Annotated in this window: 53 protein-coding genes and 1 riboswitch (1 of these 54 cut by a window edge); of the genes, 19 read left to right on the top strand and 34 right to left on the bottom strand. The window is 41.5% G+C overall.

Annotation, left to right across the window (positions count from 1 at the left end; genetic code table 11):
• The 7 genes from BUC20_RS10870 to BUC20_RS10850 form a co-directional block, all read right to left on the bottom strand.
• On the bottom strand, positions 1-892 hold the start of the coding sequence (locus BUC20_RS10870) for a SusC/RagA family TonB-linked outer membrane protein (RefSeq protein WP_084528754.1). The gene continues 2,318 nt to the left of window position 1, outside the view; only the first 892 of its 3,210 coding nucleotides appear in the window; its start codon is at positions 890-892; its stop codon lies off the left edge, out of view.
• 100 nt (positions 893-992) lie between these two features.
• On the bottom strand, positions 993-2,000 hold the full coding sequence (locus BUC20_RS10865) for a sterol desaturase family protein (RefSeq protein ID WP_073230768.1): 1,008 nt from the start codon (positions 1,998-2,000) through the stop codon (positions 993-995).
• A 37-nt stretch (positions 2,001-2,037) separates the two neighbouring features.
• Entirely contained in the window at positions 2,038-2,202 is a 165-nt protein-coding gene (locus tag BUC20_RS34070) for a hypothetical protein (RefSeq protein ID WP_200800928.1), read from the bottom strand.
• Positions 2,203-2,220: 18 nt separating this feature from the next.
• The gene (locus BUC20_RS34065) at positions 2,221-2,379 is read right to left on the bottom strand and encodes a hypothetical protein (protein ID WP_200800927.1); all 159 of its coding nucleotides are present in this window, start codon (positions 2,377-2,379) and stop codon (positions 2,221-2,223) included.
• Positions 2,380-2,981: 602 nt separating this feature from the next.
• Positions 2,982-3,722 (bottom strand): SDR family oxidoreductase, encoded by a 741-nt coding sequence (locus tag BUC20_RS10860; protein WP_073230766.1) that lies wholly within the window; start codon positions 3,720-3,722, stop codon positions 2,982-2,984.
• A gap of 155 nt (positions 3,723-3,877) precedes the next feature.
• Positions 3,878-5,311: a SusD/RagB family nutrient-binding outer membrane lipoprotein gene (locus tag BUC20_RS10855; protein WP_073230764.1), complete on the bottom strand. Its 1,434-nt coding sequence runs from the start codon at positions 5,309-5,311 to the stop codon at positions 3,878-3,880.
• A gap of 5 nt (positions 5,312-5,316) precedes the next feature.
• Entirely contained in the window at positions 5,317-8,505 is a 3,189-nt protein-coding gene (locus BUC20_RS10850; protein ID WP_073230762.1) for a SusC/RagA family TonB-linked outer membrane protein, read from the bottom strand.
• A gap of 242 nt (positions 8,506-8,747) precedes the next feature.
• Positions 8,748-8,858, bottom strand: a riboswitch (SAM riboswitch).
• Between the two features lie 477 nt (positions 8,859-9,335).
• Here BUC20_RS10850 and BUC20_RS10845 point away from each other — a divergent pair.
• Together BUC20_RS10845 and BUC20_RS10840 are read left to right on the top strand one after the other, a co-directional pair.
• Positions 9,336-10,175 carry a DUF6266 family protein gene (locus tag BUC20_RS10845; RefSeq protein ID WP_073230761.1) on the top strand — a complete coding sequence of 280 codons (840 nt, stop codon included), beginning with the start codon at positions 9,336-9,338 and terminating at the stop codon, positions 10,173-10,175.
• 167 nt (positions 10,176-10,342) lie between these two features.
• The gene (locus BUC20_RS10840; protein ID WP_073230759.1) at positions 10,343-10,999 is read left to right on the top strand and encodes an HAD family hydrolase; all 657 of its coding nucleotides are present in this window, start codon (positions 10,343-10,345) and stop codon (positions 10,997-10,999) included.
• Positions 11,000-11,060: 61 nt separating this feature from the next.
• Here the strand turns inward: BUC20_RS10840 and BUC20_RS10835 are convergent, their stop codons facing one another.
• The 7 genes from BUC20_RS10835 to BUC20_RS10805 form a co-directional block, all read right to left on the bottom strand.
• Positions 11,061-11,507 carry a DUF4822 domain-containing protein gene (locus BUC20_RS10835; RefSeq protein ID WP_073230758.1) on the bottom strand — a complete coding sequence of 149 codons (447 nt, stop codon included), beginning with the start codon at positions 11,505-11,507 and terminating at the stop codon, positions 11,061-11,063.
• Positions 11,508-11,587: 80 nt separating this feature from the next.
• Positions 11,588-12,190, bottom strand: coding sequence for a GrpB family protein (locus BUC20_RS10830; protein WP_073230757.1), 603 nt, complete (start codon positions 12,188-12,190; stop codon positions 11,588-11,590).
• 2 nt (positions 12,191-12,192) lie between these two features.
• Entirely contained in the window at positions 12,193-12,690 is a 498-nt protein-coding gene (locus tag BUC20_RS10825) for a hypothetical protein (protein ID WP_073230755.1), read from the bottom strand.
• Positions 12,680-13,153 (bottom strand): RNA polymerase sigma factor, encoded by a 474-nt coding sequence (locus tag BUC20_RS10820; protein WP_073230753.1) that lies wholly within the window; start codon positions 13,151-13,153, stop codon positions 12,680-12,682. The genes BUC20_RS10825 and BUC20_RS10820 overlap by 11 nt, the downstream gene beginning before the upstream one ends.
• Before the next feature lie 125 nt (positions 13,154-13,278).
• Positions 13,279-14,556 carry a C45 family peptidase gene (locus tag BUC20_RS10815; protein WP_073230751.1) on the bottom strand — a complete coding sequence of 426 codons (1,278 nt, stop codon included), beginning with the start codon at positions 14,554-14,556 and terminating at the stop codon, positions 13,279-13,281.
• Positions 14,557-14,681: 125 nt separating this feature from the next.
• Positions 14,682-15,200, bottom strand: a complete 519-nt coding sequence (locus BUC20_RS10810; RefSeq protein WP_073230749.1) for an FKBP-type peptidyl-prolyl cis-trans isomerase — start codon at positions 15,198-15,200, stop codon at positions 14,682-14,684.
• A 61-nt stretch (positions 15,201-15,261) separates the two neighbouring features.
• Positions 15,262-16,245 carry an NAD-dependent epimerase/dehydratase family protein gene (locus BUC20_RS10805; protein ID WP_073230747.1) on the bottom strand — a complete coding sequence of 328 codons (984 nt, stop codon included), beginning with the start codon at positions 16,243-16,245 and terminating at the stop codon, positions 15,262-15,264.
• Positions 16,246-16,375: 130 nt separating this feature from the next.
• Between BUC20_RS10805 and BUC20_RS10800 the strand changes: the two genes are divergently transcribed.
• The 3 genes from BUC20_RS10800 to BUC20_RS10790 all read left to right on the top strand — a co-directional run bounded on the left by BUC20_RS10800 (position 16,376) and on the right by BUC20_RS10790 (position 19,410).
• Entirely contained in the window at positions 16,376-16,813 is a 438-nt protein-coding gene (locus BUC20_RS10800; RefSeq protein ID WP_073230745.1) for a MarR family winged helix-turn-helix transcriptional regulator, read from the top strand.
• A gap of 10 nt (positions 16,814-16,823) precedes the next feature.
• Positions 16,824-17,318, top strand: a complete 495-nt coding sequence (locus BUC20_RS10795; RefSeq protein WP_073230744.1) for a GNAT family N-acetyltransferase — start codon at positions 16,824-16,826, stop codon at positions 17,316-17,318.
• Between the two features lie 67 nt (positions 17,319-17,385).
• Positions 17,386-19,410 carry a M3 family metallopeptidase gene (locus BUC20_RS10790; RefSeq protein ID WP_073230742.1) on the top strand — a complete coding sequence of 675 codons (2,025 nt, stop codon included), beginning with the start codon at positions 17,386-17,388 and terminating at the stop codon, positions 19,408-19,410.
• Between the two features lie 103 nt (positions 19,411-19,513).
• Here BUC20_RS10790 and BUC20_RS10785 read toward each other — a convergent pair whose 3' ends face one another.
• From BUC20_RS10785 to BUC20_RS10770, 4 genes are all read right to left on the bottom strand, one after another.
• The gene (locus tag BUC20_RS10785; protein ID WP_073230740.1) at positions 19,514-21,883 is read right to left on the bottom strand and encodes a mechanosensitive ion channel family protein; all 2,370 of its coding nucleotides are present in this window, start codon (positions 21,881-21,883) and stop codon (positions 19,514-19,516) included.
• Positions 21,884-22,004: 121 nt separating this feature from the next.
• Positions 22,005-22,547 carry a VOC family protein gene (locus BUC20_RS10780; protein ID WP_234994498.1) on the bottom strand — a complete coding sequence of 181 codons (543 nt, stop codon included), beginning with the start codon at positions 22,545-22,547 and terminating at the stop codon, positions 22,005-22,007.
• 62 nt (positions 22,548-22,609) lie between these two features.
• Positions 22,610-23,431, bottom strand: a complete 822-nt coding sequence (locus BUC20_RS10775; protein WP_073230738.1) for an AraC family transcriptional regulator — start codon at positions 23,429-23,431, stop codon at positions 22,610-22,612.
• A gap of 39 nt (positions 23,432-23,470) precedes the next feature.
• Positions 23,471-24,700: an MFS transporter gene (locus BUC20_RS10770; RefSeq protein ID WP_143166809.1), complete on the bottom strand. Its 1,230-nt coding sequence runs from the start codon at positions 24,698-24,700 to the stop codon at positions 23,471-23,473.
• Positions 24,701-25,069: 369 nt separating this feature from the next.
• On the opposite strand from BUC20_RS10770, the gene BUC20_RS10765 reads away from it, so the two are divergent.
• Together BUC20_RS10765 and BUC20_RS10760 are read left to right on the top strand one after the other, a co-directional pair.
• Positions 25,070-25,351 (top strand): hypothetical protein, encoded by a 282-nt coding sequence (locus tag BUC20_RS10765; protein WP_073230734.1) that lies wholly within the window; start codon positions 25,070-25,072, stop codon positions 25,349-25,351.
• 127 nt (positions 25,352-25,478) lie between these two features.
• Entirely contained in the window at positions 25,479-26,387 is a 909-nt protein-coding gene (locus tag BUC20_RS10760; RefSeq protein WP_073230732.1) for a metallophosphoesterase family protein, read from the top strand.
• On the opposite strand, the gene BUC20_RS10755 is transcribed toward BUC20_RS10760, so the two are convergent.
• The gene (locus tag BUC20_RS10755; protein WP_073230730.1) at positions 26,384-27,517 is read right to left on the bottom strand and encodes an MFS transporter; all 1,134 of its coding nucleotides are present in this window, start codon (positions 27,515-27,517) and stop codon (positions 26,384-26,386) included. The two genes, BUC20_RS10760 and BUC20_RS10755, sit on opposite strands and share 4 nt — an antisense overlap.
• Positions 27,518-27,766: 249 nt before the next feature.
• Between BUC20_RS10755 and BUC20_RS10750 the strand changes: the two genes are divergently transcribed.
• On the top strand, positions 27,767-28,246 hold the full coding sequence (locus BUC20_RS10750; protein ID WP_073230728.1) for a hypothetical protein: 480 nt from the start codon (positions 27,767-27,769) through the stop codon (positions 28,244-28,246).
• Here BUC20_RS10750 and BUC20_RS10745 read toward each other — a convergent pair whose 3' ends face one another.
• Positions 28,247-30,118: a sensor histidine kinase gene (locus tag BUC20_RS10745; protein WP_073230726.1), complete on the bottom strand. Its 1,872-nt coding sequence runs from the start codon at positions 30,116-30,118 to the stop codon at positions 28,247-28,249.
• Between the two features lie 147 nt (positions 30,119-30,265).
• On the opposite strand from BUC20_RS10745, the gene BUC20_RS10740 reads away from it, so the two are divergent.
• The 3 genes from BUC20_RS10740 (at position 30,266) to BUC20_RS10730 (ending at position 35,603) form a co-directional block, all read left to right on the top strand.
• Positions 30,266-31,339, top strand: a complete 1,074-nt coding sequence (locus BUC20_RS10740; RefSeq protein WP_073230724.1) for a helix-turn-helix domain-containing protein — start codon at positions 30,266-30,268, stop codon at positions 31,337-31,339.
• Between the two features lie 181 nt (positions 31,340-31,520).
• The gene (locus BUC20_RS10735) at positions 31,521-34,373 is read left to right on the top strand and encodes a TonB-dependent receptor (protein ID WP_073230722.1); all 2,853 of its coding nucleotides are present in this window, start codon (positions 31,521-31,523) and stop codon (positions 34,371-34,373) included.
• A 9-nt stretch (positions 34,374-34,382) separates the two neighbouring features.
• On the top strand, positions 34,383-35,603 hold the full coding sequence (locus BUC20_RS10730) for a Ca2+-dependent phosphoinositide-specific phospholipase C (protein WP_073230720.1): 1,221 nt from the start codon (positions 34,383-34,385) through the stop codon (positions 35,601-35,603).
• 32 nt (positions 35,604-35,635) lie between these two features.
• Here the strand turns inward: BUC20_RS10730 and BUC20_RS10725 are convergent, their stop codons facing one another.
• Both BUC20_RS10725 and BUC20_RS10720 read right to left on the bottom strand, forming a co-directional pair.
• Positions 35,636-36,214, bottom strand: a complete 579-nt coding sequence (locus BUC20_RS10725) for a YdeI/OmpD-associated family protein (protein WP_073231777.1) — start codon at positions 36,212-36,214, stop codon at positions 35,636-35,638.
• A gap of 10 nt (positions 36,215-36,224) precedes the next feature.
• Complete coding sequence (locus BUC20_RS10720) at positions 36,225-36,638, bottom strand: VOC family protein (RefSeq protein WP_073230718.1); 414 nt, start codon at positions 36,636-36,638, stop codon at positions 36,225-36,227.
• A 268-nt stretch (positions 36,639-36,906) separates the two neighbouring features.
• Here BUC20_RS10720 and BUC20_RS10715 point away from each other — a divergent pair, with 268 nt between their 5' ends.
• Positions 36,907-38,112 (top strand): outer membrane protein assembly factor BamB family protein, encoded by a 1,206-nt coding sequence (locus tag BUC20_RS10715; RefSeq protein WP_073230716.1) that lies wholly within the window; start codon positions 36,907-36,909, stop codon positions 38,110-38,112.
• A 12-nt stretch (positions 38,113-38,124) separates the two neighbouring features.
• Here the strand turns inward: BUC20_RS10715 and BUC20_RS10710 are convergent, their stop codons facing one another.
• From BUC20_RS10710 to BUC20_RS10700, 3 genes are read right to left on the bottom strand one after another with little or no spacing between them, the layout of a single operon-like run.
• Entirely contained in the window at positions 38,125-38,568 is a 444-nt protein-coding gene (locus BUC20_RS10710) for a tetratricopeptide repeat protein (RefSeq protein WP_073230714.1), read from the bottom strand.
• A 58-nt stretch (positions 38,569-38,626) separates the two neighbouring features.
• Positions 38,627-39,106, bottom strand: a complete 480-nt coding sequence (locus tag BUC20_RS10705) for a hypothetical protein (RefSeq protein WP_073230712.1) — start codon at positions 39,104-39,106, stop codon at positions 38,627-38,629.
• A gap of 39 nt (positions 39,107-39,145) precedes the next feature.
• Positions 39,146-40,759 carry a Na+/H+ antiporter gene (locus BUC20_RS10700; RefSeq protein WP_073230710.1) on the bottom strand — a complete coding sequence of 538 codons (1,614 nt, stop codon included), beginning with the start codon at positions 40,757-40,759 and terminating at the stop codon, positions 39,146-39,148.
• A gap of 276 nt (positions 40,760-41,035) precedes the next feature.
• On the opposite strand from BUC20_RS10700, the gene BUC20_RS10695 reads away from it, so the two are divergent.
• Complete coding sequence (locus tag BUC20_RS10695) at positions 41,036-41,584, top strand: hypothetical protein (protein WP_143166762.1); 549 nt, start codon at positions 41,036-41,038, stop codon at positions 41,582-41,584.
• Between the two features lie 110 nt (positions 41,585-41,694).
• Here the strand turns inward: BUC20_RS10695 and BUC20_RS10690 are convergent, their stop codons facing one another.
• From BUC20_RS10690 to BUC20_RS10680, 3 genes are all read right to left on the bottom strand, one after another.
• Positions 41,695-42,135, bottom strand: a complete 441-nt coding sequence (locus tag BUC20_RS10690) for an SRPBCC family protein (RefSeq protein WP_234994497.1) — start codon at positions 42,133-42,135, stop codon at positions 41,695-41,697.
• Positions 42,136-42,487: 352 nt separating this feature from the next.
• Positions 42,488-43,591, bottom strand: a complete 1,104-nt coding sequence (locus BUC20_RS10685) for a helix-turn-helix domain-containing protein (protein ID WP_159441087.1) — start codon at positions 43,589-43,591, stop codon at positions 42,488-42,490.
• Between the two features lie 172 nt (positions 43,592-43,763).
• Complete coding sequence (locus BUC20_RS10680) at positions 43,764-45,236, bottom strand: MFS transporter (protein WP_084528752.1); 1,473 nt, start codon at positions 45,234-45,236, stop codon at positions 43,764-43,766.
• A 358-nt stretch (positions 45,237-45,594) separates the two neighbouring features.
• On the opposite strand from BUC20_RS10680, the gene BUC20_RS10675 reads away from it, so the two are divergent.
• On the top strand, positions 45,595-46,422 hold the full coding sequence (locus tag BUC20_RS10675) for a M57 family metalloprotease (protein WP_073230702.1): 828 nt from the start codon (positions 45,595-45,597) through the stop codon (positions 46,420-46,422).
• Positions 46,423-46,546: 124 nt separating this feature from the next.
• On the opposite strand, the gene BUC20_RS10670 is transcribed toward BUC20_RS10675, so the two are convergent.
• Entirely contained in the window at positions 46,547-47,887 is a 1,341-nt protein-coding gene (locus BUC20_RS10670; protein ID WP_073230700.1) for a polymer-forming cytoskeletal protein, read from the bottom strand.
• A 15-nt stretch (positions 47,888-47,902) separates the two neighbouring features.
• Positions 47,903-49,597, bottom strand: a complete 1,695-nt coding sequence (locus BUC20_RS10665; protein WP_073230698.1) for an acetate--CoA ligase — start codon at positions 49,595-49,597, stop codon at positions 47,903-47,905.
• A 68-nt stretch (positions 49,598-49,665) separates the two neighbouring features.
• On the opposite strand from BUC20_RS10665, the gene BUC20_RS10660 reads away from it, so the two are divergent.
• Positions 49,666-50,127 carry an SRPBCC family protein gene (locus tag BUC20_RS10660; protein WP_073231775.1) on the top strand — a complete coding sequence of 154 codons (462 nt, stop codon included), beginning with the start codon at positions 49,666-49,668 and terminating at the stop codon, positions 50,125-50,127.
• Between the two features lie 11 nt (positions 50,128-50,138).
• On the opposite strand, the gene BUC20_RS10655 is transcribed toward BUC20_RS10660, so the two are convergent.
• Positions 50,139-51,467, bottom strand: coding sequence for an alpha-L-fucosidase (locus BUC20_RS10655; RefSeq protein WP_073230696.1), 1,329 nt, complete (start codon positions 51,465-51,467; stop codon positions 50,139-50,141).
• A 236-nt stretch (positions 51,468-51,703) separates the two neighbouring features.
• Here BUC20_RS10655 and BUC20_RS10650 point away from each other — a divergent pair, with 236 nt between their 5' ends.
• Positions 51,704-52,399 carry an SDR family NAD(P)-dependent oxidoreductase gene (locus BUC20_RS10650; protein ID WP_073230694.1) on the top strand — a complete coding sequence of 232 codons (696 nt, stop codon included), beginning with the start codon at positions 51,704-51,706 and terminating at the stop codon, positions 52,397-52,399.
• 45 nt (positions 52,400-52,444) lie between these two features.
• On the opposite strand, the gene BUC20_RS10645 is transcribed toward BUC20_RS10650, so the two are convergent.
• The 3 genes from BUC20_RS10645 to BUC20_RS10635 form a co-directional block, all read right to left on the bottom strand.
• Positions 52,445-52,825 carry a YybH family protein gene (locus tag BUC20_RS10645; protein ID WP_073230692.1) on the bottom strand — a complete coding sequence of 127 codons (381 nt, stop codon included), beginning with the start codon at positions 52,823-52,825 and terminating at the stop codon, positions 52,445-52,447.
• Positions 52,826-52,858: 33 nt separating this feature from the next.
• Positions 52,859-53,629, bottom strand: a complete 771-nt coding sequence (locus tag BUC20_RS10640) for an isocitrate lyase/PEP mutase family protein (RefSeq protein ID WP_073230690.1) — start codon at positions 53,627-53,629, stop codon at positions 52,859-52,861.
• Positions 53,630-53,724: 95 nt separating this feature from the next.
• Positions 53,725-54,537: a helix-turn-helix domain-containing protein gene (locus BUC20_RS10635; protein ID WP_073230688.1), complete on the bottom strand. Its 813-nt coding sequence runs from the start codon at positions 54,535-54,537 to the stop codon at positions 53,725-53,727.
• 216 nt (positions 54,538-54,753) lie between these two features.
• Between BUC20_RS10635 and BUC20_RS10630 the strand changes: the two genes are divergently transcribed.
• From BUC20_RS10630 to BUC20_RS10620, 3 genes are all read left to right on the top strand, one after another.
• The gene (locus tag BUC20_RS10630; protein WP_073230686.1) at positions 54,754-55,548 is read left to right on the top strand and encodes a LytR/AlgR family response regulator transcription factor; all 795 of its coding nucleotides are present in this window, start codon (positions 54,754-54,756) and stop codon (positions 55,546-55,548) included.
• Positions 55,549-55,654: 106 nt separating this feature from the next.
• Positions 55,655-56,323: a dioxygenase family protein gene (locus tag BUC20_RS10625; protein ID WP_073231774.1), complete on the top strand. Its 669-nt coding sequence runs from the start codon at positions 55,655-55,657 to the stop codon at positions 56,321-56,323.
• A 62-nt stretch (positions 56,324-56,385) separates the two neighbouring features.
• The gene (locus BUC20_RS10620; protein ID WP_073230684.1) at positions 56,386-57,573 is read left to right on the top strand and encodes a hypothetical protein; all 1,188 of its coding nucleotides are present in this window, start codon (positions 56,386-56,388) and stop codon (positions 57,571-57,573) included.
• Positions 57,574-57,671 lie beyond the last annotated feature (98 nt).

Here is a 57,671-nt window from a genome sequence, read left to right as displayed (position 1 = left end):
TATTGATGATAATGACCCCATTGGCGCCTCTTGAACCATATATTGCAGTGGAAGAGGCATCTTTCAAGACATCAATAGATTCAATATCTCCCGGATTTATGGCAGAGAGCAGGTTAATTTTAGGTCCGTTACTTACCCCGGCATCAGCCAGTTTTTCATCGTTATAGAAAGGAAAGCCGTCTATTACGTACAAAGGTTGCGAACCTGCAGTGAGGGAAGCTGATCCCCTCACTTGCACACTGACCCCTCCACCGGGTTGCCCTGTAGACTGGGTAACCTGTACACCCGGGATATTTCCCTGTAACAAACGTTCAGGAGAGCTTACCGGCTGGCCCTTTACCTCCTCAAGTTTCAGGGAAGAAACAGAACCGGTAACATCTTTTCTGCGTTGTGTTCCATAGCCGACTACCACCACATCATTCAGGTTGTTGCTGATCTCTTTCAACAGAACCTCCACCGGACTTCCGGTAACGTTCAGCTCTACTCTTTCATAACCGACATAACTGATGATTAAGGTATAGGGGAACTTTTGGCCTGTTCTGAAGTTGAACCTTCCTTTATCGTCTGTGGCCACCTTATGGGTGGTTCCTTTGATTTGTATCAATACTCCAGGCAGGACTTCTTTGGTTTTTGCATCCAATATCTGCCCCACAAGTGTCGAGTTAATAATGGGCTGATTCTCCTGCGCCCTTAGCGTAGAAGAAAACAGGAAAAGCAACTGCAGGAAACAAAAGATCAGCGTAACAGAAAACAGCTGTTTTTTTTCTTTAAGTAAAACCCTGTTTTTTGGGTAGGGAACCGAAGTTTTCGGGTAGAAAACAGTAGTTTTCGAAGCCACCGGATAGGTTAAAGACAGGGCATAACGCTCCCTCTCTTTAGCAAGATATTGCATATTTGTATGGTTTAAAATGACATGATTTGAACAGGTCCAACGCCAATTGATTTCCTGATCTGAATACGATTAATCTTTAGGGATTCAGGCTCTGTTTTCTTTAACCTGCGGCAGCAGGTACATCTTTCAATGCCAGTTCCTGTTCTCCATTATTCTGATGAACGGTCCGGATGCTTACCAGATCCCTTTCTTCGATCGGAATGTCCTGTTTTGCAACAGAAAAGTCCTGTTTTACAAGTGGAATATCCTGTTTTACGATTGGGCCGCCTGCTGCAAGTTCGCTTCCTTCTACATTGGATTTAAAGATTGGCCAAAGGAGCTGGGCATACCACGGATCTCCTTCATAATGAGAAATGCCGTATGCTGCAGGATATTGTCTGGAAATATGAGCGGTTCCGAAGATCACATCCCAGAGAAAGAACATGTTTCCAAAATTGCCTTTGTAATAACCCACTCCATCGTCGGTTGTTGCAGCATGATGTGCATGGTGTGTTGCAGGGGTAGAAATCAGGCGCTCCAATACCCAGGCTATGGGATGCAATACTCTATATTTATAAAAAGGTTTGTCCCATGGAATGCTGGAATGTGCCAGGGTAGTAATGGTGCTTTTAATCGCTCCCACCACGATTCTTGGTGCACCGAGTCCCAGATAAACCAATATGGTGGTCACATAAGTCTGGGAAAAGAAAAGGGTATATAATGCGTTCTGCCGGCTGGCCATGGCCATCCCCATATAGGAAGCAGAGTGATGTGTGCGGTGAAAACGCCATAACCAGGGAATTTCATGGTGCAAACGGTGGTACCAGTATTGGGTCAGGTCGTCGGCAATGGCGATAATGAGCAATCCCCATCCGAAGGAAACCCAGTCGAACTCATTTCTCAGGGCAGGAATCACCGCCGGTAAAAATTTCAGTCCAAAGAAAGCAATTGCTGGTCTGATTACGAGCTTTGGCAATACGAAACAAGCGATATCCACTAATTTTTCATTTTTATTCCAGCGTTTTTTATATAAGCCGAAAGAGAATTCCAGGACCCCTAAAAAGAGGACCAATACACTGAGTCCGTAACCATTCAGGTTATCTATGACTTGTTGGATAATTTTAATCATGTTGTTGGTTTATTTGGTAGTTTATCTGGTTAATGGATTAAGGTTTGATCACCTGCACGGTTTTAGTTGTTTTCTTTAGCCATGGTCGCTGACCGGTAAAATAAAAGGTGAAAAACATCAATAATATGGGCAGCGCGTAGATAAAAAGGCTCAGAAAAATGTTCCTGATGATCCTTTTCTTTACTGATTCTTCAATTTTCATGTGTTTACTTTTTGGTATTTACTTAAGATTTAATGTGGTGGTTTGAGCAGGAGGCTCCCCTGTTAAAATTTTTTGGATCAGCCAAAGCCCTCCTAAAAGAATAATCAGCGGAACGGTAGCTACTACGATCCCCACTGCGATCTTCTTTCCGATCAATTGTAAGTCTGAAATGGTCATAGGATAATTTTGTAAGGTGACAGGAAAAGGGAACTGATGGCAATGGCCATATTTTGCCGGATAGTGCGAATGAGGTGGTCAGGAGGATACAGCCCGGACAAAGAATTCCCTGAGGATTCTACAAGAATTTTCATGATGTTTTTTTTAAATGACAAGATTGAACAGTACCAACGCCAATTGAACTCCTGTTCTTTTACTAAAAAATTAAGGTCTTTTGATCGCCTGACAACGGCTGATTAAAGGATATAGCAGATTACCTGCAACAACAACGTCCTGCCACAGAAAGGGAGGTCGTCAATTCTTCATTTGTAAAAATGAAGCTCAAATCGGGATGTAGGTTTAAACTTAACATCGTTATACTGTGTGAGTTATATTGTTTAATACAAATATAGAATTTGAATCCAACAATACAAATTAATTCTACTAAATAAGTAGAATTAATTCAAGAAACCATGCAATTTCCCGTTATGGTCATATATAAATGTAATTATTTAACTTTGGTCAGGTTTAAATGACAAGATTGAATCAGGTCCAACGCCAAAATCAGACCCTGGTTTAGTTATTAATCCTTAGGGGAATACATCGTATTCCCCTTATTTTAATTATGCCATCCCTCCATTCACGCCAATATTCTGGGCCGTAATCCAGTTTGCTTCATCGCTTGCCAGAAACAATACCACCCTCGCAATATCTTCAGGTTCGCCAATCCGGTTAAAAGAGGAAAGGGATGCCAAACGGTCGATCACTTCCTGAGATTTACCATTAGTAAACAATTCCGTATTTGTAGGCCCTGGCGATACAGAGTTGACATTGATTCCCCTAGCTCCGATTTCCTTGGAAAAAACACGGGTTAACTGCTCTACAGCAGCTTTGGTAGCCACGTAAGTGCTGTATCCGGGAAGCATCAGGCGGTTTACAGAAGTAGAAAAATTGATGATACTGCCATTTTCGGCCAGGCGTCCGGCAGCTTCCCGCATGGTATTGAAAGTACCCTTCACATTGATATCAAATTGTCTGCTGAATTCTTCATCAGTGGTATCTTTTAATAATTTGGTAATCATGATACCTGCATTGTTTACCAAAACATCTATCCTGCCATAATGGGCAATGGCTTCATCAAACAGTCTTTTTACTTCATCCGTTTTGCTGACATCTGCCTGCAAGGCGATGGCATCTCCGCCCTTTCCAATCAGTGCATTTACCGTATGTGTTGCTGCTTCGGTACTGCCCGCATAGTTGACAATTATTTTTGCTCCCGCTTCGGATAATTTATGTGCGATTGCAGCGCCTATACCTCTGGATGCACCTGTGATTAAGATTACTTTATCTTTTAATGTTTTCATAATTTCTCTGGTTATAATGACACCACAAAGTTGAAACAATTCGTTATGGAAAAAGTGCTTATAGTACAGCATTACATGTAAATTTCTAAGATTAAAAAAGGACCATACTTTCGCATGATCCTAACTTTACAGTGATCCCCCGACCAATGGCTTTTTTATTTAAGATCGAACCAAAGCCGGGTGGTCAGCAGATCTGCACCTTGCCTGGCTATGGCTGATTTGTAATTTGCACCATTTAAAGATTGTTCCTGTCCCGGGTAGAGAAATCTAAGTGGCATCTTGCCCGAAAGTGTCCCTCCAATTGCGGGAACAAGTTCCGGATAATCCAATCTCCTCCATTCTGCAAAAGCTTCCAGCCCCTGACCGAATAAAGCGATCCATTTTTGAAGGCCAATAGAGGCCTTGAAATTTGTTGCATTGTATTGTGCTGCTGCAGATGCAGTATAGGCATTAATGGCAGTCGCCGAGACTCCATATTGTTGTAATGAAGCTTCTATAGCCTGTTTATAAAGCCCTGCTGCATCTTCAGTACTCAGTCCTCTTGCCGCAATTTCAGCTCGGTTAAACAACACTTCAGCATAGCTGATGATCACTGCGGGAGCAGTTGGGGCCAGAAAATAGGTTCCGGGTTTGGATGTTTTACTTAGCTCATATTTTTTTGCATCTAAGAAACCGTTTGGAACACCGATATAAGTTTGTTCCGTTACATCCTTCGTCGGACTGACAAAGATGGAAAGTCTTGGGTCTTTTAATGACCTCAGTGTATCCACAATAGTTTTGCTTATTCTGTAATCATCCCTGGTATCGAACAAATTACTGATCGGATTTTGGTTAGGCGATGTGGAATAAGTCAGCTGTGCATTTTCCAGGTTGGTACTGATCAGGCTCCCTCCTTCCGCAGTTAGCTCAGCCAATACTGCTTTTGTTTTTTCGACATCTTTATCTGCAATGCGTAAAGCGATGCGCAAGCGTAAAGCATTTGCGAATTTTTTCCAGAGTTCAATCTTACCTTTATAAATGATGTCGCCTAAAATGGGTTTACCAGCTGCATTCAGATCAGTCTGTGCAGATTTCAGATCCGCAAGTAAGCCATAATAAACATCCTTCTGGCTATCATAGGTCGGATTAATATAGTCTTTAATCTGTCCGGATTGTGAATAAGGAATATCTCCATAGGCATCAGTCATCAATAAATATACCCATGATCTCAATACTTTTGCCACTCCCTTATAATTGGTATTTCCCTGTTCATCTGCCAGAAGAACCAATTTATTCAGGTTGGTAACCCCTTTTGTATATCCTGATGTCCACAAGTCCTGAAGGTCATTATTGGTAAAAATATACCGGTCAGGATCATTGTATTGGATTTTTGACCAATGCTGAATGAACAACAAGCTGGAGTTCATGTTATTGGTTACGCCCCAATAGGCATCTGAAGTGCTTTTTATAGCCCCTGTCAGCAGATAATCAATCTGTGGGATTTCGGTTGCATTAGGGTTCTTATTCAGGTCTGCCAGCTCATCTTTGCATGAGCTAAAGGACAGGAGTAATGCTGAGGAAAATAAAATTGGAATATATTTGAATTTCATGGTGTTTAGAATTTAAGGTTAAGATTAAAACCAAATGATCTGGTTGTAGGCAGACTCAGGTCTTCCAGTCCCTGTGCATTACCGACATTGAATGCCGTTTCAGGATCGATATTTGGTACATTTTTATGAATGATCCATAGGTTTCTCCCTACCAGGGAAACGGTTGCATTCTGAAATCCTATTTTTCTGGTCCATTGAGCCGGTAAATTATAACTTAGTTTTACCTCTCTCAGTTTGATATAAGAGGCATCATACATAAACTGTTCATCTACGTTTGTGAAGCCTTTATAGTATTGCTGAGCAGGAAGGATACGTCCGTTTTTCGTTCCATTGGCCAATACTCCATCGAAAATCATCCCATCAGTATAGACGGTTTCTCCTGCCGGGGCTTGTCCGCCATTTGCGATTCCAACAGCTATTCCTGTGTTTACATTTCCAGGGAAATAATAACTTAGACCCCCATTTTCGGTGTTTCTACCTCTCAATGTACTCTCCAGAACTCCGGTATAGGTTCCGGTACGGTTTGAATTGGAATACACTTTACCTCCGATCCTTGCATCAATAAGGAAATTCAGGTTGATATTTTTGTAAGTAAAACTATTGCTGATCCCTCCCAGCCAGTTTGGGGTAAATTTACCCAAATATTGTTTTTCAGGGTTGATAATGGGTGTTCCGCCAGCACCAACCAGGATCTGTCCCTCAGCATTACGCTGATAAGCAGTACCAAAAAATGTACCGTAAGGTTTTCCAATGGAGGCCAATACATCTACCGTTCTGTTGGTTCCAATGGTATAGCTCCTGATCAAACCTTCTTTATCCAGTTCTGTAACTTTGCTGCGGTTCAATGCGTAATTGAGACTGATGTCCCAGCTGAAATCCCTGGATTTAACCGGGTTAAGCCCTAATTGGACTTCAAGACCTTTATTGTTTATGCTTCCCCCGTTGATTAGTTTCTGACTGTATCCTGTAGAAGGGCTCACATTTATTTTCAGGATCTGATTGATACTGTTGGTATTGTAAACACTCAGGTCCAGTTTTACCCGGTTATCGAATAGGCCCAGTTCAATTCCCGCCTCCGCAGATTTGGTAATTTCTGGCAGCAGGTTTGGATTCAGGTCCACCAAACCGGCTCCCTGTTGCGGGTTTCCATCAAAAGGGGCGGTAAAAGTATAGGTATTTGCCAATTGATACGGTTCAGTTGCCTTCCCTACTTTTGACCATCCTCCTCTGATTTTAGCAAAGCTCAACACCTCACTCTTTATGTCAAAGGCCTCAGTAAGGATGAGACTTCCGTTTGCAGAAGGATAAAAATAGGAAAGGTTTGGTCTTGGTAAACTGGAGTCCCAATCGTTTCTGGCAGTTAAATTAAGGAAGGCATAGTCTTTATATCCCAGTTGTGCAGAACCAAAAGTACTATAGGTTCTCAGCTTGCTGTAAAAATTGGAAGATACTAAGGGGTCTCTTGAATTGTTTAAAGTATACAAATCTCTCACCGCTAATTTAGTGGCCATCTGGTCATTCTGTTCCAAGGTATTGGTTCTTACATTTATACCAGCCAGGACATTAAGGGAGAAGTTATCGTTTAGCTTTTTATCAAATTCCAACCTTCCTTCAGTATTGTTTTCATTGATGGTATAGGCATCTTCCTGATAAGAGCCAGTAGGCGTACCATTGGTACCGAAAGCAACTTTGATCTTTCTCCGGTCCGTATAATAATCGTTTCCTGTTCTGAAGTTTGCGGATAATGCCCCGGTAATTTTATAGTTCAACTCTGCACTCCCAATGATGCGGTCGCGCTTTTGACCAACTGTATTTTCGTAAGCAATGAAATAGGGATTGCTGTAATAGCTATTGTTCCAGTTAAAATCATTGCCATTCTCATCTTTATATTTTTTAAGCTTAGACACATCCACCTGTCTGCCGAACCAGGTAAACTGTAACATAGGTCCAGTGGCTCTTTTTCCTCCTGATGCCGGAAGGTTTGCGGCACTGCTTTTTATATAGTTCACATTGGCATTCAATGTTAGTTTTGGAGTGATGCGGTAAGTCGTATTGAGTAGCAGGGAATTTTTATTTTGTGAAGAGTTGGGCATAATCCCTCCCTGGGTGAGGTTATTGTAGGAAAAGCGAATGTCCTGTTTTTCTCCTGATCCGGCAAGTGCAACGCCATTGCTCAATGCATAGCCGGTTTCAAAAAAGTCCCTTACATTATTCGGGTGCGCAATGAAAGGTTCTGGTTTTCCTTTGGTATTGAACTGAGGAATCAAGCGACCGTCCAATGGAGGGCCCCAACTTTCATCTACACCATCTTTAACCCCTCCTCCTGCACCGTTTACATAACTAAACTCCCCATTAGAACCCTGGCCAAAAGCATTCTGATATTTCGGAAGTGTCAATAAGTTCGAGATGGTTGTATTGGAGTTGATACTGATCCCTAAGCCCTGCTGTCCTCTTCCTGTTTTTGTTTTAATCAGGATTACCCCGGCAGCGGCCCTGGAACCATATAATGCAGCGGCATTCGGCCCTTTCAGCACACTGATAGATTCAATATCTTCAGAATTGATATCTGAAATCGCATTCGCAAAATCTCTGGAGCCCCCATTGCCCAAAAACTGTGAATTGTCTACCGGAACACCATCTACTACAAACAGAGGTTGGTTCTGACTGGAAATGGAGGTCTCCCCGCGAATGATGATTCTGGAAGAGCCCATATCTCCCTGACTATTGGTGGTTTGTACTCCGGCAATTTTCCCTGCCAGCGAATTGATCAGGTTAGGCTCTTTAGCCGTAGAAATGTCTTTGGATTTCAATTCCTGTACGGCATAACCCAGTGATTTTTTTGCTTTGGTAATTCCCAAAGCCGTAACCACCACTTCATTTAAATCATTTAAGGAAGCTTCCAGACTTATTTTCAGCTGAGTTGTTCCTGCGGTAACTTTGATCTCTTTATTGGCATATCCGAGATAGCTGATCCGGATAATGTCATTCACATTTGCGGAGATGGAAAAACTACCATTTACATCCGTAACAGTAGCTGTTTCTTTTCCTTTGATGGTTACCGAAGCCCCCGGAATTCCCTCTCCGGCAGGGCCATCTGTAACCACACCGGTAATTTTAAGCGACTGTGCCTGGGCCGTCAGCAGGAAAAAAAAGGACAAAGCAATCCCTATAAAAATCTTGTATATTTTTAACATATTGGTTTTTAACTAAGTGTAAGAAATTTAGATTTTGGTACTGTTAGATGCTACAGCAACACATGGGCTTTGTCCCGCACATATTAGGATTGATGATCTGAAGATAAAAAGATTTAGCACAGCTAATTTGAGGATGAAGTAAGTGTAGGTTCATATACTAAAGTTTTAAGTTTGAGAAGCCCGGTTTCCTTCTTTTCAGTGATGAGGTGGCTTGATGAGCAGCAGCTGTGTAGCTGTGGTACTGCTTATCTTATTCGCTATTCGCGAATTGGAATTAGCACCTTTTACCGGGTAAACAAGTAGAGGTTGCTAAGACATCACAGGGCCATTCCCTCAGTCTTTCTGGATAAGTCGGAAGATCCAAAGAAGCATCTTCAACAGCAAATATACAAATAACCTACTAATCCCATAGGAATTAACGAATTATTTTAATATTTATATCAAAAAACTGAGTATAATATGGTTAAACACACATATTTCCATTTCTAAGCCCACAACAGCGCAATCAACTCAGACGATCCAGGGAAACCCAGGCTCTTTTTTTGGGACCTCAGTTTCAACAAGGTCCTACAACAGTACTTATACTCCCTTTTCTTATCCAGACCTTATAGTGGTGCTAAATGGGGGTTGCTAGGGCCTCATCAGGCTTCCAACCCCACCAGACTGTATGATAACTACAGTAAGACTCAGACTAATTTCCACATAAAGAAAAACACTACCCGGCGAGTCTACAGGCCATTCATCAAGATACACCAAACTATCACCAAACGTTCATTGATGTAACGAAAAATTAATCTTATATTTATTTTAAACAATAAACTTATAAAATTATGGCAATCTTATCAAAAAGCGCTTATGGCCATCCCAACGGGAAAATCGGAAACATGGTATTTTATATGCTCAACGGACAGGCAGTCTGCAGGCTAATCGGCAAACAAGGGAAACCCAGCACAAAACAACTGGCCAATTATCAGGCAATGAAGGTCACTATGGACCTGGTGAGGCCGATGAAAGAGTTCATCGCCAACAGTTTTGAACTGGAAGCCCGCGGAACTGTAAAAAATGCACATAACCTCGCAGTATCTTACAACAAAAAGCAAGCGCTGACTGGAGAATATCCCAATCTCAGGGTAGATTACAGCAAAGTTGTACTCAGCTATGGCGAACTGCCTGGAGCCAGGGAGTTCGAGATCAGTAAAATAGAAACCGGATTAACCCTAAGCTGGAATCCGGAAAGCTACACAGGAGGGCATGATCTTGATGATATCCTCATGATTCAGTTGTACTATCCACTGAGAAGACGAGGGAAATCCTTGCTAAATGCTTCCAGAAGAGACTCTGGCAAGCTGTTTATTCCTATTAATGAAGAACTGATAAAAGAGCCGATAGTAGCCTATGCCTGCTTTAAATCAGCAGATGGGAAACAGATTTCGGACAGTATTTATCTGGGCAGCCTGGAGGGGACCGTAAAAAATTCCAGAGAAAAAGACCTTCAGGAAAAATACATTGCTTTGAAAACCAGGTTTGATCAGCTTGCAGGCAATTATTTAGAACAGAAGCAACAAATACAACTGGGTTTTAAAAATCCTGATAAAGCTTTTCGGCATTTAGAAACAGAGTACCATGCGCTTAAAAATAAACTAATGCACCTTCCGGGAGGACCTGTTTAGAATCGGGAATGTTCCGCTGTATATTTCATGAACACATAGGGAAAGACACCTAAATCCCTATTCTGTTTATGGTTAACCATACCTATATTATAGATTTCATCATATGGGCGGGGACCTTTATTGATCAAAAAACACAGCGTCCTCAAAAATCATGTTAACTTTGCCGGATGAATAAAGAAATTGCCGTGATCTTTGACATGGATGGCGTAATCGTCCATACCAATCCCTACCATTCCCTTGCTTTTCGTGATTTTTTCTCCGTTCGGAATCTTGCACCAACCGAGGCCGAGTTTGCCCAGCATATGTTTGGAAAAAGTAACAGCTATATTTTCAGTCACTTTTTCAACCGCCCTGTCCAGGGAGAAGAACTACTTCAAATGGAAGAGGAGAAAGAAGGTTTATTCCGGAAAATCTACGCGCCTCATGTGACCCCTATTTCCGGTTTTCCTGAGTTCATATCAGAGCTGGAAGCCCATCAGGTGAAACTTGGGGTAGCCACCTCCGCCCCATTAGCAAATTTGGACCTGATTCTGAGCAAAATTGACCTTCGTGAGAAACTGGACTCAATTTTAGCCAGCGAAGATGTAAAAAAACATAAGCCTGATCCTGAAGTATACCTGAGCTCTGCCCGTAACCTGGGCGTAATCCCGGATCAATGTCTTGTTTTTGAGGATTCTTTTTCGGGAATCACTGCAGCATTAAATGCCGGAATGCGGGTAGTGGGTGTGCTCAGTTCTCATACCATTGAAGAACTTCCAAAATGCGACTTGTACATCGACAATTATAACGATCTGTCTTACGACAAGATCAAAGCGTTATTTTAGATAAAAAACCATTATTTCAGAGGAAGGGAAATCGCCCTTCTTCTGAAATAAGGAAAAATCGTTAATTAGGAATATGCTCCACATCTACCACTTCCCCCTGGGGATTGGTAATGCGGTAAGTAAACATCGTTTTAGTGAGTACCAGAATGTCTACCACTCTTGAAAAAGAAGCACCGGCAGCCGTGGTCCCGATCAGCATTCTTTTTTTACCATCAGCCGTCAAAGCCCACTGTCCTGAACTTCTCAATACCCCGTCAAATCCTTTAATTTCAAAGTCTCCGTTTACATTGTACTTCGCAATGCCCATGTATCCACCATTTGCAGCAGTCACATCTTTTCCTGTCTGATCTTTAACTGTAGTAGATTTCCAGGTAACCCCGGCTAAAATTTCCGAGGGAGTTGCGGACGACTGTTCCGGCGTTTTATCATTGTCTTTTTTACAGGATGTAATGCCAAGCACCATCAGGAGGCATACCATAAGTACAGAAGTTTTCTTAATTAGGTTCATAATTTGTTTTAGTTATCAGTACTACAAAACTATGTTCCAAAAGAAGGAAGGAGATAGGACAGGTTAGCGCATTAACAGCACTAATTATTTGATTTCCCGAATTTATTTTGTTCCGAAATGTCCTTCAGCAGGGTTTGATTAAAGCCTGCCTGTTGGAGAACAGCAATGATAAAATCTGTTTTTCCATCTACATAACGGTCTATATCATGGGGATACTTCTTTGCAAGCGCTATTTTCAGCAGAGCATATGCATCGGCAGTTTCCTGATTTGCACGTAAAAAATCCCGGAACAGCAAATGATTGTCTAAACTTATGCTATCTTTCAGGCACACATACAGGTGATGTGCCGGCCATACCCGGTTAACGGCAACCAGAGGCGTATATTCAGAAGAACGCTTAAAAGCCTCCCTTCCCGGAATTCCCATTTCCCCTGCATGCAGGTATCCCCTTTTTCCGAGTATCACTTTAATCTCTTCAAGTCTGCTTTTATCAGGAATGATCAGGTCCAGGTCTATTACCGGTTTCGCGGCAAGTCCGGGCACCGAAGTGCTCCCAACATGTTCTACCCCCAGGATGAGGTCTTTCAAATCTTCTTTAAACAAGAGTGCCAATTGACGGAAAGTTTCCGCCCAGTTTTCTGAATAAGGAACAACTTCAATCGCCTTCTTGCTCAGCTCATTCATTGTTACCTGGATCTTTTACTTTCCAGCTCAATCTTTAATTTTTCTATTTCTTCCTGAGTATGGCGGTTTTCCAGGTAATAATAAATCGCGAAGGCAAGGAAAATCTTTCCAAGTATAAAGACGGCAGCAAATACCCATCTCCATATTTTACGGATGCGCATGTGTCCGGATTCGGCTTCCACCTCTATAAACTGCTCACTTTTACGCGACCTGGAGCCTCTGCTGCTTTCCTTAGGCTCCTCTCCTATTAAATATTCAAATTGAGGTGTTTTAACCAGTTCATTAATTCCACCTTCAATTTTAGCCCAGGTATTGGGAGGAGGTGCAATGGCCATATGTTCTGCGATGCGTTCCAGATCTGACTCCAGCTTAAAGAGCGCCTCTTCAATTTGCGGATGTTGGGCTTTTAGGTTAAACAGCTCATTGGCTTCCGCTTCAGAGGCAGAACCTAATACATACGCTTCCAATATTCCGCTTTCTATGTATTCGTTAATTTTCACTACCTTTTCTCATTATAGCGAAAGCCTCTTTTAAAGCCTTCCGGGTTAAATCCTCTGTTAAATTTAGTGTTTTGGAGATGTCTGCAATGGTTTTTCCATAATAATAAACATCGCAAAAAACCTGTCTTTGCTCCTCAGTTAATTGTTCCAGGTAATGGTTAGGAGCGCCGGACATTTTCAGGCCAGGGTTAAGCCCCACAAATTTAGAGTGCTCTGCTGAGGACAGCAGTTTTTCCCTGGTAAATTTCTGTAGCTGAGGCCAACCGCTGATATCGGTATGGCTGACATCGTTAAGCTGAACCGAGAGGTCACAAAAAATCTTAATCAGGTATTCTTCAGCTAATTTCCGGTCTTTTACGACTTCGAAAATATAACCCAATAACATACCTCCATGTCTTTCGTACAGACTACGTATGCTTTGGGGTTTATGTTCGGTTAGTGACTGAGGCGTTGTTTCGAGCATAATTACATCTTTCAATAGCGCAAATTATCTTCATACGGCCCTTTCATAAAGGGTAACGCATGTTTATTAACTTTAAAATTAGATATAATTAACAACATTCAGGAATAAATATAAAAAAATGTTTATTATTCTGTTCTCTTTAACATTTCAGTGGCCCGCTTATAAGATATGGGGTACGTTTCCGATGGATTGATGACTGCTTTGTTATAAAACTCCCTGGCTTTGGGAACATCACCATCCAGCAAACGGAGATAAGCATACATCTCATAGATGAACTTTTTCATCGCTGCATCAAACTGCTCCTGTCTTGACAAGGCCAGGAGAAGCTGAGCTGCGGCATCCAGATGCTTGTCTTTAAAATGTTGAATCTGATATCCGGCCGGGAGCGCAAACCAGTATTCCCAGGTTCCACCAACCGTATGCTGATTCCATGAATTTTTAATCAATTGTAGTGCAACCTCTAACACAGCAGGTTTAAGAAGGCTATCCTTTTTGGCTGAGTCTTTTAACAGGTCAAGATATTTACCCACTGTTATATCCAGACCCTTATTTTTGAGCTCATCCATCATCTGCTCCTTTTTATACAATGGATGTCTGCGAGCGAAATTATCATAAGCATAAGAAGGTGCAAAATGATCCGCCAACTTTTCCAATCGGTACCCTTTTTGCAGTTCCTTTTTCAGGTCTATCACATAAGCTTCTTCAAAATTATGAAACAGGTAAACATGGATGATCCCTCTTTTCAAATCAATAATCTGAGAATATTGAGTAGACAGTTTCCCCTCCTGGTGGCTGCGCTCCAGTACCTTCCTCAGCAATGGAACGGAAACTTCGGTAGCCTTACTCAACAGTTCTTCCGATAGGTCATATCGTTTACAGATGTAGTTATGACTTGGCTGATCAGCAATATTGAAATTCGTATTGATCTGAAAATGGCTTGTCTTTTTAACGATGATCCCGGCATTGATCACCACCGAATTTCCCTCTGCATCTGCGACGAGGATCTGCGAGGCATTGGAGTAATCGTACTTTTTGAAAAATTCGAGTACTTCTTTCACATTTTTACATTTTGCAAGAATCTCTACGAACATATCTCCAGGATAAATCTTTTTCAGGTTATACTTAGAGGGATCAATTCCTGACTGCGCGGTAGCATCAAAAAACAACCCATGCTCGTTCAGTCCGGATTGTACCATCAGGTCCGCACTACCGAAATTAACTGAACCATACCTTCCCTTAGCAGGGGGAATAAACCAGATGTTTTGGAAGGGCGCATACTCGTCTTCATTTGCAGCAGCGAAGACCTCCCCTTTTAGGGAGCAGGAAACAATGGTACAGGAGAACACCGGTTGAAAAACCGACAACAGGAATCCGATGAGGATCGGGTAATACATTTTTTTCATTTGATTAGTTTTATGGATATAAACTAACAGTCGGGCAGATTCCCTCCTGGGCGTAGAAAAAAATGATTTATAAAAAAAGCGGACAATGATTGTCCGCTCTTTTATTTTAGAATTTGAGTTTTTCTTTAGTTTACATTATTCAGGCTGATGGTAAAATCAAGGACAGCATTAGGAGGTACAGTTCCAACAGCTCTTGGTCCATAGCAAAAATAAGAAGGGATCAAGAGTCTTACTTTTCCTCCTTTTTGAATCTTTGGAACACCAATGTTCCAGCCCGGAATCAGCTCACACAATTGAAAAGTAACGTAACTTCCTTTTGAACTATCGAAGACATTCCCGTTAAGCAGTTTTCCCTCATAATCAATGGAAATGTTTGAGGCTACAGTAAAATGATGGCTACCAGTACCCGGTGCCAGGATCTGATAAAACACCCCATTTTCATCTTTCTTCACATCTGCAATCTTATTGTCAGTTACAAACTTACGGATTGCTGTAGTGTCCAGTTTAAACTGCTCCATTGCAGCAGCAGTTACTTCGTATTTTGGAATTTCACCAGAACAACGGCTATCCGGTTTATCTTTTGAACAAGCTGCAAAGCATCCGGCTATGCAAACCATTAATATAAGGTGTTTTAGTTTAGTCATGACCGCAAATATATCATATATATTGATTTTTTTTCACTGAAATACATCGCCAGGAATTTCATTAATCTACAGGATAAGGCCCTTCAGAAAAGATTTGGGTATGGTATCCTTTAGCGCCCACTTGTTTCGCAAGCTCAGACCGCAACTCATTTCCGGCTTTCAATTGTTCAAGAAGATACCTGAAATCATATTTTGGTGTCCATCCCAGTTCTCTCCTCGCCTTTTCATTGACATACACCCGGTCGATCTCTGCAAACATCTCCCAATCTGAATTTCTATACACCTCCTGATAGTCAGGGTAATATTTACGAACCACCTGAGCTGCATTTGTCCGCAGATCAGATAAGTCTTCCGGTAAAAATGGGGAAGTGGCAGTGATCACATATTTCCCAAAGCCCAAAACTACTGCTTTTTCTGCGGCGACAAGCTGCGCCTGAACCACATCTTCCAGCTCCAGCCGGCGAAAGAGGAACTCATTTGCTTTGAGATTCTCAGCTTTGAAAGTCTCTCTTTTTCCTTTTTCATCGTCATCTTCAGGGAAGAAGCGGGACGTTCTCAGGACAATGCAAGGCAATCCATGGTTTCTCTGAAACAACTGACAGAGGTCTTCTGCGGCTAATTTCGTTACACCATAAATGTTTTTAGGAACCGGCACCAGGTCTTCTGTTACCCAAACCGCAGGATCTCCTGTGCCAGGTTTCATGGCATCGCCGAATACGCTGGTGGTACTGGTAAAAACAAATCGCTTTACTCCGGCGGCAACTGACTCCTGAAGGAGATAAAGCGTCCCTGTGATATTGGTCTCAATAAATTGCTGCATGGTATGTGTCGCCACATGCGGCTTATGTAATGTTGCGGTATGAAAAACCGTCTCCACTCCTTCCATACAATGCTTCACAAAAGAGGCATCAGCGATAGACCCCACATGACTCGTAAAAGGAGATGTAGTAATGTCTACCCCAACTACTTCGTAGTTCAATTCTTTCAGTCTCCTCACCATTGCCTCTCCAAGATGTCCGGAGCTTCCGGTCACTAAAACTTTCATATGATCTTATTTTAATTACAATAAATCGCCCTAATTTACAAGGAAAAGATCAGATCTGATCAGCAAAATATCAAAATCCTATGACTAAATAAAGTTGCTTTTGTCAACTATAATCCTTTAACTTTGAAAAATGAAAGAAGACTATATTGCGCAGATCCGATCCTTCAACAGGTTCTATACCATGGTGATCGGAATTCTGGATAAAAACTATTTAAACACGGAATTTTCACTTACCGAAAGCCGGATCATGTATGAACTGAATATACATCCTGAAGGGATGACTGCCCGGGATTTCATTGAACTCCTTCACCTGGATAAGGGTTACTTAAGCCGGATTCTGCAACAATTTGAAAAGAAAAAACTGATAGAAAAAAAGAGTGTAGCACACGATAAACGATCGTATTTACTTTACCTCTCCCAAACAGGTAAACAGGCATTTAGCCAGCTGAATGAGAATTCTCAATTGCAAACTGAAGAACTCCTTTCCCCACTTAAAGAAAAACAGATGATCAAGCTTATTGAACATATGAACGGAATCAGACAGATTTTATCTCAGACAAATATTTAGGACATAAAATATGATAAAATTAGAAGACATCAGCATCCGTACTGATTTGCAACCGGGCGACATGGGCTATGTGACTTATATGCATGGCTGTTTTTATAAGCAGGAGTACAATTATTCGATCAATTTTGAGCTTTATGTGATGCAGGGCTTAGCCGAATTCCAGAAAAACTATCAGGCAGATAAAGATGGAGTCTGGATTGCTGAATATGAAGGCAAAATCGTTGGTTTTTTGTTGTCAATGCACAGGGAGCATAACACCGCCCAACTCAGGTATTTCATACTTGACTCCTCCTGCCGGGGCATTGGCCTTGGTCAGAAGCTCTGCAACCTTTACCTGGATTTTGTAAAGCAAAAAGGTTTTAAAAGCGTTTTTCTCTGGACCACCGATGAATTGTTCACCGCTGCACACATTTATAAGAAGATGGGATTTGTATTAACCGAAGAAATCGGCTCTGATTCTTTTGGAAAAACGCTTAAGGAACAACGCTATGATCTCAATTTATAATTATGGGATCGACTGAACAAGCAGTTAATTTCCTATTTTTATAAAAGACTTATTACTTATATAGACAATGAAACGAATATCTTATTTACCTTTAATGGCTTTACTTGCAATTACCAGTGCCTGTAATCAGCCAAAATCTTCATCTGGCGGAAGCGATGAAAGCATTTCAGCTTCCAATCCATTTTTACAAGCCAGCAAACTTCCATTTCAGGCGCCTGCTTTTGACCAGATCAAAGACAGCGATTTCAAACCTGCTATTGAAGAAGGAATGAAACAGCAAATGGCTGAAATCTCAAAGATTGCTGATCAGACCGAAGCTGCAACCTTCGAAAACACCATATTGGCCATTGAAAACAGCGGTCAGTTGCTGGGCCGGGTAAACCGGATATTCAGCTTGATTACCGGTGCCAATACGAATCCTGAACTGCAAAAAGTACAGGAAGAAGAAGCACCGAAGCTCACTGCAAACAACGATGCAATCTATTTAAACACCAAATTATTTAAACGTGTAGAAGCTGTTTATCAGGAGCGCGCCAAGTTAAAATTAGATCCGGAATCACTTCGTTTAGTCGAATACTATTATCAGAAATTCGAACTGGCAGGAGCTAAGCTATCGGAGGCCGATAAGGATAAATTAAAAGAATTAAATAAAGAAGAATCTTCGTTAAGCACAAAATTCAGCACTCAATTACTGGCTGCAGGCAAAGACCTCGTGAACACCACACAACAACCTCCCCTTCAGGGAATGGCAGACCGTGCAGCCCGCCAGAAGCTTTTTGAAGCTTCCTGGAACCGCGCAGAGAAAGGTGATGCCAATGATACCCGTAAGATCATTTCAAGAATTGCCCAGATCCGTGCACAACAGGCACAACTTTTAGGGTTTAAGAACTATGCTACATGGAAGCTTCAGGATCAGATGGCTAAAACCCCGGAAGCAGTAGAAGCATTCTTCAGGCAACTTGTCCCTGCGGCCACAGCAAAGGCACGTTCAGAGGCAAAAGACATCCAGGCAGTGATTGATCAGCAAAAAGGAGGATTTAAACTTGAGCCATGGGATTGGACCTATTATGCTGAGCAGGTCCGGAAAGCTAAGTATGACCTCGATGAAAATCAGGTAAAACCTTATTTTGAACTCAATAAGGTATTGGAAAACGGCGTTTTTTATGCCGCAACACAGCTGTATGGCATCACTTTTAAAGAGCGGAAGGACCTTCCGGTTTACCAGGAAGACGTCCGTGTATTCGATGTGATGGATAAAGATGGCAGTCAGATTGGATTGTTTTATGGTGATTACTTTAAAAGAGACAATAAAAACGGTGGGGCATGGATGGACAATATGGTTCCTCAATCCAGGCTGATGAAAACAAAACCGGTCATCTATAATGTATGTAATTTCACGAAACCTGCTGCCGGGCAACCGGCATTGATCAGTTTTGATGATGTCATCACTATGTTTCATGAATTCGGACATGGTTTGCATGGCCTCTTTGCCAATCAGCAATATGTAAGTCTTTCAGGAGCCAATGTTGCACGCGATTACGTAGAATTTCCTTCTCAGTTCAATGAGCATTGGGCATCCGATCCGAAGATCCTGAAAAACTATGCGGTTCATTACAAAACAGGAGCAGCAATGCCACAAACCCTTTTAGATAAAATCAAGAAGGCCAGTTCATTTAATCAGGGGTATGAGTTTACAGAAGCACTTGCAGCGGCTGATTTGGATATGCAATGGCATACCCTTCCGGCAAATGCAGCTTTACAGGATGTAGATAAATTCGAAGCTGAAGCATTAAAGAAAACAAAACTGGACCTGAAAGAAGTTCCTCCGCGTTATCGTTCCAGCTATTTCCTGCACATCTGGAGCAATGGATATGCAGCCGGTTACTATGCCTATAGCTGGACTTCCATGCTGGAAAATGATGCCTATTCCTGGTTTCAGGAAAACGGCGGGCTAACCAGAGCTAACGGACAACGTTTCCGCGACATGATCCTGTCGAAAGGAAATACCGAAGATTTAGGAAAGATGTTCTTTAATTTCCGCGGACATCAACCTGATATCAAACCAATGCTGGTTAAAAGGGGATTGCTATAACGCGATTTTCTGGTTTAATCCTGTTTTTGGGAATAGCGCTTCACATTTTAATCGCCCCGATAAGTACTGAACTTATCGGGGCTTATTTTTTAAGGTTCAATGCTTAACCCAATGGCCTGATCTGCAACTGAACTCCTGCATCAGACAAGGCTCTTTTAACCGCTATCATTGCCCCGGAACGGATCCCTCCTGCAACAGCCAGATCCCCGACCCATAAAAGAATGCGGACACTGATGGCATATTCTCCAAAATCCTGTACAATTACCACAGGTTCCGGAGCAGGCAGGATATTTACATTTTCTTTCAGTGTATTTTTAACCAACAGGATGACTGCATCCAGGTCACTGCTGTAGGGGACTCCGATGATAAATTCTACTCTTTTACTTCTGTCCTGCATCGTCCAGTTGATCAGGTGCTGTGAAAGCAGATCTCCATTCGGGACAATAATATCTGCTCCTTCGGCATTGTGAATTTTGCTGGAGCGGACACCAATTTCTTTAACCACACCGGATTTGTTTCCAATCTCTATCTGATCCCCTATTTGTATGGGCCGTTCGAAAGCCAGGATGATCCCGGAAACAAGATTGTTCACAATGTTCTGCAAACCAAAACCAATACCTACACCCAGTGCACCAAGCATGATAGAAAGGCGGTCTATGGGAATTCCTGCAGCAGCTACAGCAATGAGAAAGCCTACCGTCCATATCGCCAGGCGGATGAGCAGCATCATCGAGTTCAGGCCACTTCTTTTACCTCCTGAGGTTGCTTTTTCGTGCCCAAAGAAGAAACTGATAAAGCTGGAGATGAGCGAAGAGAACCAGATGATGCAAAAGAAAATACCTATACTTCCAAATGTGAACTGGTAACTACCAATGCTTCTGGACTCATGAAGGAAGTCGTCCGATAGGCGGAGCATCAGGTCGTAAAGCGTAAGGTTACGGATCAGTCCGATGGTCCAGATGATGCTTGCCAGAATCCACAAAGTTCGTTGAAAGCGGTGTTGTAATTCTCTGAAATTGATGAAATCCGAAAAACGGCTGGATTGATAAGCTTCAGTCTGAAGGTAAATGGCCTCCAGGACCATGGTACAAAACACTTTTAATGAAATTCCAAGCATCAGGCATTGTATTGCACTCACTCCGAATATTTTAGCAAGGGACAATCTTCCGGACAAGTTAAATAAGATGGAGAGCGCAACCTGTGCAAGCGTAAAAATGATCAATGCTTTGGTAACCGGAGATTCTTCAATTTTCAAAAAGAAGGCCGTTCTCCTGCGGATCATATCCACACAAAGCAAAAACAACAATATTCCGGCAATAAACAGCCCCCAGCGTTCACCAATGGAACTTTCCAGAAGGATATCATCAATCGCATAGAAGAACCAGATCAGGACCAGCCCGGTCCATAAATATTTTGAAGATCCATTTAAAAAAGGGAATATCAAAAAGCATAAGGCAATGATCCGGAGTGCCTCGATGGCATGTAGTAAAGACATCGTTGGATTGCCAAACAACAAAGGCGCATAAGTGAGCAGGCCCATTACTGAACCGACAAGCACACTCCTTTTCAGGAAGTTGACCTGCATCAGCACACTTTCCACCTCTTCCTGTTTCTTAATTCTGCGCATGTTAGACAGCAACCAGGCAGTGATAAAGATAAAGATCAGCAAGGCAAGGGTGGTCAGGTGGCCTTTACCGGCCAGATAAATGGAAATGATCTTACCGGAGCGTTCAAAGGAGTTCAGAATGGTTTCTCCAAAAGACTGTTTATATTTTTCCGCTTTCAGTTTAAATAAGGGCGCCTCCTCTCTGGAGAACATACTGATCTTTTTAGAGATCGACAAATAGCTCATATTTGAGGAAAGGTCGTTCAGTTGTAAAAGATTAATTGACAACCTGTTTCTTAACAAATTAACACGGGAAAGCATCTTTCTTTGCAAGGTATCGAGCCCCTTACCGTCTTTAACCATGCTGTTCAGCTGTTCGTTTAGAACAGAATCCGGAATAATTACGTTCAAGTCCGGATCGGCAAGTATTTTTTTAACTTCGACATTACTCTTGCTGAGTTGATCACCATAAGAAACGAGGATCTTTTTATAATTCAGCAAATTGTCGGATTGCTCCTTTAAGAGGATCACCGCACTATTCAAACTGCGCAGGTTCATTTTTTGGCCCTGTGTCTCAAACCTCTTTTTAAAGGCTTTCAATTTGGTTTCTATCGCTGAAAGCGGCGTTTCGATCACACTGAAATCAAAACCAATCTTAATGATGAAATTATTCTTATCAATAGCCAGTGTATAGGTTTCCACTTTATTCACCAACAAGGGAATTTCAGATTCCGTAACAACGTGCTTTGGTTTCTTTTGTACAGTTTGTTGTTTATTCTGGGCAAAAGAAAACTGAAAAACAGCCAATAAACAAAGGAATATGAAAAATACCCTGATATTCTTACGATAAGAACCTGTTAAAACCATATGATCATTCAATTTACGCTAAGAGAAAATACTTTAAGCAGTATTTATGCCAAGTATTAAACAAAAACACAAATGTTCATAATTTAAAGGATCTGATCATCAGTTGTCCCATTTATACAGGCTATTCAGGATGGGTATACTTTACAATGTCAATGGCAATTCCATTTGGATCTGAAATGGCAAAATGGCGGTCGCCCCAAGGCTCATTGCGGATGTCAATTTTGATTTCTACCTTCTTCTTTTTCAGTTCCTGATAGATTTGATCGACATCTTCTACTTCAATGGTGAGGTACATGCCTTGTCCGCCGAAAGGCTGATGAAACAAGGCTTGCTGTGAAGCATGTTCCGGAAGTAAAAAGCTGAGCTCGGCCTGTTTCCCCGGACTATGAAGCAGCAGATAGAAGTCGTTTTCAAAGGTCACTCCAAATCCAAGGATTTCTGTATAAAAGCTTTTTGTTTCGGCCAGTTTACTGGTAACAATTCCTGCGTTTAGTTTCATTTTCTGTTGTGGTTTAAGGGGTTGTTTTTCTTTTACTGAAGGTTGTTTTAGTGGGCTGAATGGTTGTGCTTCCTGACCTGATGGTTGTTTCACTTGTGCAACAGACAGCACACCTTGTGCGCAACAAAAAAGGACCAGGATAAATTGCATATATGATCTTTTCATAATTTATTTTTATGACAAATCTATAGGCTTCACAAAGAGAAAAATAGTAAAAAACCGACAACTTAACTTCGGAGTGCTTTGAAAGGAGTTGTTCCATAGAGTTTTTTAAACTCTTTGATAAAGTGCGACTGGTCATAGTATCCCGCAGCGAGGTAATGTTGATCCTGATCCAGTGCCTCCAGGCCTGCTTTCCTGCGAATGAAATTCTGAAAACGTACAATTTTACTGAAAGTCTTTATCGTATCTCCTGTATAATATTCAAAAAGACGGCCAAGCTGTCTCGGACTCAATCCTACATCCAGGTCCTTCTCCACATGTAAGTGCCCTTCCCGTTGCAGTATAATGTCCATTGCATGCGCAATCCGGCTGTCACTTTTTATTCTTGTATTTTCTAACCGTTTCAGAAAATAACCATTCAGCAATTGAACTACCTCTTCTGTTCCTGTTTTGGCCGAAAAGTTATTCCGTATGAATAAGGATGTTTCCGGTAATACCTGTTCCATTGGCTCACAGAGGTCTGTCAGTTCCGCAGCACCAAGGCCATAGAGTTCGGTAAAGCGGGTTGGGAGAAACCGGATCCCTATGTAATTAAAACAGTCGGTCAGCTGAAATTCGGTATAGCTACCGCTCATTCCCATCAGGAAACTCTCCGTTGGATGATCCAGCTCAAAGAAGATGTCAATGCAACCATCTGCCACCACCCGATAAGGATATGGATCGGATAAATGTGTTTCAGATTTCAGCTGCCAGTAACAGTAAATAAAGTCATGAAGCCTGATATCCGGTAAAAACTCCAGATAGCTTAGCCCTCCTTCAGCAGCATTTGCTATAGGTTGAAGCGGCCGGAACAACTGCCTGATTTGATGGAGCTTATTCTTAGCCATGAGCAGATTTAAGCTATTCTAAAATAGGTTTTTAATACGCTAAGATAAGCTTTTATTCTTTTCTTCTTTTTGATTCATTTTAAAGATCACAAACATCACAATAATCGACAACAGAATCATAATCAGATAGCTATAGCTCAGGTTACGTTCGTCTTTGGCAGGCACCACATTGACAATACCATAGCTTAAAAACGAAACAATTACATAAGTGATCCCCCCGGTAAGCCCGCCTGCAATACCTGCATTTTTAGGAAACTTCCCTAGACAGAAAGTGAAGTAATTATTGAACGTATATCCGGCACCGACATGAATAATGAAAGCAAAAAAGATTAAGGAATATAAATTGGTGATAAACTGAAGACTGATGATCATTAAAATGACAAATACCAGTTGCATGGCCACATTGATGACCAACCGTCTGAAAAAAGGCTTATTGATGGTCGCTTTTCCAATAAATCCACCTACCATCCAGGCAAAACCCAGCACCAGTGAGCTGTAACCTGCAACCACAGGAGTAAGTTGCAAATGGTGTTCAATGATAAAAGGCCCTGTCATGTTATATACCATCACCATACAATAAGCCAGACCTAACATGACAATTCCAAGTGTAAAACTTGCAGTTTTAATCATATTCACATAGATGTCTACGATCTTACGCAAGCGGAATTCGGTAAAATGAACCAGTGTTTCTCCACTATAGATCAATTCCAGAATGGCAAACACCAATGCAAATCCGGCTAAAAAGTAAAAGTTCGACTCCCAGCCCAAAGCCGTTTGCAGGTATCCTCCAACAAAAGGGGCAACAATCGGCCCTGTTGACCATATGATGGAAAACAAACTTAAATAATGCTTCAGCTTATCGCCCGTAAATAAATCCACGAAATAGGCACGTTTGGCAACCACAATGGCTCCCACCGTAAGCCCATGAATGACACGCATCACATAGATCAGGTAAATGTTATGTGTCACTGCAATCACAAAACTTGCTGCTGCAAAAATCAGAAGGGACACCAGACACACCTTATACCTTCCGAAGCTATCCAGGACACTCCCGATAAACAATTGCGAGATTCCGTAACTGATCAGAAAGATACTTAGGGTTAACTGAACCTGAATACTACTGACCTGCATTTCTCCTGCCATAGTCGGCAAAGAAGGAATATAAATATCGGTAGCGAAACCGGATAAGGGCAACAGCGCAAAGGCCAATAGCGTGGCAATCCCCTGATGCTGTTCTTTTATTTCTTTTGTTTTGGATGTAATCGTCATCATAGATGGCACAAAATTAACAATTAATCAGGAGCCAGAATTATGATATTCAAACAGACGCTTATGAAATTCAATGAAAAGACAGTATACCAACTCAAAAAAAAGGGCTAAAATTACTTAAAGCAACAAATATCAGGTTTTTAGAGATTTCATAAAATTACACAATTCAAACAATCAGGCTGCAAAAAAGAACTCATTTAACCACACACACATCTTCTGTAAATCAGCACTCACACAACGACTATAAAAATAACCATTTAAACATCACAGCTACCGTTTAAAAACAAAAACATACCGTTCACGAAATTTATAAATAAAATTAACTACCATTACAGTAAATTAACACAAATAATTTAATCATCCCAAAACATGAAAAGACTACTTCTCATCGGTATGCTCGGCCTTGGCTTTGCAGCAACCGCAACAACAGGAACAGCATCGGTAGCACCAGCTACTACTGTGGCCTGCACAATGACAGCCTATGTGGCGTATTATAGTGGAAACACTTTGTACTTTGCCACCTCTGCATTAAGAAATTCATATGTAACATCGCACTTTGGCGCAACCAATGGTGGTGTTGCCTATAATGTTCCATGCAACAGGGTTTTTCAGGAACCAGTAGGTCCCGTTGACCCGGGAACCGGAAATTAACCGTAAATAAGGGTAAGACAAAAGCTTCCTGACCCCTGGGGCTTTTGTCTTATTCTATAAAAAACCTTAATAGTTTCATAACATACCCAAGGTAAAAAAGAACAGGAAAGTTCTAATTTTGCCCTTTATGAACAGAAGATCAGCACTCAAAAATATAGGCTTAGGAAGTATTCTCCTTTCTCCCCTTCCCGGGTTTGCCAAAACCAGCTCATCATCCCTTCCCGTTTTAAGAATCGCACACCTGACCGATGTACACTTAAAAAATGATTTCGATGCTCCTGCAAAATATGCCAGATGCCTGCATCATGTTCAACAACAATCCCCAAAAGTAACACTGATCTTAAATGGTGGTGACATTGTCTTTGACATGAACAAAGAAGAACTCCATTCCATTGATGAGCAATGGAAGTTAACCCATCAAATCCTGAAAGATGAATGCAGTATTCCTGTACAATATTGTCTTGGAAACCACGACATCTGGTGGAATGAAAACAACAAAGGCCAGACGATATATGGTAAAAAATACGCGATGGATCAGTTGCAACTTTCCAGACCTTATTACAGTTTTATGAAAAGCGGGTGGAAATTCATTGTGCTCGATAGTGTCCACCTCGACATTGATCAGACCTGGTACATCGGAAAGCTTGGGGAGGAACAGTTTCAATGGCTTGAAAACGAACTGCAACAAACAAGCTCAAATACTCCAATCCTGATCATGTCACATATTCCGATCCTCACCGCCACTTTGATGATTGAAGACCATATTGTCAATAAATGGGAAATGCTGGGCGGAGATATGCATACCGATACGGCAAAGATCATTAGCCTGTTTCATCAGCATCCAAACGTAAAATTATGTTTAAGCGGACACATCCACCTCCGGGATAAGGTCACTTATAATGAGGTTACCTATATCTGTAACGGAGCAGTAAGTGGTGCCTGGTGGAAAGGCAACAAAAGAGAAACCGCTCCTGGTTATGGCCTGATTGATCTGTATGCTGATGGCAGATTTGAAGAGCGATATGTGAATTATTAAAGTTTTGCTCTTGTGGACAGGATCACCACACAAGAGCCCATCAGTGCAATAAAGATAAAGGAGACTTTTAAGGTGAATGCACCTGCCAGAAAACCAATCACAGGAGGGCCGATCAGGAAGCCGACAAAACTAATCGTAGAAACTGCTGCAATAGCTGCTCCCGGCGACATGGTTGTTGATTTCCCTGCAGCACTATATACCATTGGCACAACGGAAGATACCCCTGCCCCAACCAGCATAAAACCGATAATAGCAGTGATCAGTGTTGGAAACAGCACCGCCACCAACAAACCAATTGTGGTCAGGATGCCGCTTACCTGTAATGTTTTTTTTAATCCAAAACGGGCCGCAAAGCGATCTGCAACAAAGCGCCCCATCGCCATTGTACACATAAAGGCTGTATATCCTGCAGCCATCCATCCTTTTTCTGCCAGCACAATTTTCTTAAAATAAATGACACTCCAGTCGAACATTGCCCCTTCACAAACCATAGAACAGAAGGCAATCAGGCCCAATGTGATGAGGGATTTATCAGGAATTGCAAAAGCTGAACCTGTTTTTACCGGATTCTTGTCGTTATGAAGGTAACGCCAGCAAATGATCACAGAGAGGATCGTGATGACCGCAATCATCATAAAATGTGGTGCAGGCATGATGTTCTGCCCGATCATCACTGTCCCTATGCCTGCCCCAACGAAACCCGCAAGACTCCATAGCCCATGAAAAGAAGCCATGATAGGTTTAGGATATAAGGCTTCAGTAGCTACGGCCTGAGTATTCACAGAAATATTGGTGGCATTGCTGGCCAGTCCAAAAAGAACCAGACAAATCACCAGCTGATAAACCTCTCTGGCTAAACCAAGGCTGATCAGCATCAGCCCGTAGGTAATCAAAGCAATGGCCAGCACCCTCCGGCTCCCTATTTTGGTTACTGCCCAGCCCGAAAGAGGCAAAGACAGCATCAGGCCAACCGGTAGTGCAAACAAGACCCCACCTAAAGCAGCGTCAGAAAGCCCAAGTTGCTGTTGTATCGTGGCGATACGTGATGCCCAGCTTGAAAAGCATAAACCTGTCATAAAAAACATGGCAGCTACCGCTGCACGGACCACTTTTGGAGAATAATGCTTCATTAGGTATTTTGAATCTGATAAATTGTTCCTGCAAATGCGCGATAAATGCAAACAAATGCAATATTAAACGCAAATATATGCAACATTATGCAAATAAATACAATCTGCTGCAAAAATAGCTTAATCAGCAACTTCTCTAAACTATCATTTATGTGGTTTAAAAAGCAAAATCAATGAAAAACCTTTCGTATTTTCAACCAGTACAAATCCCGAAATAAAGAAGTACCGCTCCGCTTTAAGAAAAAGACAATGACAGATACGATTAAACATATTGATAAGCTGAAAGGACTGGAGCCCAAAGACCTTGCTAAACTGGAAACCGGAGCAAAATTGTATTTACGGCATTCCAACATTTCCTTTCATGTCGTTTCCTCGGATGCCAACGGGCTGATGATTAGAACGACACAGGGAAAACACCTCTCAGGAAACTACGCTGATGAGGTGAAGCTGATTGAACTGACCAGAGATTTGTTTGGTGTTTTACCGGGAAAGCCGGTGATTGCTGTTCAGCCGCTGATCTACACCCCCGTTTTAGTTGACATCGTAGATGCCAAATGGATCAAAGAAAAAATGGCGAAGCACCGCATCCAGATTGAAGATATTGTGGCAGATACCGGAATAGAAAAAACCAGTCTTTCTGCCTGGATCAACGGAACCCGGCTGATGACACAACCCGTAAAGGCCATGTTTTATTTTATCTTTACCGATCGTGAAAGCAAGGGAAAGTAATTAGTTTTTCAAGGAAATATAAAAAACAGCCCCATTTCCCAATTCACTGGTTACAGAGATCTTTGCATTCATAATCATTGCCATTTCATAAGATATGCTCAAGGCCAGGCCGGCGCCATTGTTTTCATTTTGTTCCAAATCCCCTGATCCCGCCATAAAAAGCTGACCAATCTGTTCCTGGCTCATTCCCGCGCCCTGGTCCTTAATCCGGATCACCATATGCTCCTCATCCTCTGCTAAATCTATATGGATTACTCCTTCAGCAGGAGAAAATTTAGTGGCATTGTTCAGGATATTCCTGAGGATAAACAGCAACATCTGCTTGTGGGCAAGAACTGTTGTTGCGGAGGGGATATCCAACACTAATTTGATCTGTTTCTTTTCCTGGGCGATTTTAAAGAAAGTATTTGCTTCAAAGATCAGGTCTCTTATCAACAGCTTTTCCGGTTGATATTCGAACCCTGTTTTCTTTGACTTGATCCATTCCAGCAATCCATCCATAAAAGAGAGACTTTTTTGAGAAGTCTCTGCAAGCTCTTTCATGATGCCCAGTTTCTCCTCTTCCGTTAGCAAGTCTACATCATCATTAAAAACACTGGAGAGCATCACGATGGTACTGAATGGTTGTCTGACATCATGTGCAATCACAGAGATCAGCATCGTATTAAAATGATTGGTCTGCTGTAAGCCTGCATTTTGCATTAAGGTGATTTCATGTAACTTTTGCTGGGTTTTCCCATGCTCTCTTTTATTTCTCAACGACCGGTACACCAGGAACAGTAAGGCGACACTCAATGCAAACAAACAACTCAGCAATGCGATCGTTTTCCTTCTTGAGCTGGCCTTATCTTTAAGTTCCTCATTTTCATTTTCCCTTAGGGCATAATTCAGGTAGTTGTATCCGGATTTATCTGCTGCTGCAGCAATGCTGTTTTGTTTAGCCAGTAAAAGAGAAACATAATGATAAGCCTTCTCAGGTTCATTATGGTCCTTGTAATGCTGGTACAATTTTTCCGCAAAACCAAGATAGAATTCAGCATAACCATATTTCTCCGACTCCTCAATTCCTTTTTTCAGATAATCCATTGCCTCTTCGTGTTTGCCCTCATCTAACATCATGTCACTTAAAGGACCATAAATCCAGACTTTAACGGTTTCAAATCCAAGGCGTTCTGCACTATGCAAAGACTTTAGTAGCATCTCCATCCCTTTCCCCTTCTCTCCCTCCTGATAAAGTCGTCGCCCCTCACTGGCTTCGTAGTAAAGAATCATCCGATCGTCTTTATACTTTTCGGCAATACGCTTACCTTCTTTAAATAAGGCATCAAATCGATCCTGCTTCATACTTGTATCAATACCGAGAAGGTTGCCAATAATAATCGACCTGATTGAATCATTTTTCAATGACTTGCTCTTTTCAAAAGCTTCATTCATGTAATCCAGCCCTCTGTCCTCATTTTTACTAACAGAGATCAATACGCCGATATTCATCAGCACCTGACAAACATTCTCCTGATCGCCTATCGATTTATAGAGTTGAAGCGCATCGTTGAAATATTTCGCAGACAGGTAATTATTGAGTGATACATAATAGATGGCCTCACAGTTCTTTGCATCGGCAATCCCCTTACTATAATTGTGTCTGAGGGAAATCTGCTTTGCTTTCCTTGCATAATAAAGACAGGAATCCCGGTACCTCAGGTGAGAAAGCATGGCGATCCTGTTCAGTGTGTTTACATACCTGATGCTATCTTTAATCAAAGGAAGGTTTGATTCCAGCTTACTGAGTTCGGCAATCTGGGAAAATCCCCGGCCGGCATCAAGGAGGAACATTGCTGTGAACAGCAAAAATAGCACAACACGTTTGAACATAAAACAAATGGATGGATCATGTGAAATTACTATTTATTGCCTTCATTTGGTAAAAAAACAGAATTAACAAAAACATAATCCTGTTCCTCCCCTGTCTTCTTTTTCCAGTTCTATCTTTGTTCCCATAAAAAGGAACCATAGTTAACCATGACAGGGATCTATATTACCATCATTATTCAAGCTTTAATTTCTATTTTTCTGTTATACCACAATAAAAATAACGACAGAAAATACAATTTTCTCTACCTATACCTGATTGTAGTAACCGCAGATTTTTTGTTTGAACTGTTTATCTACCACCTGTTCAACAGAGAAACAGCCTATATAGAAAGTATCCCCAGCAGTTTCCGTTTTCTGAAAGGTCCTTTATTACTCCTGTTTTGCCTGAACTGCCTCGGAAAAAATGTGTCCCGAAAAACGATCTTCTTCCATTTGCTTCCCTTTTTTCTCGTGTTCTTATGGAATATTATCATTCTCCCTATGGTCTTCAGCAGGGCAAATCCTACCAGCCTGATGATGGAGATCTATCAGCAGATATTTCACTACTACCCCTTTTACTGGCTTAGTTATGTCCTCCTTACCTATTATCACATCAGTAAAACCCGACAACCTTTAAGTACAGAACTGAAGTACCTGAAATTATTAACCGTTTACCTGATCATTTCTATTATCAGTTATTACATCTCTTATAAAGCGGGTTTAAATAAAGATCTTCTGAGAACGGTGTATACTTATCTATTTCTTGTCCAGTTTGCCATCATCATTATCATGAAGTTAAAATCTACGGTGATTGAAAAGCAGGAAAAGAAAGCGGAAACGATAAAATATAAAACCTCCGGTCTTTCGGAAAACACGTTGAAGGAGATTGCTGAAAACCTGCTGCAGACCCTTAAAGTTTACAAACCCTATCTTAATGAAGAGGTCACGCTTGAGGAAGTCGCCAGACAGCTGCAGGTTTCCAGGCATCATCTGAGCCAGTCAATTACCGAAAGCCTGGGGACGAATTTTTACGACCTGATCAATAAATGCAGAGTGGAAGAGTTTGTCAGGATCATCAATGCAGACCATTCACAAAACATATCGGAAGTGTTTTATCAATGTGGCTTTAAATCCAGAACCACGTTTTATAAGTATTTCAAAAAGCACATGGGCCTCAATCCTACAGATTACAAGTACCAGATTACCCAAACTACAACGGCCTCAACACTGATGAATATTTAGTACACCACCCCGGTTAACATTTAACATGCATTCCCTTTACAATTTCTTAATACCACAAAAACAACTGAAAAACAGTTGATTACAAAAATAAAACCTGGTAAATTGTTCGGTTCAACCCAAGCGAACATCCCGAACACAGACTCCAGATAGATTTGTTCAAAATTTTAACAGAACAAACAAAATGAAATTTGGAGCAATCAGATCAGGCATACTTTTATGCCTTCTTTTCAGTACGCTTGAGTTGTTTAGTCAAGCCCAACTCAGTGGTAAGATCATGGATACCCGGGGCCCATTACCCGGAGCATCCATTAAAATTAAAGGAAAAAACAATGGGACAACTTCTGCTTACGACGGAGCTTTCCAGCTTTCTGGCCTGAGCGAAGGGACAAGCGTATTGCTGATTTCTTATATGGGCTACCTGACTAAGGAATTGGAAGTATCCCTTATCAAATCACAAACACTGAACCTGGGCAATATCATCCTGCAGGAGAGTCAAAAAAACGTATTGAATGAAGTGGCCATCAGCAGTGCTTACAAACCCTCACAAGCCCGGGCACTCAACATTAAAAAGTCCTCCTTAACCATCTCCGAAGTTTTAGCAGCGGATGCGATTGGAAAACTACCAGACAGAAATGCGGCAGAGGCTGTACAGCGCCTGCAGGGCGTTACAATTGAACGGGATATGGGAGAAGGCCGTTTTGTTTCCGTCCGCGGAACTCCTATCCAATGGAGTTCGGCTACTTTAAATGGGAACAGAATGCCCAGTGCAAGTGGAGATTACGCAAACAGAGGTGTACAGATGGACATTTTCCCATCCGAACTGATCGAATATGTAAAACTATCAAAAGCCCTGACTCCTGATATGGATGGAGATGCAATTGGTGGAAACGTAGATTTCATGACCAAGACCTCCCCTTACCATAAAACACTATCTGTAAACCTTGCCGGGGGTTATGTAGACCAGTCTCAATCTTCTACTTATAACACTTCGGTCGTATATGGCGACAAGATTACGGATAAGCTGAGGTTTATTGCTTCCGGAGTGATCTGGAACAGGTCTTCAGCGCTTGACAATTACCAGATGACCTATAATTTCAATGACCCCGTACCCGCAAAATCTTATGCAATCAATCAGCTACAGCTTAGGGATTATGTGGCCGACAGAAGAACTTTAGGCTTCAATACCGGCCTTGATTATGAGTTCAATCCCAATCATAAAATCTATTTCAAAGGCTTATATAGTCAATACCTCGATCAGCAATCCGTTCGGGAGACCTATTTTAACTTTAACCTGAAGAATGTACAATTGCAGGCCAGGCATGCAGATTACCTGACAGATCTGTATTCCCTGCAACTGGGCGGAGAATCCAAAATCAGCCAAAAAATAACCGCAAACTGGTCATTGAACAATGCCCGTTCCTCCTTTAAATTTGATTCCCCCGATCAGCTGGCCAGGAAAGACAGGGGATATCCCATCGTTAATTTTGTACAACCTATGACCTATGGCAATTTATCTGCGGATGGAAATAAATACCTCCGCCAGGATGCTCCCGATGGCATTGGCGATCAGAATGACCGGGTCTTACCCCATGTACAGTCGGCCATTTCTCCGGATCAGCTAAAACTCAACCAGGTGATCATGAGCCAGAACAATAACCAGGAGAGAGATTACCGCGGACAGGCAGATTTCAACTACAAAACAACCGATCAGCTTTCTTTCAAATCAGGAGTTAAGTTTGTGAACAAAAGAAAAGAAGCCAATAGTAAGACCCTGGTCTGGATGCCCCCATCGGCCCTGGGAATTCCCAATTCTCCGTCGATTTATATGAACGGCCTGGAAACCGAAAAATTCCCTTATAACGGTGGCTTTCTCTCTGAAATCGGCAATCCTTATAATGATGTGATCATCAATCAAATCAGTAACAAACAGATTGACGCTTTATATATCGAAGATTTCAGACAGGCCAAAGGCATGATACAGGTACAGGGGCCCAATTCCAGCGCCAACCTCAGCACCTCTTATCTGGGGAAAGAAAACGTTTATTCTGCTTATTTAATGGGCGACCTGAAGTTATCTGATGAGGTCCGGATCATCGGGGGATTCAGAAATGAGTACAATGAGATTAGTTTTTCAGGTAAAAAGGTAGTCAACACCAACAAAGGCGCAGAAGCGGTAGACCTGACAGAGAAAAACAGTTACCATGCTTTCCTTCCCATGTTTCACCTGAAATACAGCCCTTCAAAAAACACGATATTAAGGGCAGCGCTAACCAGGTCTTTTGCAAGACCTGATTTTGATGACCTGAACCCCGGGATCGTCATTAATGAGGTGGGCAGGACCATCACCGAAGGGAACACCAAATTAAAGCCTACTTTCTCCAACAATGTTGATGTCATGTTTGAACATTATTTTGGGGATGTCGGACTGGTATCTGCCGGAGCTTTTTACAAACAGCTGAAAAACGTAATCTATGATGACCAAAGTCTGGTGCAACTCAACAACCAGCCTTACATCAAATCCAATCCGGGTAACCTGAAAGACAGCTGGCTTGCCGGTTTTGAAATGGGAATCAGCAAGCGTTTCACAGAACTCCCTGGCTTTCTCGGCAAGTTCGGTTTCGAGGGAAACTATACCTATGTCAACTCTGAAGTGAAGATTCCGAACTTCACAAACGGGGTTGCTACCAGTGTAACAGAAACCACTTTACCCAAGCAGGCGAAACACAATTATAACCTGATCCTCTTTTTCGAAAGCAACAAGTTCATGGCAAGGATTGCAGGAAACTACAAAGGAAAATACCTGAATACCATCAGAACTTCTGCCGGACCGGAGCATTACCAATGGTTTGACAAAAACTTTACGGTAGACTTTTCTTCTTCTTATGCCTTTAGCAAGAAAATCAGACTTTTTCTCGAACTCAACAACATTACCAATGAACCCAACCGCTTCTACCACGGAGACTCCAAAAGGGTCGAGAACGTATCTTACTTTTCTTTCCGTGGCCAGGCAGGTGTATCTATTAACTTCTATTAATCAAGCATCATGAACTTTAACAAAATCCTTGTCCGCCCACTCCTCGTTTCGCTAACTTTTATTGCAGTTGCCAAAGGACAACAGAAAATAGAATTCTCCAACATCCCTAAAAACCTGAAAATAAACGAAATACAGGTACTGGGCACCCATAATAGCTACGCCCGTCCTGTAGACCCCCTTGTACTTGCTTACGGAGACTCCTTAATCAGTAAAATGATGGGTGCCTACCTGTCTTCCATGCCCAAAACAAAGCTGGAAGAATTTAAAGAATACCATCCCAATGGGATGTCTATGGCAGAAGGACTGAAATATGACCATCCCCCATTTCCTGATCAGCTCAATGCCGGATTGAGAAACCTGGAGATAGATGTCTATTATGATCCGACGGGGAACCGCTTTAGTGACCCTGCCGCTTACCGGTATTTTAAAGAGAAAGGCGTAGCAAACCTTGCCCCTTACCATAAAGAAGGGCTTGACAAACCAGGGTTTAAGGTCTTACACATTGCTGATTTTGATTTCAGAACCCATTATCCCACGCTTAAGGATGCACTAACCGCCTTAAAAACATGGTCTGATGAAAACCCAAATCACATTCCCATCTTTATACAGCTGGAAGCGAAAGACAGTGGAATCCCGGTATTCCCACATCCAACAACGGTATTAAAATTTGATGAAACCGCCTTTGATGCGCTTGATGCCGAAATATTAAGTGTCCTTGGAAAAGATAAACTGATCAGTCCGGATGAAGTGAGAGGAAATTATCAAACGTTAAAGGAGGCTGTATTGGCAAAAAACTGGCCTGAAGTCAACAAATCCAGAGGAAAATTTATCTTTTTGTTGCTTCCTTCTGCCGGAGGCGGAAATGATGCTCAGTCTCCATATGTTAAAAATCATCCTGGCTTAAAGAACAGGGTGATGTTTATGCAATCAACTCCCAATGATGATTATGCTGCATTCTTACTTTTAGACAATGCGATTGTAAGGCAGGAAGACATCAAAAAATATGTAAACATGGGTTATATGGTACGCACCCGCAGCGATATTGAAACCTATGAAGCCAAAGTAAATGACTATACCAGGGCTAAAGCTGCCTTTGATTCCGGAGCACAGGTCATCTCTACAGATTTCTATAAAAAAGGAAATGGCTATGGGACAAGTTACGTGGTCAAACTTCCCGGAGGAGGTGTAGCAAGGCTGAATCCTGTTAATGCCCCGAAAAAGAACAAATAAACCCTTCCATCATTAGCGCAGGTATCCCTGCGCTAATGATTTGCTTTGATGTTCTTTGAAGCAAGTTCTACAGTCTGTACCACTCTTTTCTCCCTGGTTTCCTCTTTTTTTGCTTTAGTGATCCATTCCAGGATCATCTTTTTAGAAGAGGGGGAGAATTTCTGAAAATTTTCGAATGCAAGGGCATTCTTGTCGAACATTTTCTGCAAATCCCAGGGAATAATGGCATTCTGGGCATCGGCCAGGCCTTCCCAGCTTCCGTTTGCTTTAGCGATATCAATCATGGCCTGTCCGCTGGGCGTCATCAGTCCATTTTCTATCATTCTTTCGACCCGTTCCCTATTCACTTTACTCCAGTTGCTTTTTGCTTTTCGGGGAGTAAATTGAAGGTAGCTGCTTTCTTCATCCCGCTTGTTGGCCTTGCTGTCAATCCATCCGAAGCATAAGGCATGTTCAATCGATTCCTTGTAATCAATACAGGGCGTTTTACTTTTCTTATGGTAAAGGATCAGGCAAACCGCCTTCTCTGTCTGTCCGTTTTTCTCCAGCCAGTTACGCCACTCTACATTTGTGGGGGCGTAAAAGGCAGGTATCCCGTTGTTCGTTTCCATGAGCTTAGGTTTAGTCTTTTTTAGCATTTAAAACTTCCAGGTAATGGGCATTATACATGATGCCCAGGATATTCCCAAAAGGATCAACAGCCGAGGCGGTGACAAAGCCCGGACCACGTTCCGTAACCGGTTCATGTAAAGTTGCCCCCAAAGAGATCAGTTTTTCCAGACTGGCATTGATGTCGTCTACATGCCAGTAGGTAACCGGAGCGGGAGCACCGGGAACCCATCCGGCAGGTGCATAGCGGCCATCTATTATTCCCAATTCATGCTGATAATCTCCGATACGGAATTCGGCATATCCGGGACGTTCAAAATAAGGAGGGATTCCTAATAATTCAGTATACCATTTTTTTGCAGCTTCGTGGTCCAGTGCATAATAACAAATTGTGGTCAGTCCTCTCAGTGTTTGTGAATTAGTCATTTTTCTTAGTTTTTTAGGTGGTTAATGATTTCTTTGATAAAGGTAAGCCAGGCTATTGACAGCCCTATGTCAAGGGTCTGAAATCTTTTTTTTCAATGCCTGGCACGCAGCAGAAGACTTCAACATATACCACTCATTTACAACACTATAAAAATCAATTTTTCTTTCTTTAAAATACGACACCCGGCACCTTTTCTTAAAAATAAGCAATAATATTCCCAATCAGATATTTCTGTATATTCAAATATATTTTTGCATCACCCCATTTATGAAAAGAAAATACTTAGCGCTCCTTACCTCAGCATTGCTGATGGTCTTCTTATGCAACTTCTGCAACAGCAAGCTTAACGCACAGGTTAAAACAGTCTGGAAATTCGCTACCGATTCTGCCATCTATTCTTCTCCCGTAAGCAGTGCCGGCCTCGTTTATTTTGGAAGTGGCGACCAGCACCTATATGCGCTGCATAAAAGCTCCGGTAAAATGAAATGGAAATTTAAGACCAATGGAGCGGTGCATTCTTCTCCTGTAATCCATGAGCAACAGCTTATATTTTCAAGTGCTGATGGTCAGGTCTATTCCCTGGATAAAGACAAAGGTGATCTGATCTGGAAGTTTAAGACAAAAGGAGAACAAAAGTCAGACATCTGGGACTATTACCTTTCGGCTCCCACCGTAGATGATCAGCTTGTTTATATAGGGAGTGGCGACAGTACCATTTATGCGCTTGAGCTCGCTTCCGGGAAGATGAAATGGGCATATAAAACCGGGGGCATCGTCCATGCTACACCTGTTGTTAAAGACAATATGGTATTGCTGGGCAGTTATGACGGATTCTTTTATGCCCTTGATGCTAAAACAGGAGTGCTGAACTGGAAATTTAAAACCATAGGAGATCAATACTTTCCAAAGGGAGAAATACAAAAAGCAGCTATGGTTCAGGGGAACACCGTTTACTTTGGAAGCCGTGATTTCAACATTTACGCCCTCGATCTGAAAACAGGCACCGGCAAATGGAATATGAAGGAAATTGGCAGCTGGGTGATTGCCAGCCCTGTTTTTCATAAAGACTGTATCTATTTCGGAACTTCTGATACCCACCGTTTTTACGCCATGAATGCCGGTTCCGGAACGATAAAATGGACGCTTCCCTTAAATATGCGCGTGTATGGATCAGCCATACTGACGAACAATGAACTGGTATTTGGCTGCTTTAATGGCAAAATTTATTTTGTTGATCCTGAAACAGGGAAAGTCAATGCTGATTTTCAAACAGAAGAAAGTAGAAACCGGTACGACCGCATCTTTGACCACAAAGACCAGCTCAGGAAAGACCTCGATCCTGATGGCAGCAAGTACAAAGAAGTGGAAAAAAAGATCCTTTCTTTAGGCTCCATTCTATCCACTCCTCTTGCCGCAGACGGGATGCTTTACTTCGGGGATTCAAATGGCTTTTTTTATGCCCTGCAACGTTAAAAAGGAAAAAACTTAATAACCATGCGGATCAAACCAGGCCTTTATGCTGAGCTTATTTGCCTGTAACACACTTAGTTTTTTAAAATAGCTTAACGCTTTCTTTTTATCAGATTGCCCATCAGCTTTATTCATCCATACGATTCCTATGTTTTCAAACAGGTTCCTGTCAACAGCGCCTAACCTTTCTGCACGTTCAAGGTACTTTAACGCTTCGTCGTATTTACCCGCATCGCATAAAACGGCCCCGAGGCTGGTCATCACCAATGTATTTTCGGGATAATTCAATAATAGTGCCCGCAGGATCTGTTCTGCCTTATTCAGGTTTTCTTTTTCCGGGTATCCCCATAGCCCCCCGTTTAGCAGGACAACCTCAGCCAGGCTCTCCTCTACTTCCTGCGGCTGCCGTTGTACTTCTTCAGAGGCCTCTTGTACCTCTTCTTCAATCTTTTTTATCATCAGAAATTATCAATTATTATGATCAGGTTAATAGCTGTTATCAAATTAAACATACTGCTTAAAAACGGCTGGTGATGTCGTCGATCATTTTTGTGAAATACGGAAAATAGATCGTTCCCCATAAGGGACGTGTTAAATAGCGGATGGTCTTTTTCTTTTCAAGATCATAGAGAACAGGAACTTCAAAAGCGGAGAAGTGCTTTTTAGTTAGCTTTTCGCAAAATACTGCAGCGGAACGGTCAATTGACTTTCCTTTCAAAATCGCGACAGCACCTATACCTGATTGCAGTCCTCTTGGCCAACCCTGGTTATTTTTAATTGCGTATTCATAACAGGCGTTCGAAAATTGTTCGATCTTATTTTTATCAATCAGCTCCTCTGTTTCTCCGATAATGATGAAGGTATTTAATTGTGTGGCCATCCATGCCCATTTGAATTTCTTGTCGTAACCGATGGTACAGGCTATTCCGGCAATGGTTTCATGCCCTTTAAAAATACCAGTATCTTTTAAAATTGCTTCCGCAGTATTTAAATTCATATAAGCGTGTTTAGTAATGAGTTTAATTCATAGATTGGGTTAAAAAAGATTTCCGTTGCCACTCAGTTCTTCTAAATCCAATCGTCGCTCTTCCTCTCTGAGGATATCATCATCATAATTTTTATCCTTTTTAAGGAGGTGTAGTTCATGACGCTGAATGTGGATCAGGTCGGTCATCATTTCCCGGTATACTTTAAGTTCATCAGGATCAACTTTTCCTTCCCGGAAGGCCTGCATCACGGTTTTCTTATCAACCAGCGATCTTTCCAGTTCTGTTTTGAAACTAACCACCAATTCATTGTGAATGCACTGAGCCTGGTAATTCTGCTGCATTCGTTCCAGGGAACGGTCAATCAGGCGGAGCCGGATCTGGGAGCTTTGCTCCTGCTCTGAAAGCTTATAAGTATTCTCTGGTATTTTCAACAGCCTAATGATCCAGGGCAAAGAAAGTCCCTGCACAACCAGGGTGACGAGAATCACCACAAAGGTGATGAACAGAATGAGATTTCTTAAAGGAAAGGCAGTCTGGTCTGTCAGCAGCAAGGGAATAGACAAGGCTGCAGCCAAAGAAACCACACCACGCATTCCTGCCCAGACAATCACTATAGAAGAGTGCCAGGTCATTCCCTGATACCGGATGCGTGATTGTTTATTCACCATCCTGGTGAACCTGCTTGTGCTAAATAACCAGACAAAGCGAACCACCAGGGTTAATAAGCTGATGCCAATACCATAACCTATCGCTGTTTTTAAAGGATATTCTGAACCCAGGCCGGCTACAATATCCGGTAGTGCCAATCCGATCAGGATAAATACCACCCCATTCATCATAAAGGTAATTGCGGACCAGACCGCGCTGACTTTAACCCTTGAATTTGGCGTTAAGATTACGTGCGACTGGCTACAGAGGAACAGTCCTCCGGAAACCACTGCCATTACCCCCGAGACTTTAAAATGTTCTGCAACGATGTACATAAAATACGGGGTCAACAGGGTTAAAACTGTATCTATATTTTCGTTTGTAGGCAACCAGCGGTGGATGGCGTAAAATACACCTCCAATTCCCAATCCCACCAAAACCCCAAATCCTGCCACAACCACAAAGTTTAAAGCTGCATCCTGAAACACAAAATTTCCTGTTATTACCGCAGCAAGGGCAAATTTGAATACAATTAAACTGGAAGCATCATTGATCAGACTTTCGCCTTCCAATAAGGAGTTGATGGTTTTAGGAATCTTTACACCCTTTAATACGGAGGAGGCTGCAATGGCATCAGGCGGGGAAACAATCCCTCCCAACAGGAAACCCAGAGCCAAAGTAAAACCCGGAATAAATGCGACTGAAGCATAAGCGACCGCAATTGAGGTGATCAGGACCAGTCCAACCGCCATTAAAAAGATCGCTCCTTTATATTCCCAGAAGTCTTTCCAGGAAGTGGTCCAGGCTGCTTCATATAATAAAGGAGGAAGAAAAAGCAAAAATATAATATCAGGATCTACAAAAATATGTGGAATACCCGGAACAAAACCAATGATCAGTCCCGATAAAACCAGAAATATAGGATAGGAAACCTTCAATTTGTGTCCTATCATGACCAGAATAGTGACACATAAAAGCAGAACAAGGATGAGAATCAGGTTGTCGTGAAGCATTATTAAAGCCAATATTTGAGTTCTGTCCTGCCTAATTGCAGACAATATCGCCTAAAAGCAATATTGAAGCAATTAAAAAACGTTTCCTCTGATGAATGAATTAATGGTTTGTTTGATCTGTTGATCAGCGTGTTGCAAAACCTATACCAAAAACCTGATCTGAGGAAAGTTTAAACAGTAAGCAGCTGAATTTATTTTATAAAACTGAAAGCTTAAATTTGTTGCCGTAAAGGAGAAACACTCCTTCTGAACAATTTTAAATTTCATTAAAACATTATGATTCGCATTTTTAAGAAAGCCCACGCTCATTTATTATTAAGCATGCTGTTCACCGGTTTGTTGTTCCTGACTTCCTGTACAGAATCAGCCGATCGTTTTTTCGGTATCGCGGTATTGAATACCAATTCACTGAGGGAGTTTGGCATGCCGGTATTTGCCAAAAGACTCGACGACGAAACAAAGGAATTCCCAAATGTACCCTCCAGCAAAAAGAAAGGCGATGAAGCGCAAAAAAGGATTGCCAATAGCATCCTGTATATCGAAAAAAGCTTAAAAGAGATCAAAGAATTATCAGAGAGCGGAGATAAAAAAGAGATCAAACAATTGTCGCTGGAGCTTTATGAACTTGTCCTCCCTGTCTATAAAAATGAGTACATGGCCTATGCAAAGCTTTGTGACACCAAAGCCCCTCAGGAGCAAAAAGACCTGATTATTAAAGCTATTGATGAAAAATATAATGACGCTTTTGAAAAGAAATACGCTTTGTTATTAGAAAAGGGAAAAGCATTCGCCATCGCGAATAACCTTAATGTAAAATGGGATTAACCCAACAAGTACTGAGCTATAAAATGAACAGCTGAGTGACAAAATGGATTTGTACCCTTTATGAGCAACAGCCCACAGTGGTACAAATCCATGATTTCCGGCAAAAAATCTTATTTTTCGGCGAGTTCTTTTGCTTTCTGGAATGCCAGGGGCCAGGTATTATTCATATACTCTTCCCACTCTCCACTGGTATCCATTTCTACCGTCCATTCCGTTTTTCCGTTCACATCTTTGAGGGTATAGTTCTCCAAAGATCCTGACCATTTTTTAACCTCTTCGCTATCCAGATCTTCTACTCCGTTCTGTAACATTCCAAGGTGCCTGATCGACAAAAACTCATTTGGCTTATTTTCAGCAATTTCTGAAACCATGCCTGAACCCTTTCCATCATGGAAAATCGCTTTGCTTCCTTTTTTCCAATCCGTTTCTACATTGGAACCTTCTGAAAACGGTGCAGTCCATTGAGGATAAGTATCCTTACCAATAATTACCTCCCATACTTTTTCACGGGGAGCGTCGATCAAAACCTTAAATTCCTGCTTTTTCATCATCTCTTATTTAGTAAAACATATTTTAATATCGAATGATCTAAAGTTAAGGCAATGGATTCGTTTAACAGATGGTCAATTGCGACAATCTTAGGGGCCATTTAAGCCATAGGAGCTATCCTCATTTTTACCGCGTAAACAATATAGTGAGCGGCCGCTTTGAAGGAAAGCAGCCGAAGTAACTCCGGCTGCGACGTTGAGCGCGTCATTTAGTATGGTTTGATAAATATCCGTTGTGTTTCTGACACGAAATACCATAAATTAAAGTGGAGCTACAAGCTGTTACTGTTTCAGAAACCGAATATGAAACATATTCATGCTTATAAGTTAAAAGAATAAAAGCACAAAAAAAGGACTAATCAACTGATTGAGTTGAAATTACAACAGACTTCAGGTATTCACTAGGGCTAAGTCCCTCTTTCTTTTTAAAAACATTAAAAAATGTTATCCTGGAGTTAAATCCAACCATATTGGCTAATCCTTCGATAGAATATCGCTCCAGAATGTTATTTTCCAAAAGTTCTTTTGCATAATCAACCCGATAATTGTTGATCAACTCATTAAAATTCGTTTCAAACTTCCGGTTAATAAGCGTTGACAATAACTTGGGAGAAACGTTTATCTTTTTAGCAAAATCAATAATGGTAATTCCCTTATTTAAAAAAAGCCGCTCTTCATTTAATGCATATCTGATCTTTTCCAATAAAAGTTCTGAGTCCTTAATTTCGGATATTACCGGTTGCGTGTCAGGGTTGATCTTCATACCTTGCTGAGGTTCATCTTTATTTCGATCAAAGTAACCATAGACCACTTCGGGATTGAAATTGATATACAGGTTCAAAAAAAGAATTCCTATGGTACCTATACCCGAAAAGATCAGTTTTGCTCCTGATAAATGGCTTTGATTTTCGCCAAAAAAACAGGCAATCATGTAAAAAAAGTTGCAGATGGCTATTGCTCCCATTAAAAATAAAGAGATGAATAACCAGTTCCGGAGTTTTTCCTTACCAATCAGCGTCATCAGCCGAGGCCTGATCTTATGTACAAGATAAACGGAATAGGAAAAATAAATCAACTGTAACACGAGCCTGAAGAGGTAATGAAAGGAGATCGGAATCAGTCCGGAGCCCGTATAGTACAATAAGTTTTTATTTAAAACGATCATTTTGGCAATCTCCTGCTTTTCCTCAAATGACAATAAATAGAAAGGGATTAGTTCCAGTAGATGGATCAGTGCGGGAATGAAATGCAGGTAATCATACTTTTGAAAGCCATCCATATCTTTCAAAGAATTCCTGATATAGAAATAAAAAAAAGGTGCATTTAAATACATCAGGGGGCTCATGCTACGAAGTGAATGCGGATGATCAATAATATACCCGTTCTCAAACCATAAAAAGTAAACCAACAGGGAGATGTTATAGCAAAACAGGGAGACCCCAAGCATCTTATTTTTCAAATAAGAATGTTCCTGTTTAAAAATCAATGTCAGACTGTTAATCGTGGATAGAGAAAGTAAAATAGTACACAGCAGGTTCATCAGGAGAGGTCGTTAATCATTTAGTCTACATCAAAATCAAAGATAGAAATGATTCCATAAATAAATATTAATCCGCTAAAATGACTCAAAATCATGGCAGTACTGACTCTGCAGCATGCTGCTTAGCAAAATCACCCTCACTTTCACCCGATATTTTCCGCTCCGGAATCAAATAAAGCATCAGCACCACTATACACAGACAAGCGATATTGGCGGTAATGCCATAATTAAAAGCTTTAAGATAATCAGGGTGCTGGTCGCCCGGTATGATCACCGAATAGAACACACCTCCTAAAATACCTATTCCCAATGCCGAAGCGGTTTGCTGAAACGTAGAAAAAACCCCTGCAGCAACTCCTGCAAATTTTTCAGGCACGCTTTCCAAAGTAATGGTCAATAAAGAAGGCAGGACCATTCCATTTCCCAGACCATAAAGTCCAATTAACAGGATCACATAAACCCCGCTTACTCCGGCTTTAAACACGAGGATCTGTAAAATGAAAGAAAGCATAATGATGGCTACTCCAATTTGTAACACCCGTTTTCCAAGTTTTACGATTAAGCGGGAGGCCAGCATTGCCGAGCCCATAAACAAGAGCGCATGCAACACGAAATACAGGCCACAATCCAGGGCCGATAAACCGAGTCCGTTTTGTAAATAAACCGCAGCCATCAGCAGGAAAGCGGTGTGCATCATAAAATGAAACAACACGGTGAGCAGACCGATATTAAATGTTCTTAATTTAAACAGGGAAATATCAATCAAAGGCCCCTTATGCAGTAAAAGCTTACGCTTCTGATCCTGAATAAAACAGGCAAAAACAAGAATTGAACTGCCCATCATCAGCATGCTCCATAAAGGCCATCCTTTTTCCCTTCCTTCTGTCAGGGGATAAATCAGACAAAGGAGGCCCAGGGTTAAAATCGAAGCCCCGGAATAGTCAAATCCCCGGCCTTTCTCCCTTTCCGTCTCTGTTAAATACTTTCTGATCGCCCATAAGGCCACTATTCCAACCGGAAGATTGATCAGAAAGATCAACCGCCATCCCTCAATACCAAAATGAGTATCCACCAGGTATCCGCCCAGTATCTGACCGATAATAGCTGCGATACTTAAGGTAACTCCATACCAGCCTATCGCTTTTGCCCTTTCCTTTGGATCGGTAAACAGGACCTGAATAAATGCAATGGATTGGGGAACCATGATAGAAGAGCTTAAACCCTGAAAAAACCGGGTGATGTTGAGCTGGAGAGCGGTTTCAGACAAACCACAGAGACAAGAGGTAAGGGTAAAGCAAAGCATCCCCCAGAAAAACACCTTCTTTCTTCCCAGATGATCTCCTGCCCGCCCGCCAATGATCAAAAAGGCCGCACTTCCGAGTAAATAACCTGCAATGACCAGCTGAATTTCTCCATCTGTAGCCTGTACTCCTTTTTTAATGGCTGGTATCGCCATATTGATAATAAAAATATCAATTACATACAACATAGGTGCTGTTAAAACAATGATTAAAGCCAGCCATTTATTGCTGCTGTTTTTCTTTTCCATATCCTTCTTTTTCATTCATTTGGGGATGTAAATCAAATGATGAATCAAAAGTAGAATGGTCAGAATGGCCCTGCAACCGAAAAATTAACACCTATTTTTTCATTCCTGATCGGGATGGTTTTAGCTGAACATTAAGAGCGATGCATAGGCGGGATAGCAATACAGCAAAAAAAACATCGCAAAATTTTATTCTTTATTTTTTATAAAATCCAATACTTAAAAAGTAAAAACAATAACCAAAACAACTTAAAGTCCAAATAATCATTATAAATAAGAATATTTGATTTGTAATATTTTGATTACAATAAAAAGAATTATAATTTAATCAAAGATCTACTAACTGCACCATAATATTTATGAAAAACTTAAATTTATGAAAAAAAACAACCTGCTGGCGCTTGCCTTAATCGGCGCGCTTGCTGTATCTATGTTCGCCTGTACGAAGAAAGATGCAGTAGAAACCACAAGCAATAATGAAATCGCTCAAAGCACTTTATCAAAAATCTCTTCCATGGGCTTCAGTACTGAAGGTGCAAGGAAAGTAGATGGCGGATATTTAGTGGAGGGTGATATTCTTTTAACTGATGATAACCTCTCAAACACTTCAAAAAGTGCCAATTTAAACATTGCTGAAACCGAGCAGTACAGAACCACCAATTTAGTGACCGGACTTCCAAGAGTAATTACGGTTTCGGTGACCAATCTGCCACAGGTTTACAGTGATGCTGTTGACACGATGATTACCCGGTATAACAACCTTGGACTAAACCTGACTTTCCAAAAAGCAAGTACCGGAACTGTTGGAAACATTGATGTTTTAGGCTTCAATGAAGGGCCAAGCGGAGGTTATATTACTTTAGGCTCAGCAGGATTTCCTACATCGGCAGGAAAACCTTTCAACCAGGTAAAAATGAATACCAATGTGAACGCTTATGGCACCAATCCAAACCTGCTTTATTTAGCATCTGTACTGCAACATGAAGTGGGCCACTGTATCGGGTTCCGTCATACGGATTACATGAACCGTGCTTTTAGCTGCGGTGGAAGCAGATCTAATGAGGGCACAGCTGGTGTTGGAGCAGTTCGAATTCCGGGTACTCCATCCAAAGCAGATGCAGCATCATTCATGTTGGCTTGTTCCAACGGAGGAAACAGAACGTTTAATGCCAACGATCGCATTGCTTTAAATTACCTTTACTAAAAAAACTATTAACTAATCCTTATTCATTCATTTAAATTATGGCGCTTAGCTGATCAACCATAAATTTGGCGTGCAATCCAAATTTGCCTCCTGATGACAACATCAGGAGGCTTTTTTTGGCACGTTATACCTCAATGCCTATTCTTCCTAACTTATTCCTGTACTTGCTGAGGTATTTTTTCCATTCCCCCTGATCTGCTGATTGGTGATACCGCGATTGTGCATGATCAAATGCTTCCCGGCTACAATGATTTGCCAGTATGACATCGACATGTTCGATTCCTGCATCTATAACGCTATTGATCACGATGCTTTTACTGATGTTGTTTTCTTTACAGGCTTTATCCAGCCACAAACCTTTGCCCAGCATCACGTACTGTACCAGCAAGTCCTCTGTGATAAAGTTTACAGGTACATCATTAATATCCGGTTCTGAGCGGCTATTGGTAAAGACCGCTATAATTAATTCTGTAGTGATCAATTGAGCTGGAATAAACTGTAACATGGTGCCTTTTGATGCAGCCAGCATGCAAAGCTCCGGGGAAATAAACCGTTCCGGTATTTCTTTTACCGCAAAACCGTCTTTTGCAACCAGTTGCCTGCAAAGTGCTTCCGTAATGTATTTTTCAGGGATAAAAGGCAATGCATAAAAGGTATTTTGTAACACCTGCAAACACAATTCTTCTGTTTTACAGGCTTCGGGAACACGTTTTAGGTTGCGGTAATTCTGTGTTGTCTTTTTACGCCAGTATGCAGCATCCTTAATCGTTAGGGTCTGTCCTTTTAATACAAATTCTCCTTCTTCCAGATCCATCTTCAGCTCTTCGAAAGTTTGGGTTAAGGGGTTGTCGAGATGCCGCGCCAGCTCTTTTGAGAAAAAGTAGTCCCCGCTTTCTTCATCTTCATAACAATTGTTTTCTTCAGGGTGATCATCTGCCCTGTCGTTATAATAAAACAGTTCATTTGCATGTTGCAATACATAGGTATTATGATCATTTGCAATAAACACCGGGGCATACACTGCTCCCTCACATGCAAAGTGCCCGTGATTGTAATCCGTCATGACCACTTCCTCAGCAGTAACATTGCCTTTAACAATCACATAAGCACCACCAAGCAGCATGCTTTGACAGCTTACATTTCCAGCCATATATACGAAGGGCCCGTAATCACCTTCACTGTTAATCACAGCACCATCACAAATGACATTTCCGTTGACCAGAATTCCTTCTATTCTGGTATCAGCGGTTACCTGCTTAGGCAGCAATGTTTTGTTCAGCCATTTCTTTACATCATCCTCAAATACATCCAGATAAAAATGTCCGGAGACATGCACGTCTCCATCTGCCACTAAAAAATAATCCTCCTCCTCCCAGTCATCATATAAATTAAATCCTTCGTACTGTTTTAGAAAGGGGTATCTGATGATCACCTCTTTAATCGGAACTAAGCTAAAAAAATCCATTGCGCTTCATTTAAATCACGAAAGTATCGAAAAAACATATTGTTTTACGGGTAAATCTTTCGCTTTGCGTTCTGCCTCCAGTGCCCGTAATTCCAACCTTCTTATTTTACCGCTAATCGTTTTAGGCAAGGCATCCACAAACTCAATAATGCGCGGCATTTTATAGGGAGACAGTTTTTTTCTCGAATAGGAAAATAAGGCATCTGCCAGTTCTTTTCCGGGATCATAACCCGGATTGAGGATGATGAATGCTTTGACTTCAAAGCCCTTCACCGGATGAGGGCTCCCCACAACGGCCGATTCCAGTACCGCTTCATGTTCCAGCAAAATGCTTTCCACTTCAAAAGGCCCGATCCGGTAATCCGATGATTTGATCACATCATCATCACGGCCAACAAACCAGATATAGCCATCTTCGTCCCGATAAGCCTTATCTCCTGTATAATATAAGCCGTGTTTAAACACTTCCTTTTTCTTTTCCGTATCGCCATAATATTCCTTAAAGATGCCATTACACCGTCCGGTATCCATCCTCACACAAATGTTCCCTTCCTCTCCAACAGGCAATTCCTTACCTTCTTCATCAGCAATGGTGATGTCATACAGAAAAGTGGGCTTTCCCATAGAACCAAATTTCAATTGACTTCCAGGTAAATTGGCCACCAGACAAGTGCTTTCCGTTTGTCCGAAGCCATCGCGGATCAGGATACCTGTTCCCTCTTTCCAGGTCTCAATCACTTCAGGATTCAAAGGTTCTCCCGCGGCCACACATTGCCTCAGGCTAAACTGATAAGATTTCAGGTCTTCAGTAATGAGCATGCGCAATACCGTTGGTGGCGCACAGAAGGTGGTTATTTTATGGCGCTCGATCAGTTCCAGTGTTTCTTTTGGATTGAACCTGCCGCTTTGATGAAAAGCAAAAATCGTGGCACCCACATTCCATGGAGCAAAAAAGCTGCTCCATGCAAACTTTGCCCATCCGGGTTGAGAAATATTATAATGGACATCACCTTTGCGCAGACCAATCCATGAGCTGGTCGTCAGGTGTCCGAAAGGGTAACTCAGATGGGTATGTACCACGACCTTTGGCATTCCCGTTGTTCCTGAAGTAAAAAACAAAAATAAGGGATCATCAGCCCTGGTTTCTGCGGCAAAGGCATGATCACTTTCGGAGGTCATATCCGAAGAGGTATACCAGCCTTCCCTGGTTCCTTCAGCAATGATCTTTACTTTAATCTGCTTTCCTGACCGTGCTTCCGCCTCTTCAATTTTGGAAGCATTCGCCGCATCGGCGATGATCACCTCAGGGGTTAATTTTTCAAAACGGTAAATCAGGTCCGGGACATCCAGAATACTTGCTGCAGGAATCATTCGCAATCCTCCCTTGATGGTAGCCAGCAAGCTGAACCAGGTTAAGGGCTGCAAAGACATTTGAGTTAGCAATACACTACCTTGTCCAATTCCTTTATTCCGCAAAAAGTTCAGCAGTTGGTTGCTTTCCCTGCACATCTCACTGAAGCTAAAATGAATCAGCTGATTCCCATCGGTCCATAACAATGCATCTGCATCCGGTTGTTCTTTTACATGGATTCCCTCGAATATTTCCTTTACCCAGTTGAAGTAAACAGGCTTTATGATCTCCAGTTCATTCAACTGCTGAAATTCCTGATCCGCAATTAACCGGCTGATGGTTATGAATGTTTTTTCCATATCTTAAAGAAAACGAAAATCCCTGTTATTTGTTTAATTTGCTGTTCATTCTATCTAAAACAAATTTTATGGAAACAAAAAACACTGCTCGTGTAGAAGCACAAATGCTCATCAGAAAACCCGCAGGATTAGTTTTTCAGGCTTTCATTGATCCGGAGCTCACTAAAAATTTCTGGTTCACTAAAGGAAGCGGCAAACTGGAGTCAGGAAAAAGCATTACCTGGGAATGGGAAATGTATGGTGTTTCCAGCACCGTGTTTGTGCGGGAGATCGTAGCGGATAAAAAAATATCGGTCGATTGGGATCAGTATTCCACCGTCGTTGATTTTGAGTTTGAAGACATGGGTGATGAAACCACCTATGTTAAAATCACACAGTATGGCTTCCGGACCACCGGAGATGAGTTACTCGCAGAAGTCAGCGGAGCAAGTGGAGGTTTTACCACAGTAGTAGACGGGCTTAAAGCCTATCTGGAACATGGCATCAACCTCAACCTGATCGCAGATAAATTTCCAAAGGGGGTTAAATAGCCCCCCCTTTGTTAACTGATTTTTAACGTCCATGCATATTTACCCGGAAGTTCTGCAGGTAATTTAACCAGCACAGCATTTCCTTTTTTACTCCATTCCAATGGCTTTTTAACACCCAACATGTAAATCTTTGATCCTGGTGTTGGCTGAACGGCATTGATCAGCAGCTCATTGTTCTCGGCTTTATTAAAGATCGCATAAGTGGTTTTACCATCTTTACTTTTAGTGAACCTGATGTTCGCACCATCGTTATAAGGATGACCTCCTTTTGTGCTGTAAATGGCTTCTTTGTTTATTTTTAACCAGTCGCCCATTGCGGTTAATCTTTCCACACTTGGTGCAGGAATCAATCCTTCAGGAGAAGGGCCTACATTCAGCAGGTAGTTTCCTCCCTTAGCCGTGATGTCAACCAGGTTATCAATCAGCGTCTGCTCAGATTTCCATTTATGGTCTGCTTTTACAAATCCCCAATTGTCGTTGATCGTCATACAGCTCTCCCAATAATCCTGTCCGGCACCCGCCAGAATCTCTTGTTCGGGCGTGTCATAATCGCCTGCCGCATCTTTATACTTTTTAACGCCCTGCATTCCGTCACGGCCTTTCCCTACACGGTTATTGATGATCAGAGAAGGTTTAAGGTTGCGCAGGTAATTATAAAGATCTTTACCTTGTGCTTCTGTCCATTCCGGAATCCATTCCCCATCAAACCATAAGATCGCAGGATCATATTTTTTAATCAGCTCTGCCAGCTGAGGTTTTAAATATTCTTCTCTGTACTTGTTAAAATCAGGGTTAACCGTATTCTGATGAATAGAACCTGCGGATTTCGCATCCGGCTGATGCCAATCCATAATAGAATGGTACAAAGCGAATTTTATTCCTCCTGCCTTACAGGCATCAGACAATTCTTTTAAGATGTCCCTTTTAAAAGGAGAAGCATCCATAATATCATATTTGGTCACATTACTATCCCACATGCTAAAGCCATCATGGTGTTTCGAAGTGATCACAATGTATTTTACCCCTGCATTTTTAGCAATATTAACCCATTGTTTTGCATCAAATTGCTGAGGGTTAAACTGACTGGCATATTTTTCATATTCAGCCGTTGGAATTTTATGGGTTTCCATGATCCACTCTGCTCCTCCGCCTTTGCCATTGTATTCCCCCGCAGGAACGGAATAAATTCCCCAGTGGATAAACATTCCAAAGGTGGCATCATCCCACCATTGCATTCTTTTTGTTTTCGCTTCTTTTGATTCCTCCAGATAGTTCTTCTGGGCATAAAGTCCGCCGGACATAAAGATCATTAAAATGATCAACAGGATGTTTTTTTTCATATGTGTGTATTTGGTTTATTTTAATTGGCTATTATAAAGATAGTTGCAATAGGGTTTATTAATTCTGAGATCCTGTCAAATCATTCAGCGAAATTGGCAGATTTCTTAATCCGTTTTTCCTGCTCAGCGCTGATTTGTGCCTCTAAGGAAATCTGCTATTTGTTTTTTTGATGACACCGAAACACGAGGAAACATTTAGTTTTACAATTTCCCCTGATTAACAAAATTTATATCAAATGAAACCGACACAGAAAACTTTTTTGATCTATGGTGTGAGTAAAGGACTAGGTAAGGCTATTTTCAATCAATTGCCCGATGCAGAAGACCGGATTTTTGGTGTATCGCGGACAAAACCTGATTTTTTGAACCTGGAAAACAATAACCACATCTGGATTCCCGCTGATCTTTCGGATGCTAAAAATGCGAAAGAAGGGATTCAAGATGCCATTGGAGCAGAAACAATTGACTATCTGATTTACAATGTAGGCATCTGGGAAAAAACCGCCTTTACCGATGATTACGATTTTGAGCAACTGGCAGTTCATGAAATCGAAGAAATTATTCATACCAATATCACCTCACTCCTGCTATCTGTACAATCCTTTCTACCCAACCTCAGAAAATCTGCAAATGCAAAAATCATCTTTATTGGTTCCACTCTTGGCCTGCCGAACCACAATAAACAGGCAGTTGTTTTTTCTGCGGCAAAATTCGCCTTGCGTGGGGTAGTTCATTCCTTAAGAACCCACCTTAGAAAAGACAACATTGGCATTACGGCACTTAATCTGGGAGATTTAGCAACCGATGTAGAACATGAAACCCTCATCCCCTTAGCTGATGTGATCAGTGCATTAAGGTTTGTGATCCATACCAGCAATGCAACCTGTGTTAAAGAAATTGACATGCCATCGATGAAAGACATCGACCTTTAAGTGTAAATATTCCCTGCCGGACTGTAAAGACCGACAGGGATTATTTTAAGCAAACAGATTTGTTTCCGCACCAAATGCATGGTCTACTACAATCTTCCAGGTGCCATCAGCTTGTTCCCGCATCACCTCAATGCCTTTGGCACTGATTTTCACTTCATCGCCATCAGTGATGTTCCATTCCGATCTTCCTACCGCAATGTTTCCCGTCTGAAGACAATAAACCGTCTTGATTTCCATTTTTCCTTTGATCGATAAAATGGCTTTGATGGCTTCCTCAAAGTTCTCTTTTCCGGACACCGGCTTTCCCGGCTCAGGAACGATCACACCTGTGACATCGTATAGGTTCATTACGGTGGCTACATCACCGGTGTTGAAGGCTGCAGCCAGTGCTGCATGTGCATCTTCTGCTCTTGTTGGTAAGTTCATATTTATTAGGTTTTAATGGTGAATATTCCTGGTTCAGGAAAAAATAGTGGAAAAACTGCCTTCCCTGATGATGGCTGCGGAACGTTTCCCCGTTTCTTCATAAATGCTGTTAAACAGGAAGCCGCCCATACTGATTCTCTTAACTCCGATCATTTCCAGCTGTTTAAAATCAGGTAATCCAGGCATGCACATCACATTAATGGGAAGGTGGCTGGACTTTACCACTTCAATAATATCATCCTTGCTGGTGATACATGGAACAAAAATCCCATCCGCACCAGCATCCTCGTAGATTTTAATACGGCCGAGTGTTTCATTAAGGGCATCTGGCATTCCCAGGAGGAAGGCATCTGTCCGGATGTTTAGAAATACGTTTAAGTTATTCCGGTTGATGTGACTGGCAACTGCCGACAGGATTTTCTGAAAATCAGTAGTCGGTATCAATTGCCGGGCGGTACCGGCAACTGTATCTTCCAGGTTGATCCCCACCACGCCCAGGTCATGCAACTTTTCTATGTGTTCAATGATTCCGGAAACGCTCCGGCTGTACCCTCCTTCCAGATCAACCGAGAATGGGATCTGAACCCGTTCCACTACTCTTTTTGCCAGTTGAAGGATAAGGTCAAAAGGCAATTGTTCTCCATCCGCATATCCATAAGCGTTTGCCAGTGCCTGACTGGAAGTCCCGATTGCTTTATAGCCATTGGCCTCGAAGATTTCTGCACTTTTTACATCCCATATATTCCCCAGTAGAAATGCTGATGTTCCCTGATGTAGTGCAGCAAATGTTTTAAAAGTTCCCATACAATAGATTTAATATTTTTGTTTAATGATTAACTGTAAACAAAGATATTGAGCTGATAAAGCCCAAAATTGTACAAACCGGAACTGTAGGGAATTTAAGGTTGCATGAGTGAATTTACAGGAGTGATGTTCCCGATATAGGCAGATGGCGTGATGCCGGTAAATGATTTGAAATCTCTTATAAAATGCGATTGGTCAAAATAACCACATTCATAAGCGATGGCCGTGAAAGGCTGTTCATTTTTAGCAATCAGTTTCAGGCTTTGCTGAAACCTGTTGATCTTATGAAATGACTTTGGAGAGAGCCCGGTATTCTGATAGATTAACTTTTGCAGGTACCGGGAGGTAATCCCATGACTGGATGCGATGTTACTGATGTTACTTTCTTCCGGGTTCCTTTTCATGCTGTTCAATATATCCGCCACTTTATCCACTCTGAACGCCCTTTTTTCATTAGCTACCAGACGCTGAATTAAAAACTGTTCCAAAAGGGCAAGTCTGTTATTCAAGTCTGTTGCTTCCAAAAGTTGCTCATGCAGTTTTTTTACAGCAGTCCCCATAATCTCACTGAGGTCAAAAATCCGATCGTTAAACACCCCAATCTCATCGTTAAAAAAATAAGCTGCCGAGTGGGTAAAAAATTTGATGCCCAGCATGCTGTGTTTCCCTTTGGATTTTATCGGCAAGGGCTTTGTAATCTGCCCCCACAACTCTATCGCCGGGGTTTTAATGAACTGGTCTTTAACAGAAGATTCCCAGGTTCCTCCGCCCAGATTAAAAATCACTTCCATATCACCACTGGGGAATACGGTATCGTCAAATTCAATCGCTGAATCTGATTCAAAACTATAATAATGCCTTACATAAGGCTTTAAGATAACTGATGGAAGGAAGTGTTTGAATTCCATATTTAAATTTAACTAATTTTCAAACGAAATCAGCACTGAAGTTTCAGGCTAAACCAATGCTAAGGTTTCAGGCAAAATCAATACTGAAGTTTCAGGATAAATCAATTCCAAAGGATAAAGATTACCGGATAAAATTATTCCGCTGATCCCTCTTAAAATTGTACAAATCGGAACAATTCATTTTACGTATATTTATGTTGACCATCTTTTAATCTGATGCAACTATTTAAAGTTCATACCAACCAGCAAGATTACCGCTCCGGACCTCATTTGGTTCCCCTTCTTTTATTGCTCATTTCCGGGATCACCGGATTCACTGTATTTCAGGATTTCCTGCATTCTAACTATAACCATTACCCTTTTTATTTTTCCGAGTCTCTTTTATTTAAAACCTTCTGGTTGCTCTTTTTACCACTTTTACTCCTGCAGTTCAGCTTCTTAAAAAAGGTCCATTCCCTTGTTCCCGCAATCCTGCTTCCTTCAATCCTTCATATTTTTGCATTCCCCTTGCTGGTCTGGATGTTATCAGCATTACTATTTACCCATACTTATTCATTTAAGGATGTCATTGGCTACACAATTTCAGAAGATGCCTATAAATATTTATTGATTTACGGGTCTGCAGCCTTTCTTTACCGCTATCAACAAGTAACACAAAAAAAACAGGAGGAAGTTCCGGCAATGAAGCTTCAAAAGATCACTGTGGGCTCCGGAAGAAATTACAGCAGCATCGCTGTGGAAGAAATCTTATACATCAGCAGCTGCGCTCCTTATATTGCCATCCGGACCCAACAAAAAAAACACCTGCACGGGGAATCCCTGAAATCCATGATGGACAAATTAGACCCGCAACAATTCATCAGGATACATAAATCTACCATTGTTAATGTGAATCATATACGTTCCTATAAATCCAGGTTAAATGGAGATTATGATATTTTGTTGAAAAATGAAGAAGAGATCCGGCTGAGCAGAAACTACGCTTCCGACTTTAAGAAACTTATGGAATGAAGGTCCTCCGCTTGGCATAAAATCTACTCAGGATAGCTTGTTTCATTTCGCAGATCAGGAGTTAAAGCAGAATTTTGAGTAAAACCAAATCTGTATGAAACTGCATATGAAAACTAATTATCTCAGCCTGGTTAATGAGGTCGCCCTCCTTTTTACGGTACTGCTGTTCAGCTCCTGTCAGGGTCAAACACAAAGAAACCATACCGCTAATGCGAAACTCATTGGCGGCGGCTGTGATGGCTGCGAATTGATGTATATCGGAATGCCCAGACAGATTAAGGCCATTGATACCAGTGCCGGCTGGGCAGAAAAAGGTCAAAAGCTATTGATTAGTGGAACGGTATTGAAGCGTGATGGTAAAACTCCCGCTCCGGATGTGGTCATTTATTATTGGCAAACTGACAATAAAGGTTATTATTCGCCCCGAAAAGGAATGGATAAAAGAGCCCTTCGCCATGGTCATATCAGGGGTTGGGTAAAAACCGATCAACAAGGTAAATATGCCATCTATACCATTCGCCCTGCTACCTATCCTGATCGTTCAGAGCCTGCACATATCCATACCTCCATAAAAGAACCGGAACTCCCCACTGAATATTATATTGATGAATTTGTATTTGATGATGATCCTTTACTCATATCAAAAAAGAGGGAGTCCCTTGAAAATCGTGGAGGAAGCGGCATTTTAAAACCAAGTGTTTCAGGCGATTTGCAAATTGCAAAACACCATATTATACTAGGCCTCAACATCCCCAATTATCCTCCGGAGCACTGAGAAATTCAAAAATCCCTGTAACATTTGAAAGCCAGGACTTGTCATAGGGATACAAACTCAGCATGAAAAAAATCACCATCTTACCCCTTGTATTCTCCATTCTTTTTTGGGGCCTGAATTCCTTTGCACAAGACAGCCTGATTACCGCATCAGCGCTAAAAAATGTAAGCGTTTTTGTAAAAGAATTCAACAGCTTTAAAGGGCCTGGCTGGGATAAGATCATCACCCAGGCAAAGGCCAGTCCGAATGTACTGATCGGGGAAGATCATTTTACAAATGAGACCCCTTATTTTACTTCTGCTATCGCTTCTGAAATAAAGTTTGATCACTTTTTTTGTGAAATAGACCCATTTACTGCCCGGATCTTACAGGATAAAATTAAAACCTTATCTGCTGTTGCTTTACAAAAATACCTGAACGAGTACGGTGAAACCTTTTCCTTTTATGCCTTTAATCCGGAGTTTGAACTGCTCAAAGAATTAACCAAAGCAAATACCAAAATACAGGGTACAGATCAGATTTTATTGATTGGAGACCGCCTGATCTGTAATGAGCTCAAAAGATCAACAAAAAATAAAAGAGCTAAAGCGCTGTATCAGGACATTGAAACCAACTCAAAAATATACTTTGAAAACTTTCTGAAAGACCAGAGCAAGCCTTTTTACCTCGTTACTGATGATTTCGATAAAAAGGTAACAGAATTATCCGGTCTAAAGCTGAGTAAGGAAGAGCAGGAAATCATTGCTGCACTCCAGCTGAGTGCAAAGATATACAAATCGGGCAGCCATCACCTGAGGATTCAACTCATGAAAAACCGACTGATGAGCAAGCTCAGTGAATGGCAGGGAAAAAAGAACCTTTTCAAATATGGGGCAAATCACCTGGCAAAAGGGGAAAGTTTGCTGGAGATTTATGATATCGGCAATCTGGTAAACAATATTGCTGACAGCGAATTCTCCGGTTCTTTACACTTGATGATCCTGGGTACAAAAGGAACTCAGGCCTCTCCCTTTAAAGGCTTTCCTGACGAAAAAATAGACGAACAAAGCAGTATCATAAAATCACTAAAGCCTTTGTTAGCCGCCGTTGATGGAGAACAATGGCATTGTCTGGACCTCAGTGCCATCAGGAGGGCCATACAGGAAGGAAAAATCAATGTGAAAAATGTGACCCTGTCAAGAATCATCAAAGGCTATGACCTGCTTGTTGTTGTTCCAACCGTCAGTGCTTCCAAATTTATAGCGCCCTAAATAAAGTCCTCTTTCCTGAACCCGAGCATAAAAAAGCCCTCAAAATTCAAATAATTTTGAGGGCTGCGCAATTTTGGACAATAATTTGTGAATACCTG

It is taken from the genome of Pedobacter caeni, assembly GCF_900129215.1.
Taxonomy (GTDB): domain Bacteria; phylum Bacteroidota; class Bacteroidia; order Sphingobacteriales; family Sphingobacteriaceae; genus Pedobacter; species Pedobacter caeni.
The sequence above is the reverse complement of the archived record's forward strand: the minus strand, read 5'-3'. Positions and strand labels throughout refer to the sequence as shown.

What these genes read in the sequence shown, in the direction of transcription:
- BUC20_RS10705 (WP_073230712.1), bottom strand. Translation starts at nt 39,106, where the DNA reads ATGAATTTAAATACTGCGGAAGCAATTTTAAAAGATACTGGTATTTTT.
- BUC20_RS10855 (WP_073230764.1), bottom strand. Translation starts at nt 5,311, where the DNA reads ATGAAATTCAAATATATTCCAATTTTATTTTCCTCAGCATTACTCCTG.
- BUC20_RS10815 (WP_073230751.1), bottom strand. Translation starts at nt 14,556, where the DNA reads ATGAAAAAAATGTATTACCCGATCCTCATCGGATTCCTGTTGTCGGTT.
- BUC20_RS10635 (WP_073230688.1), bottom strand. Translation starts at nt 54,537, where the DNA reads ATGGAATTCAAACACTTCCTTCCATCAGTTATCTTAAAGCCTTATGTA.
- BUC20_RS10680 (WP_084528752.1), bottom strand. Translation starts at nt 45,236, where the DNA reads ATGAAAAAGAAGGATATGGAAAAGAAAAACAGCAGCAATAAATGGCTG.
- BUC20_RS10675 (WP_073230702.1), top strand. Translation starts at nt 45,595, where the DNA reads ATGAAAAAAAACAACCTGCTGGCGCTTGCCTTAATCGGCGCGCTTGCT.
- BUC20_RS10775 (WP_073230738.1), bottom strand. Translation starts at nt 23,431, where the DNA reads ATGGCTAAGAATAAGCTCCATCAAATCAGGCAGTTGTTCCGGCCGCTT.
- BUC20_RS10720 (WP_073230718.1), bottom strand. Translation starts at nt 36,638, where the DNA reads ATGACTAATTCACAAACACTGAGAGGACTGACCACAATTTGTTATTAT.
- BUC20_RS10835 (WP_073230758.1), bottom strand. Translation starts at nt 11,507, where the DNA reads ATGAACCTAATTAAGAAAACTTCTGTACTTATGGTATGCCTCCTGATG.
- BUC20_RS10805 (WP_073230747.1), bottom strand. Translation starts at nt 16,245, where the DNA reads ATGAAAGTTTTAGTGACCGGAAGCTCCGGACATCTTGGAGAGGCAATG.
- BUC20_RS10650 (WP_073230694.1), top strand. Translation starts at nt 51,704, where the DNA reads ATGAAACCGACACAGAAAACTTTTTTGATCTATGGTGTGAGTAAAGGA.
- BUC20_RS10715 (WP_073230716.1), top strand. Translation starts at nt 36,907, where the DNA reads ATGAAAAGAAAATACTTAGCGCTCCTTACCTCAGCATTGCTGATGGTC.
- BUC20_RS10850 (WP_073230762.1), bottom strand. Translation starts at nt 8,505, where the DNA reads ATGTTAAAAATATACAAGATTTTTATAGGGATTGCTTTGTCCTTTTTT.
- BUC20_RS10660 (WP_073231775.1), top strand. Translation starts at nt 49,666, where the DNA reads ATGGAAACAAAAAACACTGCTCGTGTAGAAGCACAAATGCTCATCAGA.
- BUC20_RS10745 (WP_073230726.1), bottom strand. Translation starts at nt 30,118, where the DNA reads ATGTTCAAACGTGTTGTGCTATTTTTGCTGTTCACAGCAATGTTCCTC.
- BUC20_RS10840 (WP_073230759.1), top strand. Translation starts at nt 10,343, where the DNA reads ATGAATAAAGAAATTGCCGTGATCTTTGACATGGATGGCGTAATCGTC.
- BUC20_RS10740 (WP_073230724.1), top strand. Translation starts at nt 30,266, where the DNA reads ATGACAGGGATCTATATTACCATCATTATTCAAGCTTTAATTTCTATT.
- BUC20_RS10725 (WP_073231777.1), bottom strand. Translation starts at nt 36,214, where the DNA reads ATGGAAACGAACAACGGGATACCTGCCTTTTACGCCCCCACAAATGTA.
- BUC20_RS10830 (WP_073230757.1), bottom strand. Translation starts at nt 12,190, where the DNA reads ATGAATGAGCTGAGCAAGAAGGCGATTGAAGTTGTTCCTTATTCAGAA.
- BUC20_RS10795 (WP_073230744.1), top strand. Translation starts at nt 16,824, where the DNA reads ATGATAAAATTAGAAGACATCAGCATCCGTACTGATTTGCAACCGGGC.
- BUC20_RS10645 (WP_073230692.1), bottom strand. Translation starts at nt 52,825, where the DNA reads ATGAACTTACCAACAAGAGCAGAAGATGCACATGCAGCACTGGCTGCA.
- BUC20_RS10655 (WP_073230696.1), bottom strand. Translation starts at nt 51,467, where the DNA reads ATGAAAAAAAACATCCTGTTGATCATTTTAATGATCTTTATGTCCGGC.
- BUC20_RS10785 (WP_073230740.1), bottom strand. Translation starts at nt 21,883, where the DNA reads ATGGTTTTAACAGGTTCTTATCGTAAGAATATCAGGGTATTTTTCATA.
- BUC20_RS10665 (WP_073230698.1), bottom strand. Translation starts at nt 49,597, where the DNA reads ATGGAAAAAACATTCATAACCATCAGCCGGTTAATTGCGGATCAGGAA.
- BUC20_RS10755 (WP_073230730.1), bottom strand. Translation starts at nt 27,517, where the DNA reads ATGAAGCATTATTCTCCAAAAGTGGTCCGTGCAGCGGTAGCTGCCATG.
- BUC20_RS10810 (WP_073230749.1), bottom strand. Translation starts at nt 15,200, where the DNA reads ATGACTAAACTAAAACACCTTATATTAATGGTTTGCATAGCCGGATGC.
- BUC20_RS10845 (WP_073230761.1), top strand. Translation starts at nt 9,336, where the DNA reads ATGGCAATCTTATCAAAAAGCGCTTATGGCCATCCCAACGGGAAAATC.
- BUC20_RS10820 (WP_073230753.1), bottom strand. Translation starts at nt 13,153, where the DNA reads ATGCTCGAAACAACGCCTCAGTCACTAACCGAACATAAACCCCAAAGC.
- BUC20_RS10760 (WP_073230732.1), top strand. Translation starts at nt 25,479, where the DNA reads ATGAACAGAAGATCAGCACTCAAAAATATAGGCTTAGGAAGTATTCTC.
- BUC20_RS10625 (WP_073231774.1), top strand. Translation starts at nt 55,655, where the DNA reads ATGAAAACTAATTATCTCAGCCTGGTTAATGAGGTCGCCCTCCTTTTT.
- BUC20_RS10730 (WP_073230720.1), top strand. Translation starts at nt 34,383, where the DNA reads ATGAACTTTAACAAAATCCTTGTCCGCCCACTCCTCGTTTCGCTAACT.
- BUC20_RS10690 (WP_234994497.1), bottom strand. Translation starts at nt 42,135, where the DNA reads ATGATGAAAAAGCAGGAATTTAAGGTTTTGATCGACGCTCCCCGTGAA.
- BUC20_RS10860 (WP_073230766.1), bottom strand. Translation starts at nt 3,722, where the DNA reads ATGAAAACATTAAAAGATAAAGTAATCTTAATCACAGGTGCATCCAGA.
- BUC20_RS10630 (WP_073230686.1), top strand. Translation starts at nt 54,754, where the DNA reads ATGCAACTATTTAAAGTTCATACCAACCAGCAAGATTACCGCTCCGGA.
- BUC20_RS10750 (WP_073230728.1), top strand. Translation starts at nt 27,767, where the DNA reads ATGACAGATACGATTAAACATATTGATAAGCTGAAAGGACTGGAGCCC.
- BUC20_RS10695 (WP_143166762.1), top strand. Translation starts at nt 41,036, where the DNA reads ATGATTCGCATTTTTAAGAAAGCCCACGCTCATTTATTATTAAGCATG.
- BUC20_RS10780 (WP_234994498.1), bottom strand. Translation starts at nt 22,547, where the DNA reads ATGAAAAGATCATATATGCAATTTATCCTGGTCCTTTTTTGTTGCGCA.
- BUC20_RS10640 (WP_073230690.1), bottom strand. Translation starts at nt 53,629, where the DNA reads ATGGGAACTTTTAAAACATTTGCTGCACTACATCAGGGAACATCAGCA.
- BUC20_RS10670 (WP_073230700.1), bottom strand. Translation starts at nt 47,887, where the DNA reads ATGGATTTTTTTAGCTTAGTTCCGATTAAAGAGGTGATCATCAGATAC.
- BUC20_RS10735 (WP_073230722.1), top strand. Translation starts at nt 31,521, where the DNA reads ATGAAATTTGGAGCAATCAGATCAGGCATACTTTTATGCCTTCTTTTC.
- BUC20_RS34065 (WP_200800927.1), bottom strand. Translation starts at nt 2,379, where the DNA reads ATGACCATTTCAGACTTACAATTGATCGGAAAGAAGATCGCAGTGGGG.
- BUC20_RS10710 (WP_073230714.1), bottom strand. Translation starts at nt 38,568, where the DNA reads ATGATAAAAAAGATTGAAGAAGAGGTACAAGAGGCCTCTGAAGAAGTA.
- BUC20_RS10800 (WP_073230745.1), top strand. Translation starts at nt 16,376, where the DNA reads ATGAAAGAAGACTATATTGCGCAGATCCGATCCTTCAACAGGTTCTAT.
- BUC20_RS10865 (WP_073230768.1), bottom strand. Translation starts at nt 2,000, where the DNA reads ATGATTAAAATTATCCAACAAGTCATAGATAACCTGAATGGTTACGGA.
- BUC20_RS10765 (WP_073230734.1), top strand. Translation starts at nt 25,070, where the DNA reads ATGAAAAGACTACTTCTCATCGGTATGCTCGGCCTTGGCTTTGCAGCA.
- BUC20_RS10620 (WP_073230684.1), top strand. Translation starts at nt 56,386, where the DNA reads ATGAAAAAAATCACCATCTTACCCCTTGTATTCTCCATTCTTTTTTGG.
- BUC20_RS10790 (WP_073230742.1), top strand. Translation starts at nt 17,386, where the DNA reads ATGAAACGAATATCTTATTTACCTTTAATGGCTTTACTTGCAATTACC.
- BUC20_RS34070 (WP_200800928.1), bottom strand. Translation starts at nt 2,202, where the DNA reads ATGAAAATTGAAGAATCAGTAAAGAAAAGGATCATCAGGAACATTTTT.
- BUC20_RS10700 (WP_073230710.1), bottom strand. Translation starts at nt 40,759, where the DNA reads ATGCTTCACGACAACCTGATTCTCATCCTTGTTCTGCTTTTATGTGTC.
- BUC20_RS10770 (WP_143166809.1), bottom strand. Translation starts at nt 24,700, where the DNA reads ATGACGATTACATCCAAAACAAAAGAAATAAAAGAACAGCATCAGGGG.